The following is a 55,338-nucleotide window of genomic DNA, read 5'->3' as shown; positions in this document are numbered from 1 at the left end:
CCAGCTTGAGGCGTCGACCTTCGCTGACAAAATCGCGGTGATGTACGGCGGGCAGATCGTGCAGTTCGGCACGCCCCGTGAGCTGTTCGAGCGGCCCAGCCACACCTTTGTCGGCTATTTCATCGGCAGCCCCGGGATGAATCTGATCGAGGTGCAGGCCGAAGCCGGTGGCGTGCGCTTTGCCAGCACCTTGCTGCCGTTATCCGAGGCCTTGCAACAGCGCCTGCGCGAGGCGGACTACAAAAAGCTGCAGGTGGGTATCCGCCCGGAATTTATCCACGTGTGGGACGAGTACAACCCTGACGCGCTGCAGGCCGACGTCGTCCATGTGGAAGACCTCGGCACCTACAAGATCATGACCCTCAACCTCGACGGCGCGCCGTTGAAAGTGCGCCTGGCCGAAGACAAACCGGTGCCCGAAGGCCAAGCCTCCATCAGTTTTCCCGCGCAATGGTTGATGGTGTACGCCGACGATTACCTGCTGGAGGTGCAGCCATGAACAAGGTGCAGAACAACAAGGCCTGGTGGCTGGTGTTGCCGGTGTTCCTGCTGGTGGCGTTCAGCGCGGTGATCCCGATGATGACCGTGGTCAACTATTCGGTGCAGGACATTTTCGACCAGTCCAGCCGCTACTTTGTCGGTGCCGACTGGTACAAACAGGTGCTGCTTGACCCGCGCCTGCATGATTCCTTGCTGCGCCAGTTCATCTACTCGGCCTGCGTGCTGCTGATCGAAATCCCGCTGGGCATCGCCATCGCCCTGACCATGCCGACCAAGGGCCGCTGGTCATCATTGGTGTTGATCATCCTGGCGATTCCGCTGCTGATCCCGTGGAACGTGGTCGGCACCATCTGGCAGATTTTTGGCCGCGCCGATATTGGCCTGTTGGGTTCGACGCTCAACGCCATGGGCATCAGCTACAACTACGCGGCCAACACCATGGACGCCTGGGTGACGGTGCTGGTGATGGACGTGTGGCACTGGACGTCACTGGTGGCGCTGTTGTGCTACTCGGGGCTGCGTGCGATTCCGGACGTGTACTACCAGGCGGCGCGGATTGATCGCGCATCCGCTTGGGCGGTGTTCCGACATATCCAGTTGCCAAAGATGAAAAGCGTGCTGCTGATCGCGGTGATGTTGCGCTTTATGGACAGCTTCATGATCTACACCGAGCCTTTCGTGCTGACGGGCGGCGGGCCGGGTAACGCCACCACCTTCCTCAGTCAGACCTTGACCCAAATGGCCGTAGGCCAATTCGACCTGGGCCCGGCGGCAGCGTTTTCTCTGGTGTACTTCCTGATCATCCTGTTGGTGTCCTGGCTGTTCTACACCGCCATGACCCACTCCGACGCCAACCGCTGAGGCCGCCAACATGAGCAAGCGCAAGGTTATCCCGCTGCTGATCTACATCCTGTTTCTGCTGGTGCCGATCTACTGGCTGCTGAACATGTCCTTCAAGAGCAACACCGAAATCCTCGGCGGGCTGACCCTGTTTCCGCAGGACTTTACCCTGGCCAACTACAAGGTGATCTTCACTGACCCGAGTTGGTACACCGGCTACCTCAATTCGCTGTACTACGTGAGCCTGAACACGGTGATCTCCCTGAGCGTGGCGCTGCCGGCTGCCTATGCGTTTTCGCGCTATCGTTTCCTGGGCGACAAGCACCTGTTCTTCTGGCTGCTGACCAACCGCATGGCGCCGCCGGCGGTGTTTTTGCTGCCGTTTTTCCAGCTGTATTCGTCCATCGGGCTGTTCGATACGCACATCGCCGTGGCGCTGGCGCATTGCCTGTTCAACGTGCCGTTGGCGGTGTGGATCCTGGAAGGCTTCATGTCCGGCGTACCCAAGGAAATCGACGAAACCGCCTACATCGACGGCTACAGTTTTCCCAAGTTTTTCGTGAAGATTTTTATCCCGTTGATTGGCTCCGGTATCGGCGTGACCGCGTTTTTCTGCTTCATGTTTTCCTGGGTCGAGCTGCTGCTGGCGCGCACCTTGACCTCGGTCAACGCCAAGCCCATCGCGGCGGTGATGACGCGCACGGTCTCGGCCTCCGGCATTGATTGGGGCGTGCTGGCCGCGGCGGGGGTGTTGACCATTCTGCCGGGCATGCTGGTGATCTGGTTTGTTCGCAACCATGTGGCCAAGGGCTTTGCCCTGGGCCGGGTCTAGAGGGTTCGATAATGGAATGGATGGCCTGGACCACCCCGACCGCACTGTTCTTTGTGACGATTGGCCTGCTGCTGGCAGGCATGACCACCTGGGAACTGCGTTCGCCGAGTATTCCTCGGCGCGGTGTGTTGCCGATCAGCACCACCCGTGGTGATCGTTTGTTTATCGGTCTTCTCGGCAGCGCCTACCTGCATTTGCTGGTGATCGGCGTTACCGACTGGAGCATCTGGGTGGCGTCTGCGCTATCCCTGGTATGGCTGTTGAGTGTGATGCGTTGGGGCTAGTGCCCTTATGAACTAGTGCCCTTATGAATAAACCACCAGGAGGTCTCTATGTTGAATAAAAACAATAAGCTGCGACATAGCATTTCATTGGCCGCCGTACTGGCCTTGAGCGGTTTGAGCGCCACGGCCTGGGCCGATGCGTACGAAGATGCCGCGAAAAAATGGATCGGCAGCGAGTTCAAACCGTCCACCCTAACCGAAGCCCAGCAGCTCGAAGAGTTGAAGTGGTTTATCAAGGCGTCGGAACCGTTCCGTGGGATGAAGATTAACGTGGTGTCGGAAACCCTCACCACCCACGAGTACGAATCCAAGGTACTGGCCAAGGCCTTCAGCGAAATCACCGGCATCAAGCTGACCCACGACCTGCTGCAGGAAGGCGACGTGGTCGAGAAGCTGCAAACCCAGATGCAGTCCGACAAGAATATCTATGACGGCTGGGTGAACGATTCCGACTTGATCGGTACGCACTTTCGCTATGGCAAGACCGAATCCATCACCGACCTGATGGCCAACGAAGGCAAGGATTTCACCTCGCCGACCCTGGATATCAAGGATTTTATCGGCATCTCGTTCACCACTGCGCCGGACGGCAAGATCTACCAGCTGCCCGACCAGCAGTTCGCCAACCTCTACTGGTTCCGCGCCGATTGGTTCGAGCGCGCGGACCTCAAAGCCAAGTTCAAGGAAAAATACGGCTACGAGCTGGGTGTGCCGGTGAACTGGTCGGCCTATGAAGACATCGCCAAATTCTTCAGCGAAGACGTCAAGGAAATCGACGGCAAACGCATCTATGGGCACATGGACTACGGCAAAAAAGACCCATCCCTGGGCTGGCGTTTCACCGATGCCTGGTTCTCCATGGCCGGCGGCGGCGACAAGGGCCTGCCCAACGGCTTGCCGGTGGACGAGTGGGGCATTCGCGTGGAGGACTGCCACCCGGTGGGTTCCAGCGTCACCCGTGGCGGCGACACCAATGGCCCGGCCGCGGTGTTTGCCACGCAAAAGTACGTGGACTGGATGAAAGCCTACGCGCCACCGGAAGCGGCGGGCATGACCTTCTCCGAATCCGGGCCGGTGCCGTCCCAGGGCAATATCGCCCAGCAGATTTTCTGGTACACCGCGTTTACCGCCGACATGACCAAGCCGGGCCTGCCGGTGGTGAATGCCGATGGCACGCCGAAATGGCGCATGGCGCCGTCGCCGGTCGGGCCGTATTGGGAAAAAGGCATGAAGAAGGGCTATCAGGACGTGGGTTCCTGGACCTTCCTCAAGTCCACGCCCGAGAAGCAAAAGCTTGCGGCCTGGCTGTACGCGCAGTTTGTGACCTCAAAAACCGTATCGCTGAAGAAAACCATCGTTGGCCTGACGCCGATTCGTGAGTCCGACATCAACTCACAGGCCATGACCGACATGGCGCCGAAACTCGGCGGGCTGGTGGAGTTCTACCGCAGCCCGGCGCGGGTGGAGTGGACGCCGACCGGCACCAACGTGCCCGACTACCCACGCCTGGCGCAGTTGTGGTGGAGCAACATCGCCGCAGCGGCCAGCGGCGAGAAAACCCCGCAACAGGCGCTGGATAACCTGGCCAAGGAACAGGACGCGATCATGACGCGCCTGGAGCGCTCCAAGGTGCAACCGGTGTGCGGCCCGAAAATGAACCCGGAGCGGGATGCGCAATACTGGTTTGACCAGCCGGGTGCGCCGAAGCCCAAGCTGGCGAATGAGAAGCCTAAAGGTGAGACCGTGGCTTATGGTGACCTGTTGAAGCAGTGGGAGGCGGCGCGCAAGTAAGCGCATTGGGTCGGACAAAACGGCACTCAGGTGCCGTTTTTTTGCTTGGAATACACATATCAAAACCGACTCGGTCACCTGTGGGAGCTGGCTTGCCTGCGATGCAGACGACTCGGTACGCCAGGTTCACCGCGCCGATGCCATCGCAGGCAAGCCAGCTCCCACAGTGTGTATTGTGGTGCTGCTGGAATTAGGCGGCCTGGGGCTGAATCTGCAGTTCGCCTTCAACATCCTTGACCAACCCACTGGCCAAAAACAGCGGCGCCACACGCTTGTGCAACTGCGGCTCGACAAACTCCTTCACCGTCTCCAGCACCAACGCACCACTGAGCGGCAGCTCGGCCTTGGTGTAGGACAACCACGCTTTCTTCAACACCATCAACACATCACTGCCCGCCGTTGAGGCGAAGCGGCGGTGCGTAGGTTTGCCGTCAAAGCTGAAGGTGTGCTGGAACGCGTAGCCGGTTTCGTCGCCGTTGGCGGCGGTGCAGCGCACGCAGGTGCACGGGCCATCGCCGAACGCGCTGCGCAGGTAAGCGTTGAAGTCCACCACGGGCTTGAGTGACAGGCGCTTATCGACCTCGAACAGATCCCCAGTCATTTTATCGTCAGTGTTCAACGGCTATTTCCTCGCAGGTTGGCAGGTGTATTTCAAAGCGCGGCACAATAACAGCCATAGGGCATTTTGGGGATGATTAGCATAACAATAGATCCCGATATTCTTTTCCAGTCTTAAAATTCGTCGCTAGGCTCTATCACCTTCTCGAAAACGCGGCAGATTCCCATGACTTTCAAGCGTTCCTCCCTGACCCTGTTGGCCGCGTCCCTGGCGGCCGCGAGCGCCTTGCTCAGCCCCGGCGCCCAGGCCGAGGGCAAGATCAGCATTGCCCAGCAATTCGGTATCGGCTACCTGATCCTCGACGTGGTGCGCGACCAGCACCTGATCGAAAAACACGGCAAGGAGCAGGGCCTGGATATCAAGGTGGAATGGAACAGCATTTCCGGCGCCACCGCCATGAATGAATCGCTGTTGGCCGGCGCCCTGGATGTGGTCTCGGCCGGTGTGCCGCCGATGCTCACCCTGTGGGACCGCACCAAGGGCAAGCAGAACGTCAAGGCTATCGCCTCCCTGGGTTCGATGCCCAATTACCTGCTGACCAATAACCCCAACGTCAAGACCCTGCAGGACTTCACCGAGAAAGACCGCATCGCTGTGCCGGCCGCCGGCGTGGGTTTCCAGTCGCGGACCTTGCAGATCGAGACCGCCAAGCTGTTTGGCGATGCCAATTTCAAGAAGTTTGACGACATCTCCATCAGCCTGGCCCACCCGGATGCCACGGCGGCGTTGATTGCCGGTGGTTCGGAGATCAATTCACATTTCTCCAGCCCGCCGTTTCAGTATCAGGAGTTGTTGAACCCCAACGTGCACAAGGTGCTCAGTTCCTACGACATTCTTGGCGGGCAGGCGTCGTTCAACGTGCTCTATACCACGCAGAAATTTCACGATGACAACCCCAAGACCTACAAGGCGTTTTATGACGCGCTGGCGGAGGCCGAGAAGATCATCAAGGCCGATAAACCTGCGGCTGCCAAGACGTATATCCGCGTAGAGGAGTCCAAGCTGCCGTTGGATCTGGTGGAGAAAATCGTCCAGGACCCGGAAATCGACTTCACCATCGTGCCGCAGCGTACGTTTATCTATGCGCAGAAGTTGCAGGAATTGGGCGTGCTGAAGAACAAGGCGGCGAGCTGGAAGGATTACTTCTTTGAAGAGGCCCATGGTGGTGATGGCAGCTGATTTGTAATTGGGAGCCAATGTGGGAGCTGGCTTGCCTGCGATAGCATCAACTCGGTGTACCTGACACACCGAGGTGCCTGCATCGCAGGCAAGCCAGCTCCCACAGTGGATCGTTGTTGTCTATGTGTCAGCGGAAGAATTCGCCGGGTGTAGACTCAAACTGCTGCCGAAACGCATTGATAAACGCCGACGTCGACTCATACCCACACCCCAGCGCCACATCCGTCACCCGTTCGCCTTGCTCCAGCGCGGGCAGGGCGCTCAGCAAGCGCAGGCGCTGACGCCAGGCGCGAAAGGTCAGCCCGGTGTCACTCAAAAACAACCGGCTCAGGGTCTTTTCACTGACCCCAAGCTTCTGGCTCCAGTCACCCAAGGTGGTCTGCTGCTCCGGGTGCAGGTTCAGGCTGCGGTAAATCTGCCGCAGCCGCGGGTCATGGGGCAATGGCAGCATCAAATCCACTTGGGGTGCGGCCGCAAGCTGGTCGAGCACCACCTGAGCCAACCGCCCGTCTGGCCCATCCTCGGCATATTCCACCGGCAACTCGCTGAAACTGCGGATCAACTCGCGCAACAAACTGCTCACCTCCAGCACCTGGCAACGCTCGGCCGCCCAGGCGGTGACGCTGCAATCGAGGTACAGGCTGCGCATTTCCGTGTGCGGTGAACTGAATACCCGGTGCGGCACGCCCGCCGGAATCCACACGGCACGCTGAGGCGGGGCGACGAAACGGCCGACACTGGTCTGGATCTCCAGCACCCCCGAAATCGCATACGACAGCTGCACCCACGGGTGGCTGTGCCGACGGGTCAGCGCGCGGTTGGGCAGTGATTCGGTGCGCCCATACACCGGGCGCGGCAGGCTGGAAAGCCCGGGCACACTGCGCCGAACCGTCTTGTCATGTCCTTTAGGCGGCATTTACTGGCTCATTGGCGTTAGTCGGTAACAAGCCGTTAAGTTAGAGTCGCAGCGATGCTCTTGGCAACCCCTGGAAGATTTGCTTATGACCCGCCCGCGTTTTCTACCTGACAACTTCACCCTGACCCTGATCGCCACGGTGATCCTCGCCTCACTGCTGCCCGCCAGCGGCCAGACCGCCGTGGCCTTCGGCTGGGTGACTAACCTGGCCATTGCGCTGCTGTTTTTCCTGCACGGCGCCAAGCTCTCGCGCCAGGCCATCGTTGCCGGTGCCGGGCACTGGCGCCTGCATTTGCTGGTGTTCAGCCTGACCTTTGTGCTGTTCCCGTTGCTGGGCCTGGCGCTCAAGCCGCTGCTGTCGCCGCTGATCGGCAACGACCTGTACATGGGCATGCTGTATCTGTGCGCGCTGCCGGCCACGGTGCAATCGGCGATTGCCTTCACCTCGCTGGCGCGCGGCAACATCCCGGCAGCCATCTGCAGCGCGGCGGCTTCCAGCCTGTTCGGCATCTTCCTGACGCCGTTGCTGGTCACCTTGCTGCTTAACGTGCACGGCGATGGCGGCTCCACGGTCGACGCCATCCTGAAAATCAGCGTGCAACTGTTGCTGCCTTTTGTGGCCGGCCAAATCGCCCGGCGCTGGATTGGCGAGTGGGTGGGGCGTAACAAATCCTGGCTGAAGTTCGTCGACCAGGGCTCGATTCTGCTGGTGGTGTACGGCGCCTTCAGCGAAGCGGTCAACGAAGGCATCTGGCACCAGATCCCGCTGTGGGAGCTGGGCGGTCTGGTCGTCGCCTGCTGCGTGTTGCTGGCCTTGGTGCTGGTGGCGTCCACCGTGCTGGGCAAGGCGTTCGGCTTCAGCCAGGAAGACCGCATCACCATCCTGTTCTGCGGCTCGAAGAAAAGCCTGGCCACCGGCGTGCCGATGGCCCAGGTGCTGTTCGCCGGGGCGACCATGGGCGTGCTGATTTTGCCGTTGATGCTGTTTCACCAGATCCAGTTGATGGTCTGCGCGGCGTTGGCGCAGCGCTACGCCAAGCGCCCGGAAAGCATCCCCGAGATGATGGGCCAGGTCGATCCGTGATCCAGCGCACACCTTGGCGCGATTGACCTCAAGTTAACGCCCGAGCGGACGACTTCCTTATTGAGAGCCCAATAAGGAGTGTCGGCATGAACGTTAAAGGTATTTCGCTGTTTACCGGCCTGTTTTGCCTATGGGCGGGCGCCTGTGGTGCCGCGCAGACCATAGGGCAGGGCACCATTCAGTTTCGCGGCGCCATCGTCGAACCTGGCTGTGCGACAAATGCGCGCAGTGGCGCGGTGATGGAGTTGACCGGGTGCGCCAGTTCCAATCGCGGCAGCCGCTTCGAGGTGCGCAATATGGCGCCAGTGGCCAGCGTCAACGCCGCCCATGTAAAGCTGGTGGCAGACAGCGGCGACGGGCGTTATTACAACCAGCGTTACCTGCTGGTGGACGCTGGCGGCAAGCCGATCCAGTCGGGCAACTACGTGATTACCATGACCTCGCCCTAAGCCGTCGGGCGACGATCCGCGTCAACAGCGGGCCAAGAAACCTATAGAATGCTCGGCGGCGGCGCTGTTCTGCGCGGCCGTTGGATCATCGCCAGAGTATCTCGCCCGCCAATGAGCATTTCAGCCGCCACCCCCCAAGCCAATTGGCAACCGGTCATCGCCTTGGCGTTGGCCGCCTTTGTGTTCAATACCACCGAATTCGTGCCCGTCGGTTTGCTCAGCGCCATCGGCGCGAGCTTCGACATGCCCATCGCCAGCGTCGGCCTGATGCTCACCATCTATGCCTGGATCGTCTCGTTGACCTCGCTGCCGGTGATGCTGCTGACGCGTAACGTTGAGCGGCGCAAATTGCTGATCGTGCTGTTCGGCCTGTTTATCGCCAGTCATATCCTCTCCAGCGTCGCCAACAGTTTTGGCCTGCTGATGGTCAGTCGCATCGGCATTGCGTTGTCCCACGCGCTGTTCTGGTCGATTACCGCGTCCCTGGCCGTGCGCCTGGCGCCGGAAGGCAAGCAGGTGCAAGCCCTTGGGTTGCTGGCTACCGGCACATCCCTTGCGATGGTGTTGGGCATTCCCCTGGGCCGCCTGCTCGGCGAAGCCATGGGCTGGCGCACCACCTTCCTGGTGATCGCCGCGTTTGCCGCCGCCCTGGTGTTCTGGCTGGCGCGCACCTTGCCGCCGCTGCCGAGCCAGAACTCCGGCTCGCTGCGCAGCCTGCCGTTGCTGTTCAAACGCCCGGCACTGGTGGCGCTGTACGTGCTCACCGCCATGACCGTCACCGCGCAATTCACCGCCTACAGCTACATCGAACCCTTCGTTGAAGGCGTGGCCGGTTTGGGCGGTGGCGCCGTCACCCTGATTTTGCTGGTGTTCGGCGGCGCGGGCATCATCGGCTCGCTGCTGTTCAGCCTGGTGCACCGTTTCAACCCGCATATTTTCGTGGTCAGCGCAGTGTTCCTGCTCGCGGCCTGCCTGATGCTGATGCTGCCCCTGAGCGGCGCCGAGTCATACCTGGTGGTACTGAGCATTTTCTGGGGCATGGCGATCATGGGCTTCGGCCTGGCGATGCAATCGAAGGTGCTGGTGCTGGCACCGGACGCCACCGACGTGGCCATGGCAATGTTCTCCGGCATCTACAACATCGGCATCGGCGGCGGCGCCCTGATGGGCAGCTGGGTCGGCAGCCACTTCGGCTTCGCCTGGATCGGCGTGGCGGGCGGGGCGTTGGCAGCGGTGGCGTTGATCGGGTATTGCCTGGCGATTCGCACGTTTGGGACGGGTGTAGTGCGTAACTGAGGAGTAACGATTGATGATCAAACCAGCTGTTTTCGCGATGCTTGCCAGTGTGTCTGCGCTGTTGCTCAGCCCTTCGAGCGTTGCCGCCAGTTTCGACTGCGCCAAGGCTCGGGCACCTGACGAAATCACCATCTGCAAAAACGTCAACCTCAACGATCAGGACGTGACCATGGCGTTGCTCTACGACCTGAACAAGCACTTCATGGCCATGGGCGGGCGCGGTTCATTGATGGACGGGCAGGCCGAATGGCTCAAACAGCGGCATGCCTGCGGGGCGAAAGTCAGTTGCCTGAGCGCTGCTTATACGCAGCGGATTGGTATGTTGCGCGGGTTCATTGATGAGCGGGTGATGACGAAAGGGCCGTTTTGAGTCATTCCCGACGCGGCAGTTAGAGGGCGACCAAGAGGTCGCCCATTTTTCTTTACAGCCCTACGCTCGCAATCTTCGCCCAATCACATCGAGTAAATCGCAACCGTCACGCAGTGGAATACTCAACAGCAACGCGAAGTCCTGCAGCACAACAGCGTCGCTGCTGAGCCCATCGCGAAGCGCCAGGTTCTCCAGAAATTGAGTGACTGCCCGTATGCGAAACACCGCGGCATCATGCAGTGCGTCCAGTGGTGCCTGAGTGTCGATAAGCAGGGTAGGGATAGTGCAATCGGGGCCTGTGATGGGCATATACCGATCTTGTGCGGTCATGGATCTTGCTCCTATATCTGAATGAGCCGTCACCTTCTGCCGCCAAGCAGAATTAGGGTGGCGGATTACGCAAGGTTGGCGGACCGGGGATATAGGACCCGGCACTTCCGAAGAAGTCCCTGCGCGACCCGCCATTGCACGAAATCACGGGCGCAAAAAAAGCGCCTGCAATCGTGTTGGGGGCGCTGTTGCGCCTATATCTGGTCGGACCGCCAAGTCCAATCGCAGCGTTTGCTGCGAGTTGAAAGGTTAACGTGCGAGGTTCTCAGGGGCAACAGGCAAATGGGCGGGATCTAAAATTTGGATCATTCGCCTGTGCGGCAATCTGCTTTTCTGTGGGAGCTGGCTTGTTGTGGCGAGCAGGCTTGTCCTGCGTTGGGCTGCGAAGCGGCCCCGGCTTTTTCTAGCCACCGCGTCGACTGAATGGGGCGGCTTCGCCACCCAACGCAGGACAAGCCTGCTCGCCACAAGTCAGCTCCCGCATTTGACCGCATGCGGTTTTAGACCCTTACAGCGCAGCCAGCACCGCCTCGAGCTTCTCCTGATCCCGCGCAAACTGGCGAATGCCTTCGGCCAGCTTCTCGGTGGCCATCGCATCTTCATTCGACGCCCAGCGGAACTTCGCTTCGGTCAATGGCTGGCGCGCTTCACCCTCGGCACCCGGCGCCAATTTGCGTTCCAGCACGCCGTTATCATCAGCCAGTTTTTGCAGCAGGTCAGGGCTGATGGTCAGGCGGTCGCAACCGGCCAGTTCTTCGATCTGGCTCAAGGTGCGGAAACTGGCGCCCATCACCACGGTGTCGATTGTGTTGGCCTTGTAGTAGTTGTAGATACGCGTCACCGACTGCACGCCCGGGTCTTCGGCACCGGTGTAGTCCAGGCCGGTGTTTTTGCGATACCAGTCGTAGATGCGGCCCACGAACGGCGAGATCAAAAACACCCCGGCGTCGGCGCAGGCCTGGGCCTGGGCGAAGGAAAACAGCAGCGTGAGGTTGGTCTGGATGCCGGCTTTTTCCAGGCGCTCGGCGGTGCGGATGCCTTCCCAGGTGGAGGCCAGTTTGATCAGCACGCGGTCGCGGCCGACACCGGCCTGGTCGTACAGGGCGATTAACTGGTTGGCCTTGGCCCACAGCGCGTCTTCGTCGAACGACAAACGTGCGTCGACTTCAGTGGAAATACGCCCCGGAATCACCTTGAGAATGCCCGCGCCCACCGACACAGCAAAGTGATCGCAGGCCAGGTCCACATCGCCTTTGGACAGGCTCACCGCATTGCGCAGCAGTTCGGCGTATTCCGGGATGGCGGCGGCCTTGAGCAGCAGCGACGGGTTGGTGGTGGCATCCACCGGGCGCAGGCGGCTGATGGCTTCCAGGTCGCCAGTGTCGCAGACCACGGTGGTAAATTGCTTGAGTTGTTCGAGCTTGGACGTCATGAGCGGTGGTCCCCAGGAAAAGAGTGAAGGGTAGCTGTTGTACCATTTCCGGGGCGCCCTGTTTACCGCGCGTGCAAACCTGTCGCGGCCTTTAAGGCTTCCAAATCTGCACATCCTGCGCACCCACCGCCTTGGCGTAAGGCGTGCCCGTCATCACCGCGATTTTCTTGCGAAATAGCGCCAAGCTTAGAGTTATGAAAAAGCATTCGATAAATACTCTTTCGATCTGAGCTTAGGGCGCTTTTTGCAACATCCGACCAATCGGGCATAACCATAGAGTTATATGATTCTTTCATAATCGTGCGTGATTAATATAATCAAAAGCGAATTTTCCCGCGAAGACGCTTTATGACCACACGCCGCCAGATCCATTTGTCAGCCTTCCTGTTAAGCGGCCCGGTGGTGCACAGCCATGCGGTGTGGCGCCACCCGCAAACCGTCGGCAATTACCTCGACCCCGAGTACTACACGCGCATCGCCAAGGTTGTGGAAGAAGGCCTGTTCGATTTCCTGTTCTTCGCCGATCGCCTGGCCGTGGGCGACCAGATGGGCGGCTCCCGTGAGTTTGCCTTGCGCTACGGCGCCCAGGACGCCACGCGCCTGGACCCGTTGCCGATCCTGTCGTACCTGATCGGCCAGACCACCCGGCTTGGGCTGGGCGCGACCCGCTCGACCACCTATTACGAACCGGCGCACATTGCCCGCGAGTTTGCCACCCTGGACCACCTGTCCAAGGGCCGCGCGGCGTGGAATATCGTCACCTCAATGAACGACAGCGAAGGGCGCCTGTTCGGCAAGGCCAAGCACCTGGAGCATGACCTGCGCTATGACCGCGCCGATGAGTTTGTCGAGGTCGCGCTCAAGCTCTGGAACAGCTGGGGCAAGGACGCGCTCAAGCTCGACCGCGAAAGCGGGGTGCTTGCCGACCCGGCATTGATTACCTCGGTGCAACACCAGGGCGAGTGGTTCCGGGTCGAAGGCCCGCTGAATATCCCGCGCTCGCCCCAGGGCCGGCCGGTGCTGATCCAGGCCGGTTCGTCCGGGCGTGGTCGGCGCTTTGGCGCACGGTGGGCCGAGGCGATTTTTACCATTCATCCGCACCTGGCGACCATGCGCGCCTTTCGCGATGACGTGCGCGCCCAGGTGGTGCAACAAGGCCGCGCCGCCGACAGCTGCAAAATACTCACGGCGGTGATGCCATTTATTGGCGGCAGTGAAGCCGAAGCCCGCGCCAAGCGCGACCAGCACAACGCCCTGGCGCGGCCGGAGTTGGGGCTGGTCACGCTGGCTTCGCAATTGAATGTGGACCTGTCGCCGTTCCCGCTGTCGGCCACCTTGGCCGAGGTGGCGCAGTCGCCGCTGATGCACCCGGCGGCTGCCGAAAAACTGCTGATGCAAGGCTCTGAGCTGACCCTGGAACAGCTTGGCCGGATCTTCGCCAGCAGCGTGCGTGTGCCGCAACTGGTGGGCACCGGCGCGCAGATCGCCGACCAATTGGCCGAGCTGTTCGAGCAAGGCGGGTGCGACGGCTTTGTGATTTCACCGGGGTATTTGCCGGGCTCGTTCACCGAATTTGTCGAGAGCGTGATTCCGCACTTGCAGCGCAAGGACTTGTTCCGCACCGCGTACGAAGGTTCGACGCTGCGTGAGCACCTCGGTCTCGACTGAATGCGTTCTATGTGGGAGCTGGCTTGCCTGCGATAGCGGTGGGTCAGTTTGCAGCGTTGTTGACTGACACTGCGCTATCGCAGGCAAGCCAGCTCCTACATTAGGGCGGCGGTGTTTTTTATTGGGTATATCAATTTAAAAAGGGAATTGCGCATGGCTGCTTTCGATCACTTGACCCGTCGCCGCTTGCTCGGCATGGCAGGCATTTCCATGGCCGGCCTGGCGCTGCCCAATCTGGGCTTTGCGGCCGACGAGCACGCCGGGCACGGCACGCCTGCGGAACCTGCAGGCACCGGCGAGTTCATCCGTCTTGATGCGCCGCGCAAGCTCAAACTGGCGGTCAACCTCAACGCCGTGTGCCTGGCGCCGGTGGTGATCGCCCACGGGCAGGGCTTCTTCACCCAACATAACCTCGATGTGGAACTGGTCAACTTCGGCAACTCCACCGAAGTGCTGCTCGAAGCCATCGCCACCGGCAAGGCAGATGCCGGCATCGGCATGGCGCTGCGCTGGCTCAAGGCGCTGGAACAAGGCTTTGACGTCAAGCTCACCGCCGGTACCCACGGCGGTTGCTTGCGCTTGCTGAGTGCTGCGAACGGTGGCGTGAATAAGCTGGAGGACCTCAAGGGCAAGGCCATCGGCGTCACCGACATGGCCAGCCCCGACCGCAATTTCTTCTCTATCCTGCTGAAAAAGCACGGCGTCGACCCGGTGCGCGAAGTGGAATGGCGCCTGTACCCGGCCGACCTGCTGGGCACCGCGCTGGAGCGTGGTGAAGTGCAGGCGGTCAGCGGCAGTGACCCGTTCATGTACCGCCTGATCAAGTCCGGCGTGGCGCGGGAGTTGTCCACCAACCTGGTGGAGGAATACGCCAACCTCAGCTGCTGCGTGGTCGGCGTCACCGGCAAGCTGGTGCGTGAAGACAAACGCGTGGTCGCGGCGTTGACCCAGGCGATTCTTGAGGCCCACGACTATTCCGTGCAGCACCCCGAAGAAGTCGCCAAGGGCTTCCAGGCCTATGCGCTCAATACTACGACAGAAGAAGTGCAGGCGATCCTGCACGATCACACCCACGGTCACCATGCGGTCGGCGCGGCATTGACGCAGGAAATCACCACCTATGTCACCGACCTGAAAACCGTCGAGGTGATCAGCAAGGGCACCGACCCGGTGGAGTTTGCCAAGGAGATCACCGCCGATGTCTTCAGTTGATGCAACCACCCTGAACCCAAGCCTGGCATTCAAGGCCGGCTGGCAGGGCGCAACGGTGGTGGCTGCCTGGGTGGCCGTGGCGCTGTTGATCAGCTATTGGCCCAATGCCGTGCGCAACTGGCCAATGACCCAGGGGCTGGCCAATGTGTGCGTGGCGGTGGCTGCGCTGTTCATCGTGTTGAGCCTGCTGGGGCGGCGTTTTTCGCGGCTCGGCCAGCGCTTGAAAAACGCCGGGCCGTGGCTGATTGCCTTGCCCGTGTTGCTGGGTATCTGGGAGCTGCTCACCGCCAAGCTGGCGCTGCTGCCGGTGCCGTTTTTTGCGCCGCCCCAGGCCTTGCTCGCGGTGTATATCGAAGACTATGCGCGCCTGGCCGACAGTCTGCTGCATTCGGCCTTGCTGCTGGGTTCGGGCGTGGCGTTGGGCGCTGCTACCGGGTTTGTCGCGGGCGTCTCCATCGGCTGGTCCACGCGCATCGGCTATTGGTTGCACCCGGTGCTGCGCATCCTCGGGCCGGTGCCGTCGACGGCATTGCTGCCACTGTGTTTTTTCCTGTTTCCCAGCAGTTGGAGCGCGAGTGTGTTCCTGATTGCGCTGGCCACCTGGTTTCCGGTCACGGTGCTGACCTGGTCCGGCGTGGCGAGTGTCGATAAAGCTTATTACGACGTGGCGCGCACCTTGGGTGCCAAACCGGGTTTCCTGATTTTCAAAGTGGCGATTCCCGCCGCGTTGCCCCACGTGTTTGTCGGCCTGTTCATGGGTTTGGGCGCCTCGTTTTCGACCTTGGTGGTGGCCGAAATGATGGGGGTTAAATCCGGTATCGGCTGGTACTTGCAGTGGGCCCAGGGTTGGGCCGCCTACGCGAATATGTACGCGGCCCTGTTGATCATGGCGCTGGCGTGTTCGGGGTTGATCACCGGGTTGTTCCTGGTGCGTGACCGGTTGTTGGCCTGGCAGAAAGGAGCGATGAAATGGTAGCGCTGGCACAGGCAGTCCAACCCTCGTCGGGGCTGGCGCTGCGCATTGAAAACCTCAGCCATGGCTTTGCACTGGACGGGCAGCATTTGCCGGTATTGGAGCGGGTTTCCCTGGAGGTAGCACCCGGTGAATTCGTGGCGTTGCTGGGCCCTTCGGGCTGCGGCAAATCCACTTTGCTGCGCCTGGTGGCCGGGTTGGAACCGGCTGACTCCGGGCGTTTGCTGGCCGACGGGTGCGCCATCAGCGGCCCCGACCCGAGCCGCGTGGTGGTGTTCCAGGACCCGACCCTGTACCCGTGGCGCCGCGTGTGGGACAACGTCGCACTGGGCCTGGAGGCTCAAGGCTTGCTCAAGACCCACTCGGTCAAGGTCGATCAAGCCCTGGAAAAAGTCGGCCTCGGCCCGTTCGCGCGCGCTTATCCTCGGCAACTCTCTGGCGGCATGGCCCAGCGCGTGGCGCTGGCCCGTGCGTTGGTCAACCAGCCACGGTTGCTGATCCTGGATGAACCCCTGGGCAAGCTGGACTCGCTGACGCGCATCACCTTGCAGAAGGAGCTTATCGACCTGTGGCAGCGCCAGGGTTACACGGCGCTGCTGGTGACCCACGATGTGGAAGAAGCCTTGCTGCTGGCCAACCGCGTGATCGTGTTCAGCGACCGCCCGGCGAAGATCCAGGCGCAGTTGACCATCGACCGGCCGTACCCCCGGCATCGCGATGATGCCTATCTGGTGGATTTGCGCCGGCAGATTATGGGGTTGTTGGGGTTGGGGGAGAGCTGGTAGTTGTCGGTCTGATCGTTCCCACGCTCTGCGTGGGAATGCCGCTTGGGGCGCTCCGCGTCCCGCACCGCCACAGTCTGACTGCATAGTCCTTGACACCGGCAACTCCAACGCGCAAGGATCAACTCAATTTTAGAAAATTGAGTTTCAGCCATGGCGAGAACCCATAAGCCAACCGAATTCGCCGACTTGTTAAAGCAATATGGCCTGGAGGTTTTCGAGCTGGCGCGCGTCTACAAAGCGGTCGACGGCAAAGGTCGATACTTGCACTGGGATGAATTTCGTCGATATCCCGCGCCGGGCATCAATAAAGACGCTGCTTGGGCCGCGATCAAAATGTCGCGGGCCTGCGCAAGCAAGACCCTCGAACTGCGCAGCGAGTGTGGCAGCCCTTTTTTTGTGTGCACCACGGACTTCTGTGATGCGGTCGTTCACGCCGTGGAGTCGGTGACGTCCAGGTTGGGCGGGGCGGCGGCGTCGTCTCCTCAATACCGGGATAACACCCGCTACCTGGTTGACGCCTTGATGATGGAGGAAGCTATCTCCAGCGCCCAACTGGAAGGCGCCGCGACGACCCGTAAAATCGCCAAGGACATGTTGGCCAAGGAACGGCCGCCTCAAGATGATGATGAGCGGATGATCCTGAACAACTATCAACTGATGAAGCATGCCAAATACAACAAGGACGAAAGTCTGTCGCTCGGGTTGATCTGCGAGTTTCATGGCATTGCCACGGCGGGCATTGATGAGGCGCATGTTCATCCGGGGGCCATCAGGGACGAAGACGATGTGTTTGTCGGCGGTGCGGGCAATGACATTGTGCATCAGCCGCCCAAGGCCGCCTTGCTGCCAGCCAGGCTTGAAGCGCTCTGCCGGTTTGCCAATGAGCGGCATGATGGGCAGGAGGGCAGGCACTTTATCCACCCAGTGGTGAAAGCCATCATCCTGCATTTCATGCTGGGCTATGAGCATCCGTTCAGGGACGGGAACGGGCGCACCGCACGCGCTTTGTTTTATTGGTTCATGCTCAAAAGTGGTTACTGGCCGTTTGAATATATTTCTATCAGCACGCTGCTTAAAGAGGCGCCAATGCAATATGGGCGTTCCTATGTCTACACGGAAACCGACGCCTTCGACCTGACCTATTTCGTGATTTACCAACTGCGCGTCATTGAACGTGCAATGCACGCGTTCATGACGTATTTCGAGGCCAAAAGGAAAGAAGCCACCGAGCTGATGGGCTGGCTGGATACGCTTGAATTGAAAGATGCACTCAATTATCGGCAGGGGCATTTCCTTAAAAAGGTGCTGCAATACCCAGGGCGTACCTTCACGCCCAAGGAGATCACCCATGACTATGACGTTTCGGAAAATACCGCGCGTAAGGACCTGGAGAAGTTGGTCGGCATGAAGGTGTTGTTCAAGGTCCAGGAAGGCAAAAGCTTCCTTTATCTGGCCAGGGATGACGCCGAAGCCAACCTGAAGAAACTCGCATCCAAGGCCTAGGTGCGCTTAAACCTGCTCCTGCGCCCGCAACTGCACGCTCATCTCATCACAACTGTTTGCCCAGTCACTCAGCCACTGCGGCATGGGCGGTGACGTTTCGGCCAAGCCGAGTTCGCGAACAAAGTCGGCCGGAGGCAAGGTGCCTTTGGCTGAACGAAACAGACCGCGCATCACCACCACGCCCACCACTCGGCCCCGGCTGACAAAACGGTGCTCCATCAGGCTCCATTTGTGGTCCCAGCCGAGCATGCGGGTGTGTACCTCGAACACTTCAAACAGCTTCAGCTCGCGGCGGAACTTGCCCCAGGTGTCGCCCACGATGGGCATTGCCTTGTTGCGCAGGGCCACGCGAAAAGCGCCGGTACGCAGCACGAAATCCATCCGCGCAACGTCTGCCAGGGTGAAATACCGGCCATTGGTGACGTGCCGGTTGAGGTCAAGGTCCAGCGGCCACACGCGCATGCGCACCACCGTGGTGTCCAACGCCTGCACGGGCTTGCGCCAGGGGCGACGGAACAACATAAACAGCAATCGAAACCAGAGATTCATACACGTGCCAGGCAGTTGATCAGAAGCCGCACTGTACGGAGCCGGAATCGGCTAAGGTAGGTGCGCAAATGACTTATTACATGCGAAAAACGCAAACAGGCTTTTTATGCACATTACCTTGCTCCTGGCCGATGATTGTTCTGCCGCCAACGCCACCCTCGTCCTGGAAATGCTCAGCGCCGCCAATCTGTTTGCCGACAGCCCACCCTTTGAGGTGGTGGTGGTCTCCCTGGACGGCCAGCCCGTCACCACTTGGAGCGGGCAGTGCATGCAGGTGGCGTGCGCGGCGGCGCAGGTGCGCCGCACCGACCTGATCCTGATCCCCGGTTTCCTGTTTACCCTCAAGCAGGCGTTGCCCACCTTTCCTGCCTACGGCCCGTGGTTGCGCGAGCAATATGCCCAGGGCGCGGTGTTGGCATCGATGTGCACCGCAGCTTTTTTGCTGGCCGAAAGCGGCCTGTTGCAAGGCTTGCGCGCTACCACCCACTGGGCGTTTGCCGAGCTGTTCCGGCGCCGTTACCCCGACGTGACCCTGGAGGACGCGCAGATCCTGTGTGAAGAAAACCGCGTGATCACCAGCGGTGGCGCCAGCGCGGCGATGGACCTGATGCTGCACCTGATCCGCCGCTTCGGTTCACCAGAGCTTGCGCATACCTGTGGCAAATACCTGCTGATCGACGGCGTGCGTACCGAGCAGTCGGTGTACGCCCTGTGGTCGTTGCCCAAGAACCACGGCGACGGCGAGATCCTGCGGGTGCAGCATTGGCTGGAGCAGCACTTTGCCCAGGCGTTGGTGATTGACGACGTGGCGCGGCGCTTTGGCTTTGGTGTGCGCAATTTCAAGCGGCGTTTCAAGGAGGCGACTGGCTATACGCCCGTGGGCTATGTGCAAACCCTGCGCCTGGAACGGGCCAAGCAGATGCTGGAGTCCACGCGCATGACCCTCGAAAGCATCACCTATGCGGTGGGGTATGAAGACAGTAATTCGTTTCGCCGCCTGTTCCAGCAGCGCGTGGGGATGCTGCCGGCGGCGTATCGCAAGAAATTCCTCGCCACGGCCTGAATCAGCGACGTAGCTGCGCCTGCGCTTCAATGCATTCCACCAGAAATTCCATCACCACTTTCACCGACGGTGAGCGGCGCATGTCCGGGTAGACCGTCAGCCAGATATCACGCACCGGGCCGTCGCTGGGCGTGGGCAACCGCGTTAAAAGTGGGTCGGCATCGCCCACCAAGGTGGGCAGCACCACTGCGCCGACCTGCGCGCGGGCGGCCATTTGCTGGGTGATCAACTCGCTGGCGGCAAACACGATGGGGCGTGGGCCGCGCAGTTGATGCAGCCACGCTTGCTGGGGCAGGTGATCGCGGCTGGCGTCGTAGGCGATGAAGGTCCATTGCGCTGCCGGCAAGTGTTCGAGCGCGGGCGCGGCGTACAAGCCGAAGCGCACCACGCCGACCTTGCGCCGCACCAGGGCGTCTTCGTCGGGGCGCAGGGTGCGCAAGGCGATGTCGGCTTCGCCTTTGTCCAGCGCGGCCAATTGGGTGGACGGCATCAGCACCAGGTTTAACTGCGGATACTGGCTGCGCAACCGCGCAAGCTGGGGCGCAATGCAATGGTTGGCGATGGACGGCGGGCAACTGACGCGCACAGTGCCGGCCAGTTCGATGGAGGCAACACGCGACAAACGCACCACCTGCGTGGCCATATCGCCCATGCCCGCCGCTACTTGCGCCAAGGCCAGGCCTTGCGCCGTGAGCGGGCGGCTGCGGGGCAGGCGGTCTACCAGTTTTACGCCCAGGGCTTTTTCCAGCGCATCGACCCGGCGCCCGACGGTGGCGTGCTCCACCTGCAACTCGCGGGCGGCCGCCGACAGTGACTGGGTGCGGGCCAGCACGGTGAAGTAGTAGAGATCCTGCCAATCGAACATCGGGTTATTTCCGCACAGAGGCTGGGAGGGATTGGGGAATATTCCAACCGAAAAAACCTTTTTACCATGGCCGCTTCCCAGTGCAAACGGAGTTGTTCCCCGATGAAAGCCATTACCCTGCAAACCTACGGCGGCCCCGACGTTGCCCAACTGCGCCATGATGTGGCCAAGCCCCAGGTCACGGCCGGGCATGTGCTGGTCAAGGTGGCCTGCGCCGGGATTAATTTCATGGATATTCATACGCGCCAGGGCAAATACGCCGCGTCTGCGACTTACCCGGTGCGCTTGCCCTGCACCTTGGGTATGGAAGGCGCCGGTGTGGTGGTTGAGGTCGGCCCCGGCGTGAGCCATTTGGCCGTGGGCGACCGGGTGGCCTGGTGCATTGCCTGGGGCGCTTATGCCGAATATGCCAATGTGCCCGCCGCCAAAGTCGCGCAGATTCCCACTGCCATCGGCTTTGATCAGGCCGCAGCCGCGATGTTTCAGGGCTGCACCGCGCACTATCTGATCGAGGATGTGGCGCGCTTGCAGGCCGGCAGCAGCTGCCTGATTCACGCGGCGTCCGGCAGCATCGGCCAGTTGCTGGTGCAGATGGCGCGGCGGTTGGGTGCGACCGTGTTCACCACCGGCAGCAGTGCGGAAAAATGCGCGATTGCCCGGCAACGCGGCGCCCACCAGGCCTGGACCTATGACGGCTTTGCCGATCAGGTGCTGCAAGCCACCGATGGGCGCGGGGTGGATGTGGTGTTTGACTCAGTCGGCAAAAGCACTTTGCGCGAGAGTTTCCGCGCTTGCCGCACACGGGGTTTGGTCGTCAATTATGGCAACGTGTCGGGCTCGCTGAGCGACCTTGACCCGATTGAATTGGGCGAGGCGGGCTCGCTGTTTTTGACCCGACCACGGCTGGCCGACCATATGGCCGACGGGGCGACCGTGCAGCGGCGTGCCAATGCGGTGTTCGCGGCGATGCTGGAAGGGGCGTTGAGCGTCGAGATCGAGGGCCATTACCGCCTGGAGACGGTGCAACAGGTACACGCGCGCATCGAAGCGCGCCAGCAGATTGGCAAGGCGGTGTTGTGGGTGGACCGCGACCTGCGCTGATTGGTGGGGTGAGTGGGCTTGATTGTGTGAGTAGGTTTGTTGGGGGAGTGGGCTTGTTGTGGCGAGCAGGCTTGCCCTGCGTTGGGCTGCGAAGCGGCCCCAGTGCGGCTAATGCGATTTTTCAGTTAAACCGCGTGTTCAGGTTTCAGGGCCGCTGCGCGCCCCAACGCAGGGCAAGCCTGCTCGCCACAACAGCCCGTTAACCAGACGTTGGGTGGGGTACATGGCCAGATCGCAGGCGAAAAAAAACCGGCTGATCAGGCCGGTTTGGGGTGCCTCGCCAACAGCGAGGGTTATACGTGGTTGCTCTGCAGACGGTCCGAACCACCCTCAGCCAGGCCGCGTTCCTGCAGGCGATCAGCACCACCTTCAGCCAGGCCGCGTTCCTGCAGGCGATCAGCACCGCCTTCAGCCAGGCCACGTTCCTGCAGGCGGTCAGCACCACCTTCGGCCAGGCCACGTTCCTGCAGGCGATCAGCACCACCTTCAGCCAGACCGCGTTCCTGCAAGCGATCAGCACCGCCTTCGGCTATACGGCGTTCCTGCAGGCGGTCAGAACCATTTTCGGCTACGTGGCTGCCTTGCAGGCGATCCGCGCCGCCTTCAGCGACAACCGGGTGGGCAAAAGCGTTGGCAGCCAGTACCGAGAAAGCGAGGCTAAGCAAGAGTTGGCGTTTCATGATGGTGTGCTCCGAGAGTTGTAGTTGGGTGTTGCCGGGTATGGGTTTGATGGTACGCGTTGGATTTTTTAAGAGAACTTCATTGCGCTGATGGTGACTATCGACGCCAGCGATGGCCCGTTTTGGCGGGCCATCGTGCCGGCGCTCAAGGCATCTGCGGCAGTTCCTGAGGGCGCAGGTCAAACACCAGCACCTCGGCGTCTTCGCCCTGGCTCAGGCGGATCTGCCGTTCATTGCGCAGCCGTGCGCCGTCGCCTTCGTGCAAGCGTTGGCCATTGAGTTCGACGCTGCCGCGGGCCACGTGCACGTACACATGGCGGTCCGCCGGCACGTCCAGGGTGGCGGCTTCGTCGCCGTTGAACAGCCCGGCATACACCCGTGCATCCTGGCGAACGTTCAGCGAGCCATCCGCGCCTTCCGGCGAGATGATCAACTGCAAGCGCCCACGTTTCTGCGCCGCGCTGAAGTGCTCCTGCTGATAGCGCGGTTCGGCGCCGACCACATTCGGCACAATCCAGATCTGCAAAAAGTGCACGCCATGGCTCTGGCTGTGGTTGAACTCGCTGTGGGCCACGCCGCTGCCGGCGCTCATCAATTGCACGTCGCCAGGGCGGATCACCGAGCCGGTGCCCAGGGTGTCCTTGTGTTCCAGGGCGCCTTCGAGCACATAGGAGAAAATCTCCATGTCGCGGTGCGGGTGCTGGCCGAAGCCTTTGCCGGCGGCGACGCGGTCATCGTTGATCACCAGCAGGTCGGAAAAACCCTGCTCCTTGGGATCCCAGTAGTTGGCGAACGAGAAGGTGTGGAACGACTTCAACCAACCGTGGTTGGCGGCGCCGCGTTCCGAGGCTTTGCGAAGGGTCAGCATGGTCTTGTCCTCTAGTGAGCGCAGGCTGCGAAATGCAGAGCGCTTGCGTTGAGAAGAAGGTTAATGGTTTTCAAAGGATTCATTAATAAGCTGAAAATTGAATTAATGTCTCATTTTAGTTGACAGTGCGGGCGTGCCATAATGCTGTCCCGACTCCCGTTACGATGGACTTGCTCTTCATGAAAACCGTGGCCATGGTGCTGTTTCCAGACTTCCTGCTGCTCGATATGGCCGGGCCGCTGGAGGTATTTTCCATCGCCAACCGCTACCTGCCGGCGGCGGAGCATTATCGGATCCTGACGATCGGCACTGAGCCCGGCCCGCTGCGCGCCTCCAATGGCGTGCACGTGCATGCCGACCTGCCACTGGAGCATGCCGACGAGGCCTACGACCTTTTGCTGGTGCCCGGCGGGCCTGGCGCTTATAACGAATGCCATCCGGCGTTGCTGCCCTGGCTTGGGGCCGCGGCGCCACGGGCACGGCGCTTCGGTTCGATCTGCACTGGCGCCTTTGTGCTGGGGCATGCCGGGCTGCTCGACGGCCACCGCGTCACCACGCACTGGCATTACACCGAACGCCTGATCAAAGGCTTTCCCAAGGCCATCGTCGAGACCGACCGCATTTACTTGCAGGATGGCCGCTTGATTACCTCCGGCGGGGTCACTGCCGGCATCGACCTGGCGCTGTCGATCATCGCCCAGGACCACGGCCGACAGGTGGCGGTCGACGTCGCCAAGGTGTTGCTGGTGGTGATGAAACGCCAGGGCGGTCAGGCGCAGTTCAGCCCGATGACTGCCGCCGTCGCGCCGCTGGAAACCCCGATCACCCGCGTGCAGAACCAGGTGCTGGCGCAGTTGGACCAGCCATTGAGCATCGTGTCCATGGCTGCGCTGGCGGGCATGAGCGCGCGCCATTTTGCGCGGCTGTTCGCTAAAGAAGTGGGGATGACGCCCATGGCCTTTGTGCAAGGCGCGCGCATCGACCGTGCCCGGCACCTGCTGGAAAGCACTGACCTGCCGCTCAAGACCGTGGCTTTCCGCGCAGGCTTCGGCAGCGTGCGGCATATGCGCTTTCTGTTCAGTGAAAAACTCGGCCTTAACCCCACGCAGTACCGACAACAGTTCAGTTGACGCCGGAATGTCCGTCTGGCTGCCCTGATTGTCCGTGTCGCTCCCTGTGCCAGCATTGTCCTGTCACGCATAGCTGGCAAGATAGCTCCAGGCCCCTAGAAAGGAGGCGCAGACGCCCAAGGCCGGGTGTTCCAGCGCTGTCAGCAGATGAACCATGCACTCACGGTGAGCTTCGGCCCCTATACCTTTCATCGCGATCAACGCCTGGTCAGCAAGACCGGCCTGCCGGTGCCATTGGGTGGGCGTGCGCTGGATATCCTCGCGGTACTGTTGGAGGCGCCGGGGCAATTTGTCAGCAAGGACACCTTGATCGGCCGGGTCTGGCCGAACAGCGTGGTGGAAGACAATAATTTGCGCGTGCACATCGCCGCCCTGCGTCGTGCGCTGGACGGACAACGCTATATCCTCAATGAACCGCAACGCGGCTACTGTTGCGTGGCGCCGTCACCGGCACCGCGGCCTCGGCACAATCTGGCCGCACGGCTCAGCCCGGTGATCGGCCGCGACGAACTGCTGGGCAGCCTGGTGCGACGCCTGGGCGACCAACGGCTGATGATGGTCACCGGCTGCGCCGGAATCGGCAAGAGCAGCGTGGCGCTGGCCCTGGCCGAACGGGTGTTGCCGCGTTACCGCGATGGCGTGTGGTGGCTGGACCTGGCAACTGTACAGGCGCCGACCCGGTTGCTCGACTCTCTGACCGAAACCCTGCACCTGCAACCCTGTGACAGCGCCCATGCGCTGTGCGAGCAATTGGCCACCCGGCAACTGTTGCTGGTGCTCGACGGTGCCGATCTGTTGCTGGGTGCCTGCCGCCACCTGGTGCATACGCTGCAAGCCAGAGCGCCGCAGGTGAGCGTTCTGCTGACCAGCCGCGAAGCCTTGCAGGTGCCCGGCGAATGGGTGCAACACGTGCCCCGGCTGGCGTTGCCGACGCCGACTGAGTGGGGCAGTGTCGAGCAGGCCATGAGGTATCCCGCCCTGCAACTGTTCGTGGCACGGGCGCGTGCCGGTCAGCAGGGATTTGTGGTGCGGTCTCAGGACCTGGCGCCGTTGCGCGATATCTGCCGGCGCCTGGACGGCATCCCCCTGGCTCTTGAACTGGCGGCGGCCCAGGTTGAAGCCCTGGGAGTACGCGGGTTGCAAAAGCAGTTACACAAGGGCGTGCACGTGTTGAGGCGGGGCCGACGCACGGCGGTCGAGCGCCATCAATCGCTGACGGCCGCGCTGGATTGGACGTATCAACGCCTGAGCCTGCCGCAGCGTTGGCTGTTCCTGCAATTGGCGCTGTTCAAAAGCGCGGTGACGTTGCCGGCCTTGACCGAACTGGTGGCCGGTACTGAACTTGCGCACGCCGACCTGGCTTATCTGCTGGCACGGCTGACCGCGACGTCCGCCCTGGCGGTCGAGCCCGGCCCCGGCCCGCGGCGCTATCGCCTGCTCAACAGTGTGCGCAGCTACGCCCTGGCGCAACTGCGTGACCCGTTGCAGGTGGCGCGTTTGCAGCAGGGCTATGGGCATTACCTGGGGCCATTTTCAGGCCGGCCGTTTGTCCTGCAACTGGTCGAGCAGGCTGCGCACGCGGACTAGATCCTGGGTGGCAAAGCCTTCGGTAAATTGCCCATGGACCGAACTCAACAGCTCACGTGCCTCCCGCACACGGCCCTGGCTTTGCCACAGACGGGCCAGTGAGGTCGCGCAGCGCAGCTCCCAGGCCAGTGCGCCTTGTTCGTGCGCCATGCCCAAGGCTTCCAGCAGCAGCGATTCGCGCGTGCGCAGATCGGGCAGGGCCTCGGCGCGCACTCTGAAAATCTCGGCCGTGCACCAACCGGCTGCGCCGTTTCTGGCGCGCTCAAATACTGTGTCATCTACCTGCGTGGCATTGAAGGTCACCCGTATGTCCTGAACCAGCCCCAGGCCTTGCAATGCCTCAGGGGGGGCGGTGCCCTCGTAGTGCCGCGCCCAGGTATGGAACAACTGCGCCGAATGTTTCTGTGCGTGTTCCAGCAACAGCGCCAGCAGCGAGTGCGCCGTGTCGCTGTCACCGTTGTAGTGGGCAATCGGTACGCCGGCCAGGGCCAGGGTGTAGCAGATCGAGGTGCCGTGGTTGATCTGCAACGCCAACGCCAGCGCCTGGTTGGCCGTTCGCGCGGCCCGCTCGGGAAACCCGCGCAGCCACAGGATGCGCGCCAGTACCGTCAGCGACGCCACACTCTGGTCGTATTGCACGCCAAAGCCATGGGTGAAACGGTTGAGATGGCCGCTGTGGGCCATGCGCTGCAGCACTTGTTCGGCATTGTGCAGGGCCAGGACCTGGTCGCCCGCGAAATGCTGGGCCAGTACCCGTAAGCGTTGGGCACTCAAGTCCAGCAGCGGATCGGTGCGCGGGTCGAGGCGGTCGAACTGTATGCTCTGCTGCAGCGCCTCACGGTAGTGGCCGGCACACAGGTTGACCGCCATGTGCCCGGAGATGGCGCGCAACTGGCCGCCATTGTCCTGGAGCGCCTCAGCCAGGCGCCGGGCCGCCACGAAGGCAGCGATGGTCTGCGGCGCTGCCCCCAGGGCGTGATAGGACAGGCTGCCCAGGGCCAGTTGCAGTTGCATGGTCAACTGCGTGCAGGGCGCGTCCGATTGCAGCATCAGCGCCAAGGCCTGGTCTACGTACAGCCCATGTTCGCGCAGCAGCGACAACTCTTGCCATAGGGGCATGGCGCTGACCGTCAGGCGAATGCCCAGCAGGTGCGCGCCGTGTTCGCCCAAGCCCCAGTCGAGGGCGGCGCGGATGTCCTCGCGCAACGGTGCATAACGGTTGATCCACAGCTCGGTGGCAGTGAATTCCCAGTCTTCCCGCGCCTGCTCCATCAGCGCCAGACAGCGCGCCCCATGGCGCTCGCGTGTGCTGTCGAGCTCAGCCGCGAGGGCGAGCTTTTCCAGGGCATAGCTACGGGTGATATCCAGCAGACGATAGACCATTTCATCATCGCCGGCCTCGACGTTGAGCAGTGACTTGGCCACCAGCTGGCTGATCGCGCCCAGCACTTCGGCCGGTACGATCTGCTCCCCGGCGATTACCGCCGCCGCGCTCGCCAGGCTGAACCCGCCGCGAAACACCGCGAGGCGGCGCAGGCAAATCTGTTCGCAGGCGGTGAGCAGGTCAAAGCTCCAATCCAGCGTGGCGCGCAAGGTTTGCTGACGGGGCAGGTCGCTGCACCGGCCGCGGTTAAGCAGGCGCAGGTTGTCCTCCATTTGCACCAGCAAGCCCGGCAAGCCGAAACGCTCGATCTGCGTGGCGACCAATTCGATTGCCAGGGGAATGCCGTCCAGGCGCTTGCAGATATCGATCGCCAGGGGCAGTTCCGCTTCGCTGAGCTCAAAACTGTCCTGGTGCGACATGGCGCGTTCGATCAGCAGTTGCAACGCCGGGTAGCCGAGGGCCTGGGCGCGGTTGCCGGTGGCGGGTGGGCAGGCCAGCGGCTCCAGGCGCTGCACGTACTCTCCCTCGGCGCGCAGGGCTTCGCGGCTGGTGGCCAGAATGTGCAGCTGTGGCACATGGCGCAGCAGGGTTTCGCTGATCAGGGCGATGTCGTCCAGCAGGTGTTCGCAATTGTCGATCACCAGCAGCAACTGTCGTGCGTGCAGGTTGCGGGCCAGGCTCAGCAGTGGCTCATGTTCACTGGGGGCGAGGTCGAGCAGGGCGGCCAGGTTGGGCAGGATCATCGACGGCGTGCTGAGCGACGCCAGATCCAGCAGGCGAATGCCGTCGCGGTAATGGCCGATCAATAATTCCGCCACACGCAGCGCCACGGTGGTCTTGCCGATGCCGCCCGCCCCGGTCAGGGTGATGAAGCGTTGCTGCGGCAGTTGCTGCACCAGCGTGTCGATCAATACCTGGCGGCCGATCATCCGCGTACGGCGCAGCGGCAGGTTATGGCCCTGGTTGTGGGCAATACCGTCGATGGCTGTGGTCATCGGTTCGATGCTCAGAGGGGCGACAAAGCTGTAACCGCGCTGGGCGACGGTGACGATATAGCGCTGCCCGGCCTGACCATCGCCCAGCGCCTTGCGCAATGCGGCCACATGCACACGCAGGTTGCCGTCTTCGACTACCGTTTTGGGCCATACCCGCGTGATCAGTTCCTGCTTGCTCACCACATTGCCGGCGTGTTCGAGCAAGATCAGCAAGATTTCCATCGCGGGCCGGCCCAACCGCAAAGGGCGGCCAGCCTCCAGCACCAGGCGCTGGCGCGGGTGGACCCGGTAGGGACCGAAATGCACGGCCTGGTCGCTGAGGTCACTCATGCTGGCCCCCTGTTCTGAAAAAAAGTCCGGCCAGCATATTCCAGGCAGGTGCAGACCACTAGGCTGCAACCCCCGGTGATTTTTGACGAATGTGGTGATTTCGCCAGGTCATCGGGTTCACGCCCTCGCTGCGCGTGAACATATGGCAGAAGTGCGCCTGGTCGCAAAAGCCGCATTCCAGGCTGATCTGGGTCAGGCTCAGGGACGACCCGGTGATCAGTTCCTTGGCCCGCTGAATGCGCTGTTGGCGAATCCATTCCTGGGGCGACAGCCCCGTGGTGCACTTGAATGCACGGGAAAAGTGGCTGCGCGACAGCGCACAGGCTTGCGCCAGCTCGGCAATCGCCAGGCTTTCGCCGAGGTTGGCGAGGATCAGCTGCTTGGCAATTCGCTCGCGCCGGGGGCATAAACCACCGGTGACGCCAAAGCGGGGGGCACAGTCATCAAGTCGGGCCATGACAATTATCCGTAGTCGATGGGAGCGATCCCGGTGAATGGGTGCAGTGTAGACCGCTGTATTTTTGGCGCCGGGCCGTCTGGCTGGCGAGTTAATCGTTGTTAATTTCGCCAGGTGCGCGCCCGGAAAAAGACAGCACAGGCATGCAATCTGCGATCCGCCCAGCGTGCTTACCTGACGGCCTGATAACCGTTTGGATACCGCCATGAACCGCAACGACCTGCGCCGCGTCGACATGAACCTGTTGGTGATTTTCGAGGCGCTGATGTTCGAGAAGAACCTGACCCGGGTCGCCGAAAAGCTCTTCATGGGCCAGCCGGCCGTGAGTGCCGCGCTCGGGCGCCTGCGCGACTTGTTCGACGACCCATTGCTGTTGCGCAACGGGCGCGGCATGGAGCCCACGCCACGGGCGGTGGCCATACTCAAGGAGCTGCAACCGGCGATGGACACCATTTCAGGCGCAGTCAGCCGCGCCAAGGATTTCGACCCTTCCACCAGTTGCGCAGTGTTTCGTATCGGCCTGTCCGACGATGCCGAGTTCGGTCTGTTCCCGCCGTTGCTCAGCCAGCTGCGCGAAGAGGCACCGGGGATCATCGTGGTGGTGCGCCGCGCCAATTACCTGTTGATGTCTTCGTTGCTGGCCAGTGGCGAGATTTCCGTGGGCGTCAGCTACACCACCGAACTGCCGGCGAATGCCAAGCGCAAGAAGCTGCGGGACATTCCCTGCAAGGTACTGCGCGGCGACGACGGCGCGGCGCCGTTGACACTGGATGACTACTGCACGCGGCCCCACGCGATGGTGTCGTTTTCGGGGGACTTGAGCGGCAATATCGACCTTGACCTGGCCCGCATCGGCCGGGCGCGCAGGGTGGTGCTGGCAGTGCCGCAATTCAGCGGCTTGCGCGCACTCTTGGCGGGCACGCAAATCATCGCGACAGTGCCCGACTACGCCGCCTGTGCCTTGACCGAGGGCACGGTGCTGCGCGCCGAGGACCCTCCGTTCGCGATTGAAGCCTCGGAGCTGTCGATGGTGTGGAGCGGCGTACATGACAACGACCCGGCGGAGCGCTGGTTGCGCTCGCGCATCGGTGAGCATATGGCGCGGATGGCGTGAGCGCGCCAGGCGAGACAGCACAAACATCCAATTCCCGCCCCCGGTTCCCCGCCAGACTCCCCCCATCGCTCAACTCTCCAGGGGGGAAACACACCATATGGACCCGACACCTGAAACCAGCCCCGACGAAGTCGTCACCCTGGTGGTCAAACACCTGATCAAGGCCGGCCGTGAAGGCGATTACGAGGCCTGGCTGCGGCGCATTGTGCGCATCGCCGGTGAGCGCCCCGGCCACCTCGGTGTGGATGTGGTGCGCGGCAAGCAGGGTGGGCAGGCGCTGTTTACCTGCGTCTTGCGTTATCGCTCCACCGACGCGCTGCAACGCTGGCTCGACTCCCCTGAACGCCAGGCGCTGATCGCTGAAGCGGCGCCGATGCTGGCCGACGGCGACAAAACCGAAATCGGTGCAGCCAACGAATTCTGGTTCGCGCCCCTGGCCGACAGCGCCGCCAAACCGCCGCGCTGGAAGCAGGCGGTGGTCAGCCTGTGCGTGATCCTGCCGCAAACCCTGTTGTTGCCGTTTATCTGGGGCCCGATCCTGCGCCTGCACCCGTTCCTGTCCAACTATGTGGTGTCCACTTTTCTGGTGACGCTGACCATTGTGTTGCTGGTGGTGTACCTGCTGATGCCGGCCGCCACCCGCCTGTTCGCTCCCTGGCTTGAAGCCTCTGTAAAGGAAACCCTATGAACGCCGATCTGATTTTGTTCAATGGCCAGTTCCACACCGTGGACCGTGAAAACCCACGGGCCACTGCGGTCGCAATCCACCAGGGCCGCTTTGTCGCGGTCGGCACCGACGGCGAGGCTATGGCCCTGCGCGGCAGCGGCACCCAGGTCATTGACCTCAAGGGCCGCACCGTGATCCCCGGCCTTAACGACTCGCACTTGCACCTGATTCGTGGCGGGCTGAACTACAACCTTGAACTGCGCTGGGAAGGCGTGCCTTCTCTGGCCGATGCGTTGCGCATGCTCAAGGATCAAGCCGACCGCACACCGACGCCGCAGTGGGTGCGTGTGGTGGGGGGCTGGAACGAATTCCAGTTCGCCGAAAAGCGTATGCCGACCCTGGAGGAGTTGAACCAGGCCGCGCCGGATACGCCGGTGTTCGTGCTGCACCTGTATGACCGTGCCTTGCTCAACCGCGCCGCCCTGCGCGTGGCCGGTTACACCAAGGACACGCCGAACCCGCCGGGCGGCGAGATCGTGCGCGACAGCAACGGCAACCCCACCGGCATGCTGGTGGCGCGTCCCAACGCGATGATTTTGTATGCAACCCTGGCCAAGGGCCCGAAACTGCCGCTCGAATACCAGGTCAATTCGACCCGCCAGTTCATGCGTGAACTTAATCGCCTGGGCCTCACCAGCGCCATCGACGCCGGCGGTGGTTTCCAGAACTACCCCGATGACTACGCGGTGATCGAGCAACTGGCCAAGGACCAACAGCTGACGGTGCGCATCGCCTACAACCTGTTCACCCAAAAGCCCAAGGAAGAGCTCAGCGACTTCAAGCACTGGACCGGCAGCGTCACCCTGCACCAGGGCGACGATTACCTGCGCCACAACGGCGCAGGCGAGATGCTGGTGTTTTCGGCGGCGGATTTCGAAGATTTCCTTGAGCCACGCCCCGACCTGCCGTTGACCATGGAGCAGGAACTGGAACCGGTGGTGCGCCATTTGGTTGAGCAGCGCTGGCCGTTCCGGCTGCACGCCACGTACGACGAATCCATCTCGCGCATGCTCGACGTGTTCGAGAAGGTCAACCGCGACATTCCGTTCAATGGTCTGCCGTGGTTCTTCGACCACGCCGAAACCATTACGCCGAAAAACATTGAGCGCGTCCGGGCACTGGGCGGGGGTATCGCGATCCAGGACCGCATGGCGTTCCAGGGCGAATATTTTGTCGAGCGCTACGGCGCCAAGGCCGCCGAAGCCACGCCGCCGATCAAGCGCATGCTGGCCGAAGGCGTGCCGGTAGGGGCGGGCACCGACGCTACGCGGGTCTCGAGCTACAACCCCTGGACTTCGTTGTACTGGATGGTCAGCGGCCGCACCGTCGGCGGCCTGGAACTGCACGCCGAGGGCCTGCCGCGCCTCACCGCGCTGGAATTGTTCACCCACGGCAGCGCCTGGTTCTCCTCGGAGCAGGGCAAGAAGGGCCAGATCAAGGTCGGCCAGTTGGCGGATGTGGCGGCACTCTCGGCGGACTTCTTCAGTGTGGAAGAAGAAGCCATCAAATGGATCGAATCGGTCCTGACCGTGGTCGGCGGCAAGGTGGTATACGGCGCCGGCGACTTCGAAGATTTCGCACCGCCCCAAGTGCCGGTACTGCCGGACTGGTCGCCGGTGGTCAAGGTGCCGGGGCACTGGCGTCCAGGTTCACCGTTGCAAGCCCAAGTGCACCACTGCAGCGGGCCGTGCGGCGTGCATGCCCACGGCCATGAAAAAGCGCGGCTTTCCAGCGTGCCGGTCAGCGATTTCCAGGGTTTCTGGGGCGCGTTTGGTTGCTCGTGCTTTGCCTTCTGATTTTAAAAACACCCAAAGGAGTTCACCCATGACTTACAAGCGCTTGAACAAAGATGACGCCGTTGTATTGCTGGTCGATCACCAGACCGGCCTGATTTCCCTGGTGCAAGACTTCTCTCCGAACGAGTTCAAGAACAACGTGTTGGCCCTGGCCGACGTGGCCAAGTTCTTCAACCTGCCGACCATCCTCACCACCAGTTTTGAAAGTGGCCCTAACGGCCCGTTGGTTCCGGAACTCAAGGCACTGTTCCCCGATGCGCCTTACATCGCCCGGCCTGGTCAGATCAATGCCTGGGACAACGAAGAGTTCGTCAAGGCTGTGAAGGCCACCGGCCGCAAGCAGATCATCATTGCCGGGGTGGTAACGGATGTGTGCGTCGCGTTCCCGACCCTGTGCGCCCTCGCTGAAGGCTTCGAGGTGTTCGTGGTGACCGACGCCTCGGGCACCTTCAACGAAACCGTGCAACAAGCCGCTTGGGCACGCATGACGGCCGCCGGCGCGCAACTGGTGAACTGGTTCTCTGTCGCCTGTGAACTGCAAGTCGACTGGCGCAACGATATGGAAGGCCTGGCTAACCTGCTGTCGCCGCGCATTCCCAACTACCGTAACCTGATGAACAGCTACTCGGCGTTTACGGCCAAGTAAGCGGCGCTTGAAGGGGTAGATTAACCCTGTAGGAGGGGGCAAGCCCCTCCTGCATTTGATTGTGTCGTAGCGGCTGACAGGCTATAAACCTGTCAACTGTCCACCGAGAAGCGACAATGAACCCCTTCGAAGACATGCGCCTGTTCTGCCAGGTCATGGAATCCGGCAGCTTCACCGCCGCGGCCGAGCAATTGGGTGTGTCCAAACAATTCGTCAGCCGCCGCCTGATCCAACTGGAAGACCGCCTGGGCGTGCGCCTGCTCAATCGCTCCACCCGTCGATTGGACGTCACACCGCTCGGCCAGAGCTACTACGAATCGGCCTTGCGCCTGCTCAGCGAAGTCGAGCAAGTAGAGCAGGGCATCGCCGGCCAGAACAGCGAACCGCGTGGCACGATCCGGCTCAGCGCACCGTTGTCGTTTGCCATGGCCCATTTGGGCTGCTTGCTGCCGCAGTTCCTGCAACGCCACCCGCAGGTGTCGGTGGAAGTCGATTTGAGTGATCGCCCGGTGGACCTGATCGGCGAGGGCTACGACCTGGTCTTGCGCATCGGCACGCTGGAAGACTCGACCCTGATCGCTCGGCGCATCGCCAGCGTGCAGCGGGTGTATTGCGCCAGCCCTGATTACCTCGCCGCCAAGGGTACGCCGCTCAAGCCCGAAGACCTGGTTGATCATGACTGCCTGCCCTATGGCCATGGCCGCCAAGTGCAATGGCGCTTCAAAGGCAAGTTGCAGGCGCTCAATGTCAGTGGTCGCATGCGCGTGAACAATGGCGAGTTGCTGCGCGACACCGCAATCGCCGGGTTGGGCGTGACCTACCTGCCGACTTTTATTGTTGCCGAGGCGTTGAAAGACGGGCGTTTGGTAACCCTGCTCGACGACTTCGCCCCCGAAGCCCTGACGCTCTCGGCGGTCTATCCACAGCACCGGCAAAGTTCGCGGCCAGTGCAGGCGCTGGTGGAGTTTTTGCGCGAACGCCTGGCTAGCGGCTGCTGATTCACACTCATCCCTGTGAAGACTGGCTTATGTGGGAGCTGGCTTGCCTGCGATAGCATCACCTTGGTGTGACTGACACACCGAGGTGATGCTATCGCAGGCAAGCCAGCTCCCACACAAGCCAGCTCCCACTCATATTCAAGGGGCGACAAGATTGGCCAACGTTGAACCCTGCACATACCGCTCCAGATTCGCCAGGAACGTATCGGCAATCTCCTCCTTGCTGTTGGTCGAAATCGCCGAGGTATGCGGCGACAACCGCACCCGTGCATGGCTGTACAACGGGTGCCCCGGCGGCAGTGGCTCCGGTTCGGTCACATCCAGCGAGGCCAGGCCGATCTGACCGTTATCCAGGGCTTCCAGCAGGGCCTCCTGATCCAGCAAACCACCGCGTGCAATGTTGATCAGGTGCAATCCCGGCTTGGCGCTGCCGAGCACATCACGGTCGACAATATGCCGCGTGGCCTCGGTGAGCGGCGCCGCCAGCACCAGGTGGTCGGCGCGGGCGAACAGGTCGTGGATGTCCTTGGCGGCCTCAACATGGTCCACTTCAAAGGGCGCCTGGCTCTGGCGCAGCGCGATCACGTTGATCCCCAAGGCCAGGGCTTTTTGCGCCAGGCTTTTGCCGATCGCACCAAAGCCGAGAATGCCCAATGTGCTGCCCTTGAGCGGGCGCAACGCGGTGAATGTCCACTGGGCATCCTTCACCCAAATAGCCGGCAAATGCTTGGCCGCCGCAAAGATCGCCGCCAGGGCGAACTCGGCAAGGTTATCGGCGGCGCTGCCCCGTGAGGTGGTCACCGGCGGGCCGCTGAACAGCCACTGCGGGTAGAAGTCGATGCCCGACGACACCAGATGCACCCACTGCGCGCCATACGGCCAGCCCGGCGGCGGGGTGTTGGGCGCGGTGTAGCCGCGCACGTTGATCGGGCGCAGCAGCAGGATATTGGCCTGGGGCGGCAGGTCGCCGGGCACGCCGGCCGGCACGCCGATGACCTGGGCCTGGGGGTGGATCGAGGCAAGGCGTTCGCGCAATACCTGGTTGTAATCTTCGTCCAGCTGGCTGGCGATAATCACCTGACTCATGAGCGTTCCTTATTCATTGTTGCGCACGTTGCGCGAACACCGCTTTACCCACACCTTGCAGCACCGCGTCGTTCTGCGGCGTATGCACGCGGCTGCACAGCACGTCGCGGTAATACCGTTGCAGCGGGCTATGGCGCGACAGGCCTGGGTTGCCCGAGGCTTCGATGGCAAGCTCCACGGCGCGGATCGCATTGCCGGTCACCAGGTATTTAAGCTGCGCCGCATTGGCGGCTGGCGTGTGGCCCTGGGCGGCGGCATCGAGCAGGCTGCGGTTGGCGAACAGCAGGGTGTCGATATGGCCGACGGTTTCCTGAAAACGCGGCAGGCTCGACAGCGCGGCGCCGAGGTTGGACGGCGTGCGCTGCTCCAGCCAGTTCACCAGCCAGTCCCGCGCAGCCTGGGCCACGGCGTCGTACACCGACGACAGCAGCACCGACATCCACAGGAACCCATCGCCATCCAGCTCAGGCTGCGGTGCGCTCCAGGGGCTCACGCTGACGGCATGGTCCAGCGGCACCAGGACGTTATCGAGCACCACTTCGTGGCTGCAGGTGGCGCGCATGCCCAGGTGGTCCCAGGTGTCGATGATGCTCACGCCGGGGCTGTCTTTCGGCACCAGCCAGGCGCCCACCAGCGGGTCGGCATCATCACTGCGCGCCCACACGCTGAACCAGCTCAGGCCGTGGCTGCCGGTGGAGTAAATCTTGCGACCGCTGACGCGCCAGCCGTCGGCGGTGCGCACCGCCGTGGTTGACGGCAGCCCGCCACGGGCCGGGGTGCCGAGGTCGGGTTCGACGCGCAGGGCGTTGATCAACGCACCGTTGCGCACGGCGTCTTCGGCGACCTGCACGCGCAGGTGCTGCGGCCAGGTTTTGCTGTCTTGCAGGCGTGTGTGTTGCAGGTACTGCATCACCAGAATCAGCGCGGTAGACGGCTCGCCCCTGGCAATTGCGCTGATGGCCTTGCGCGCCTGCGCCAGGCTGGCGCCGCCACCGCCCAGGGCCTTGGGCACGGTGAGGGCGACCAGGCCATGTTCATGCAGGCGCTGGAAGTTGGCGTGGGGGAAGGCGCCGCTTTCGTCATACAGGTGCGCGGTGCTGGCCAGCTCGGCACTGAGGCGTTCGAGCAGGGCGTCGAATTGCGCCGGCCCTTGTGGGAGCTGGCTTGCCTGCGATGGCGGTGGATCAGCCACCCGCAAGGCAGGCCCAGAGACCGCTATCGCAGGCAAGCCAGCTCCCACTTTGGCTAATCGGTTGAGAGGTTCACTCATGCCAGCGCTTCCTGTTGCACTTCAACTTCGCTGTACCGATTGCTCGGCACCTTAAGCCCCAGGTTGTCGCGCAAGGTCTGGCCGCTGTATTCGCTGCGAAACAGCCCGCGTTGCTGCAACACCGGCACTACCAGTTCGGTGAAGTACTGCAAGCCATCCGGCAGTACCGAGTTGATGATGAAACCATCGCTGGCGCCGGATTCGAACCAGGTTTGAATCGCATCGGCGACCTGCTCCGGGGTGCCGACAAAATCGCGCTTGGGCCGCGAAAAGCGCAAGGCCACTTCGCGCAGGGTCAGGCCTTCGTCCCTGGCCAGTTGCTTGATACGGTCGGAACCGCCTTTCTGGCTGTTGCTGCCCAGGTCACCAAGCTCCGGGAAGGGGGCGTCCAGTGGGTATTGGCTGAAGTCGTGGTCGTTGAACGGGCGGCCCAGCGCCACAATCGCATCTTCGACGGTGACCAGGTCCACCGCCTGCTGATAACGGCGTTCCACCTCGGCGGCATCGCGCCCGACAATCGGGCGAATGCCCGGCAAAATCGACAGGCTCGCCGCATCACGGCCAAAACCCTTGGCACGGCGTTTCAAGTCAGCCGAGTAAGCCTTGCCTTCTTCGAGCGTCTCGACATGCACAAAAATCGCATCGGAATGCTCGGCGGCGAAGTTGCGCCCATCTTCAGAGGTGCCCGCCTGAAAAATCACCGGCTGGCCCTGGCGTGAGCGGGCGATGTTCAGCGGGCCTTTGACCGAGAAAAACTCGCCCTTGTGGTTCAGCGCGTGCAGCTTGTCGGGGGTGAAAAATTCGCCGCTCTGCTTGTTATAGGCAAAGGCGTCGTCTTCCCAGGAATCCCACAGGCCCTTGACCACGTTCAAGTGCTCCTTGGCGATGCGGTAGCGCACGGCGTGGGGCGGGTGCTCGGCTTTGCCGAAGTTGTCGGCGGTGCCGCTCAGCCACGAGGTGACCACGTTCCAGCCGGCGCGGCCGCCGCTGATATGGTCCAAAGAGGCGAACTGGCGCGCCACCTGGTAGGGCTCGGTGTAGCTGACGGTCACGGTGGCGACCAGGCCGATGTGGGTGGTCAACGCGGCGAGGGCCGAGAGAAGGGTCAGCGGCTCGAAACGGTTGAGGTAGTGCGGGCTGGATTTGGCGTGAATGTGCAGGCTGTCGGCGATAAACACGAAGTCGAACTTGGCCGCTTCGGCCAGTTCAGTTTGTTGTTTATAGAAACCAAAGTTCGTACTGGCATTCGGTTGCGCCTGCGGATGGCGCCATTCGCCCCAGCCGTGACCGACACCGTGGACCATAGCGCCCAGTTTCAGATGACGTGGCGTGCTCATAGGCGGCTCCTTGCTTAGCGCGATGCTTGGGAAGTGGGAAAACGTTCGGCGTTAAAGCTGGTGTCGAAACCCTGGGACACGTCGATGCGCTTGGGCAGCAGGCCTTCTTGCTGATAGGTGTCGGCGGTGGCTTGCAGGCCCTTGATCACGCTGTCGTCAATCACCACAGGGTTCAGTTGCGTGTCTTTGGCCACCTCCAGGTGCACCGCCAAGGGCAGGCCGGTAATTTTGGCTTGGGCAGCGGCGTATTCATCCGGGTGTGTGTTGGCCCAGGCGTAGGCACGGTCGACGCGGGCCACGAAGTCATCCAGTTGCGGGCGTTTGTTGGCGATGGCCTGGCGGGTGGCGGCGAAATACAGGTGGTTGCTCAACAACTGCTCGCCGCTGACCAGGACCCGGGCGTGGCTTTGTGAGGTGACCACCGTGGTGTAGGGGTCCCATGTCGCCCAGGCATCGACGGTGCCGTTATCGAGTACCAGCCGGGATTCAGCGGGCAACAGAAAAATGAATTGCACATCCTTGCTCGTCAGGCCCGCGCTGGCCAAGGCCCGGATCGCCAGGTAGTGCCCGATGGAGCCGCGTCCGGTGACGATTTTCTTGCCCTTGAGGTCGGCGGCGGTCTTGATCGGCGAGTCCTTGGGCACCACCAGGGCGGTGGTGTTGCGCCCTTCGGCGTGGATGATGCTGACCACCTTGAGCGCGGCCCCGGCGCCCAAGGCGAACACATACGGCGCATCGCCGAGGGCGCCGATATCGACGGCACCGGCGTTGAGGGCTTCGCCCAGCGGCGAGGCGGAAGGGAACTCCGACCACTGGATTGTGTAGGGCACGTTTTGGGTTTCGCCGGAGGCTTCCAGCAGCGCCTTGATCGTGGATTTTTGATTGGCGACCCGCAGCGGTTGCAGGTCGGCGGCGTGTGCAGTGCTGATCAGGCCGAGGGCCAGGGCGCTGCTCAGGAGCAGGTGTTTGAAGGGCGTGCGAAAGACCATGATGGATAAATCCCAGGCAAAGTGAAAAAGTGTGGGTTACCTCCGCCTGGCAAGGGGTCGGTGCGGCCTGCCCCGGTGTGGGGCAGGCGTGAAGGTGGTTCAGATCACGTAGAAACCGTGGGTGCCATCGCGTGCCAGCTGGTCGACCAGGCCGAATTCCCAGTCCAGATACGCCTGCATGGCTTCCTTCGGGCTGTCGGTGCCTTCGTACGGGCGGCGATAGCGGTCGATACGCGGTGACGCGAGATGGGTTTCGCCTTCTTCCAGCGGTAGCTTCTCGGCGATCCAGTTAAGCGTGCCCCCTTGCAGCAGGAACACCGGCTTGCCGGTGATGGCTTCGACGTCGGCGACCGCCAGGCGCGCCAGTTGGCTGGTGCCGCAGGTCAGCACATAACGTTCGGCGGGTGGCACCTTGGCCAGGGCCTGGGGCAATTGCGCACGCAAGGCCCAGAAGGCACCGGGGATATGGCGTTTGACGTAGTTGACGCTGGGGGTGAAATCCAGCACCGCCGTGTCGCCATGGGTTAGCCACTCGGCCAGGGTGTGGGGGCTGATCAGTTCGGCCTGCAAGGGCGCCGGCACCGGCGCGACCCAGGCGCCTTGTTCGCTGAAGTCCGCCGCTTGCAGGTCGTCCAGCACGTACACCTCCCAGCCCAGTTGCGCGAGCCATGAGGCGGACATATTGGCCCGCACGCCGTCGTCATCGGCCAGCACCAATCGCGCGCCGCGCACGCTGGCCACATGGTCGGTTTCCTGCACCAATTGCCCGCCGGGTGTGGAGCGTGCGCCCGGCAAATGGCCGGCTTCGAATTCCTCCGGCGTGCGCACATCGAACAGGTAGGTGGTGCGGGTCGGCTCCTGCTGCCAGCGTTGCAGGTCGTTAAGTGTGGCGCGGCCGACGCGTGCTTTGTCGGCGACGCGGCGTGCGTCTGCGGCGGCGATTTGACGGTGTTCTTCCGAGGTCGGCGCAAAGCGGCGCGCTTGGCCATGGGCGAGTTTCTGCCCGGCCAGGGTCCAGCCGATGGTGCCGTTGCGCAGTGCCGACACCGGGTTGGCGATGCCTGAGTTGATCAGCGACTGCGTGCCGATAATGCTGCGGGTGCGCCCGGCGCAATTGACGATGATGCGGGTGGCCGGGTCCGGCGCCAGTTCACGGGCGCGCAGCACCAGTTCGGCACCCGGCACGCTGATGCCGGTGGGAATGCTCATGGTCTGGTATTCGTCGAAGCGGCGCGCGTCGAGCACCACCACATCGGCCTGGCTGTCGAGCAGGGCCTGCACTTCTTCGGCAGCCAAAGACGGCGTGTGGCGCTGGCTCTCCACCAACTCACCGAAGGCTTTGCTCGGCACGTTGACGTCGATAAACAGCTCGCCACCGGCGCGGCGCCAACCGTCGAGGCCGCCTTCGAGCAGGCTGACCTGGGTGTAGCCCAACGCAATCAGGCGTGCGGCGGCGCGTTCGGCCAGCCCTTCGCCATTGTCGTAGACCGTCACCTGGGTATCGCGACGGGGAATGCGCGCATACACCTCCAGCTCCAGCTTGGACAGCGGGATATTCGCAGCGAACAGCGGGTGCGACTCGGCAAAGGGCGCTTCTTCGCGCACGTCGACCAAGGCGACTTCTTCACGACCCAACAGGGCCTGGCGAATCTGGGCGAAGCTGCGGTTCGATACGGTGGTCATAGGGCAGGGCTCTTTTCTTTGGACAAATCCCAGATGTTCGGGAGGTAGGCGTTGGAATAACCGGAAATAAACAGTTTCTCGCTGCCGTCGGGCTGGTACACCGCGCGGCGCACGGCCCCGATATTGGCGCCGTACACGTGAATGCTGATCGACACCTGGTCACTGTGGGCATTGCTGACTTGATGGATATCACCGACTTTGGGCGACACCGCCTCAACCTGGCCGGGCAGCAGTTGGACCGGTTTGCCTTCGGCGACCAGGCTGCCATCGGGCGCCCGTTCAAAACCCTGGGAAAACTCCGCACCGCGCAACATGCCGATCAGGCCCCACACCCGATGGTCGTGAATCGGCGTGCGCTGGCCCGGCCCCCACACAAAGCTGACGATGCTGAAACGCTGGCGCGAATCGGCATGCAGCAAAAACTGCTGGTAGCGCTCGGGGTCGGGTTGGGCGTACTCGTCGGGCAGCCAGTCGTCATGGCTGACCAGTTGCGCCAACAGCTTGCCGCCACGGTGCAACAGGTCGCCTTCGCGTGGGTTGCCGTCGATCAGTTCCGCCAGGGCGCCAATAAAGGCTCTGAGTCTTTCGGGGTGTCGGGACTGGGTCATGGCAATTCCGGTTATGGGGATGGCGTGATGGGTTTATATAAGCATAATGTTGATGGTTAATATGCTATTTTTTAATGATTAGCTTATAGCTTCAGGTAATTTAGAACCGGTCTGAATAGCGTTAGACGTTATCGATCACAGCGCAGGCTATCCAGGCAGCCGTGTGGCAACTATGCTTGCCACACATCTTAATGACTGTTCTCTATGTGCGGCCCAAATGAAAATTGACGATATCGATGCCTTTGTCGAAGTGATTCGTTGCCAGTCCATCAGCCACGCCGCCGAGTCGTTGCAATTGACTCAGCCGGCCATCACCCGCCGCGTGCAGAACTTCGAGCAGGCGCTGGGCGTTGAGCTGTTCGACCGCAACACCAAGCCGCTCAAACCTACGCTGATCGGCACCCGTGTGTATGAACAATGCCGGCTGATCCTGCGCGAGATGGATGCCCTGCGTGAGCTGGTAGCCACTGATGCACCGCCCACCGGCGTGTTGCGCCTGGGCGTGCCGCAGACCATCGGCGATGTGGTGCTGCTGGATGCACTCAAGCACCTGCGCAGCGAATACCCCGACTTGCGCGCCCAGGTCGCCACGGGGTGGGGCAGCCAACTGGTCGGCAAGATCGAGCGCGGCGAGCTGGATGCGGCAGTGGCGTTGTTCCCGGCGGGCAAGATCTTCCCGGACAACATCGTCGGTGAGTCCATCGGCAAGATGGAGTTGGTGGTGGTGTGTGCCAAGGCACAGTTGCCGAAAAAGCCCTGCAAGTTGGCCGACGTGTACCAGGGCGGCTGGATTCTCAACCCGGATGGCTGTGGTTTTCGTGCCGGCTTGCAGCGCACCTTGTCCGACCAGGGCCTGGCGTTGCGGGTGAACCTGGAAACCTTCGGTACCGAGCTGCAACTGGGCCTGGTGGCGGACGGCCTGGGCCTGGGGCTGGTGCCACGCCCGCTGCTGGAGCGCAGCGCGCACCTTGAGCAACTGGCGGTGGTGCCGCTCAAGGACTTCAAGCCGGTGATGGATTTGTGGCTGATCTACCCGCACTTTCTGGGCAACCTGCAAGGGCCGGTGGATGCGTTCGGGACGCTGGTGGCGGCCTCTTTACACAAGATCCGCAATGCTGCGTGAGCCTGGGGGGCTGCAGACTGATCGTTCCCACGCTCTGCGTGGGAATGCCTCCTGTGAGGCTCTGCGTCAAGCTTTGGGACGCGGAGCGTCCAGGGCTGAATTCCCACGCGGAGCGTGGGAACTATCTATGTGGTAGTCGGTTATTTTTATAAAAAATAATAATAATTAGCTTAGATTAAAATGTGCTTTTTATTATTTTTGGCCATCCCCTAGGCTGACTGGAAGTCCTTAAGGCCATCCAGGAAGTTTTGCCATGAGCAGCGTCACCTCGCTTTCCAGTGTTTCCAGCAATGTCCGTCAGCGCGTCACGCCAGAAGAGTGGGAGGTGCGCGTCAAGCTGGCCGCGGCCTATCGACTGGCGGCGTTGTACAAATGGACCGACCACATCTACACGCACTTCTCCGCCCGTGTGCCGGGGCCGGATGAGCATTTCCTGATCAACGCCTACGGGCTGTTGTTCGATGAAATCAACGCCTCCAACCTGGTCAAGGTCGACCTCGACGGCACGATTGTCGACGACCCGACCGGCCTGGGTATCAACTACGCAGGTTACGTGATCCACAGCGCCATCCACGGCGCGCGCCATGACCTGCAAGCGGTGCTGCACACCCATACGCGTGACGGCATTGCGGTGTCGGCGCAGAAGGATGGCCTGCTGCCGATCTCCCAGCACGCCATTGCGTTCTCCGGGCGCGTGGCCTACCACGGTTATGAAGGCGTGGCGCTGGACCTGGACGAGCGCGACCGCTTGGTGGCTGACCTGGGCGACAAGAGTGTGATGATTTTACGCAACCACGGGCTGTTGACCGCCGGCATCAGCGTGGAACACGCCTTCCAGCAACTTCAAGGGCTGGAGCGCGCGTGCACTATCCAGATCGCGGCGCAGGCGGGCGGCAATGCCGAGCTTATCTTCCCGCCGGCAGAGGTGGTGGCCAAGGTGGAGGAGCAGGCCAAGGTGTTCAGCAATGGCGCAGGGCCGGGCGTGGTGCGGCATTGGAATGCGTTGATTCGGCAGTTGGAGCGTACGGATACCGACTACAAAAACTGAACCCATGCTTGACGCCAAACTCCTGTGGGAGCTGGCTTGCCTGCGATGGCGGTGTAACAGTCAAGATTGATGTTGACTGAGACACCGCTATCGCAGGCAAGCCAGCTCCCACAGTTGATCAGCGCTCACATGGGTTTTGTGGTGTGCTCAGGCGACCTGTTGGGCTTGTTCACGCTCGGCGACCAGCTGGCGGGTCAGCGGGATCAGCCGCTTGCCGTAGTCGATTGCGTCGTTGAGCGGGTCGAATCCGCGTATCAGGAAGGTGGTGATACCCAGGTCGTAGTAGTCCAGCAACGCCTGCGCGACTTGTTCGGCGGTGCCGACCAATGAAGTGGAGTTGCCCTGCGCGCCCAGCAACCCGGCGATCCCGGTCCACAGGCGCTTGTCCAGGCGCGAACCCTGCGCTGCCGCTGCCAGCAAGCGGCGCGAGCCTTCGTTGGGTGGTTCGCGGCGCACGAAACCCTGCTTTTCGGCCAGTGCGGTCGCCTGCTGCAAGATCGTCTCGGCACGTGCCCAGGCCAGCTCCTCGGTTTCTGCGAGGATCGGGCGCAACGACAAGCTGAAGCGAATCGTGCGCCCTTGCTTGGCCGCTTCTGCGCGCACCTGGGTCACCACTTCGCGCACCTGCTCGTAGGTTTCACCCCACAGTGCATACACGTCGGCATGCTTGCCGGCTACCGCAATGGCGGCCGCTGAAGAACCACCGAAGTACAGCGGGATATGCGGTTGCTGCGGCGACTTCACCGTCGAATGCGCGCCTTCGACCTGGTAGTAGGTGCCTTTGAAATCGAAAGGCTGCTCGTGGGTCCATTCCCGGCGCACCACGCTGAGGTATTCGTCGGTGCGTGCGTAGCGTTCGTCCTTGCCGATATGGCTGCCATCGGCGCGCAGTTCACGGTCATCGCCGCCGGTGATGATATGCACGGCCGTGCGCCCGCCGTTGAACACGTCCAGGGTCGCGAACTGGCGTGCGGCCAGGGTCGGCTGGGCAAAACCTGGGCGATGGGCGATCAGGAACTGCAGTTTTTGGGTCACGCTGGCAGCGTGCGCGGCGATCAGCGTGCTGTCCGGGCTGTTGGAATGAAACGCCACCAGCGCGCGGTCGAAACCTGCTTCTTCGTGGGCGCGGGCCACGGTTTCGACGTAGTCCGGTTGCAGGGTAGGGCCGCTGCGCGGGTGAATCTCGGAAGCGTGATGGCCGCCGATATAGCCGATAAATTCGATGCTCATTGGTCTGTCCTTGTCGATTGCGCGATTAACACCTCCTCCGGGCGTGGGGTCGGTCACTCGGGTCAAAAGTAAGGGCAGTGGCGGGGTCTGTAAAATGCCTGTTGGTTCTAACCTAATTATAAAAAACAGAATTATCATGCGTAAATTTTATTAAGGCCGTGCATTTAACGTGGCAAGCCTGCTGGCCACAGAGCAGTGCGCTAAAGACTCAACCGAACCTCGGCACACAAGCCACCCTCAGCCCGATTACTCAAGGTCAGCGAGCCGCCGATCGCCACCGCCAGTTGCTGGGCAATCGCCAACCCCAGCCCGGTGCCGCCGGTGCCGCGATTGCGTGAGCTTTCCACCCGATAAAACGGCTGCAGCACCTGCGCCAGCTCGTCTTCGGCAATTCCCGGTCCTCGGTCCAACACCTTGATCGACAGCTGCCCATCCGCTGCGCAGCCGACTTCCAGCTCGGCGCTGCCGGCAAATTTAAGGGCGTTGTCCACCAGGTTCACCAACACACGGCGCAGCGCGTGGGGGCGGGTGTCGAGGATCATCGCGCTTTTGCCGCGCAGGCGAACTTGCTTTTGCATGTCCTGATAGTCAAACACCAGGCTGTCGAGAAAGGCGTCCAGGTCAATGCGGTGGCGGGCTTCGGTGGCGCCGTGAACGCTGCGCGCATACGCCACGCCCTCACGCACCAGGTGCTCCATTTCGCTGAGGTCGCTCCACAGTTTGTCGCGGTCGGCACTGTCATCCATAAACTCGGCGCGCAGTTTCATGCGGGTGATCGGCGTTTGCAGGTCGTGGGAAATCGCGGCGAGGATCTGCATGCGTTCCTTGAGGTATTCGGCAATGCGCTGTTGCATGGCATTGAATGCCGCGGCGGCATGCGCGACTTCACTCGGGCCGGTTTCGTCCAGGGGCGTGGGGTGGGCGTTCGGGTCGAGGGTTTCGACCGCACGCGCCAGACGTGTCAGCGGGCGCACGGCCAGGCGCACCGCGACCCAGGTGCAGGCGAGCAGCAGCGCCAGTTGCAGCACCAGCACCACCGGCAACCAATAGGCTACAGGCGGGGCGGCGGGGCGTACGTCGAGGGTGATCGGGTTGCCATCGGCCAGGGTCAGGTGCACCTGGAAGTGTTTCTGGATGCCCGGTATATCGCGAAAGGTCAGGGCGTAATGCTCGCCCAGGGCGTCCGCAATCGAGGTGGCGGCCATTGGCACGTCGTGGCTGCTCATCGGTTCACCGGCCTCGCCGGCGTTGAGCAGGTACCGGTAGTTCTGCCGGTCGAGACGCGCCAGCCAACCGGCGCGCTCGTTGGCGGGCAGGCGGTCGAGGACGGCCACCGAGGTGGACACGTCGTTTTCCAGATTGCCGAGCATCACCGTGCGCGCACTGATGTAGCGCTCGTAGAACTGCGCACTGAATGACAACCCATGGGCACACACCAGGCTGATCAGAAAAATCAGCGACAGTTGGGACGCCAGTGTGCGCGGCCAGCCAACCCGCCATGGCTTCATTGCTCGGCCCCGAGGATTTGCACCGGCAGTGAAAACACATAACCCTCACTGCGCACGGTTTTGATATAGGCCGGTTCGCGGGCGTCATCCAGCAAGCGTTGACGCAAGCGGCTCACCAGCAGGTCGATGGAGCGATCGAACAAGTCGGCGTCACGCCCCTGGGTCAGGTTCAACAATTGGTCGCGGTTGAGCACGCGCTGCGGGTGGTCGAGAAACACCCGCAACAGGCGGTATTCGGCGCCGCTGAGGGCCACCAGGGTGTCATCCTCGTCGAGCAGGTGACGGGCGGTGGTGTCCAGGCGCCAGCGGCCAAAGCGGATCAGCCGCCCGGTTTCACTCACCACCAGGTTCGGCGGCAGCATGCGGGTGCGCCGCAGTACGGCGTTGATGCGCGCGAGCAGTTCACGCGCGGCGAACGGCTTGACCAGGTAATCATCGGCGCCCATTTCCAGGCCGATGACGCGGTCGGTTTCATCGTTGCGCGCCGTGAGCATCAGTACCGGTGTGGCTTTGTGCTTGCCCACCCGCAGTTCGCGGCACAGCTGCAAGCCATCGTCGCCGGGCATCATGATATCCAGCACGATCAGGTCCACGGGCGTGGTGTCGAGGAAGCTGCGCATCTGGCGGCCGTCGGCAACCACGGTGGTGCGCATGCCGTTTTTTTTCAGGTAATTGCCCACCAGTTCGCGGATTTCCCGGTCGTCATCGACGATCAGAATGTGATCGACATGATCCATGCTGCCTTCCTCGTTAAATACTCTTGGGCCGCAGTCTAGCCATCGCCGCAGGCTTTGCCTTGTGCCCTTTGTATTGCAGTGTATCTGGCGCTGACCAGATACACGGCGAAGCAAAAATCAGTGGCGCACGGCCTTGAGCAACAGTGCCTCGAACACCCGCTGGGCGCGCGGCTCATCCGTGTGGGCGACATTGAAGCGCATCGAATTGAGGTGTGCCGGGTCGTAGCCGAACAGCGCGCCCGGCGCCAGCACCAGGCTGCGTTTCAACGCCTCTTGGGCCAGCAGTTCACCGTTTACGCCCTTGGGCAGGCGCGCCCAGATAAACATCCCGCCTTCAAACGCCATCGGCAACTCGCAGCCGCAGCGCTTGAGCCATTGCTCGACGCGCCCGCCGGACTCCATCAAGCGCTGGACCATACGCTTGCGGTGCTTGGCGTAGCTGCCTTCGCTGAGCATGCGGTAGACGATCTGCTCGAACAGCTCCGAGGTCACGCCGCCGCTCATCAGCTTCATGTTGGTGAGGTTGGCGGCCAGTTGCGGCGCGGCCACCACGTAGCTGACGCGGGTGTTGGCGCTGAGGATTTTGGAGAACCCGGAAAGATAGGTGACCTGATCCAGCCCGGCGAGGGCGGCCAGGCGCGGCGGCGGGTTGGGGTGCAGGTCGCCGTAGAGGTCGTCCTCGACGATGTGGCAATGGTACTGCTGAGTCAGTTGCAGCAGGCGAAACGCCTGGCCGGGGCTGAAGGAATGGCCGGTGGGGTTATGCAGCACGCTGGTGGTCAGGTACAGGCTGGGGCGGTGCTCGGCCAGCAGCTGTTCGAGCGCAGCAAAGTCAAAGCCGTCGGGGCGTCGCTCGATGGTCACCACTTTGACCCCGTGCAGGGCCAGGTTGGCGTGGAAGTTGAAGTAGCACGGCGCGTCCAGCAGCACCGTGTCGCCGGGGCGCGCGAGCAGGCGCATGAGCATGTCCAGGCCCTGCACGGTGTTGGGTGTGGTGATGATCTGTTCCACCGGCACCGACAGGCCCTCGCCGTGCAGCTTCTGTTGCAGCGCCTGGCGCAAGGGCAACAGCCCGGCCGGTGTGCCCAGGCCGGCAATGCGCAGTGACGGCGCGCGCACCACGCTGCGCATCGTCTGGCGGATGGCCTCGCCGTTCAACCAGTCCTCCGGCAAGTGCCCGCCACCGGGGCGCAGCTCGCCGCTGGCGGTGACCAGCGGGCGGCGCAGCACGCTGAGCAGGTCCTGGGGCAGCAGGTCGACCCAGGTCGCGGCGGCCGGGCGTGCGGTTTCCATCGCCACAAAATAGCCGCGGCCCTGGCTTGAGGTCAGTAGGTGGCGCCCGCGCAGGCGGTCCAGCGCTTCGTTGAGGGTGAACTTGCTGACGCCCAGGGTCTGGGTCAGCTCACGCACCGACGGCAACTTGCTGCCGGGTGCCCATTCACCGCCCTCGATGGCCTGGCTGAAGGCGTCGACGATCTGCTGCACCTTGGGCGTGCCTTCCACAAAAGCGATGGCGGATACAAACATAAACCTTCCTTGTCTTTGCCGGTGCTTTTACCGGTGAAGTTAGGCCGGATTAGGCACCACTTTACCTGCCTTGTGCAATGACGCTGCCCTAGACTGCGCGCCATCTCGCCGGTAATTGGCGAAGTTTCTTACACGCGAGCAATGGATTTCGCATTCTCATGAAGACTTATATGTGCGCACCCTGCGGTTTTATGTACGTAGAAGAATTGGGTATTCCGGAGGACGGAATCCCGGCCGGCACCCCTTGGGAAGAGGTGCCGGAAGATTGGACATGCCCTGACTGCGGCGTGACCAAGGCCGACTTCATGGCCATTGAACTCTAACCCTCCATCAACGAAAGGAATCGCTCCATGGAAAGCAAACTGATCAACCCCACCGTACCGTTCTGTACCGGCGTGGCGCACCAGAAATACCTCAGCGCCGAAAAAGGCCTGCAAACCGCAATCGAGGGCGATTGCACCCATTGGTACATCGACGGCAGCCTGTTCGGCGAGATGGTCGACGACTGGACCGATGCGCGCATTGAAAGCCTGCAGGCGCAAATCGCCGCCACCGGCGTCACGCCGATTTTCCACGGCAACTTCAAGGCGCCGCTGGGCAGTGATGTCGAGGCGTTCCGCGCGGCGGCGGTGGACTACGTAAAAAAAGAGATTGATATCGCCAGCCGCCTCGGCGCGCCGTTGATCATCCACGGCGGCTGCATCGTCGAGCCAAAAATGGTGCTGATGGCCAAAAAGGTTGCGCTGGAACACTACCTCAAGTCGGTCCAGGAACTGGCGAGCTACGCGCAGGCCAAGGGCACGGATATCTATTTGGAGAACCTGTCCAACTACGTCAACTATCGGCCATTCCACTACATCTTTACCCATGAGGCCGAATACGCCTTTGTGTTCGAGCGCCTGCAGGCCCATGGCAACGTGTACTTTTTCCTGGATGCGGGCCACGCCAACATCGAGAACGGCCTGCCGGCCGAAGTGGTGCGCAAGTATCACCACTTGATTAAGGGCATTTCCTTCAGCAACAACAATGGTGTGCAGGATCAGCACTTCGGCATTCACGACGGCAACTGTGATTACGCCGACGTGGTGCAGGCCATCGTTGAAACCAATTGGAAGGGTCTGGTGGCGTTCGAAACCCGCAACCAGACCGCCAAGGCCGCCCTGGCCGACCTGGCGCTGATGTACCGCGAATCCCTGACCACTGAAATTGCCGTCGCCTGACAGGCCCAGGGGCGCGTGTTTGAGGCGCGCCCCGTTGTTGTTTTTTTCACTCCAAGGTTCTGGCCCATGACAAGTGCGTTAACGCTGTCTTCGTTTCTCTACTTCCTGCTGTTTTGCGCCACCATGACCTTCAGCCCCGGCCCCATGACCCTGTTGCTGTTGAGCCTGGGCTTGAAGGACGGCTTGCGCAGTTCGATCCCGGCGCAGATCGGCGCCAGCGTGTCCTACCTGATTTCCATCCTGATCTTTGCCGTGGGCTTTTCGGAACTGATCAAAGGCAACCTCGCCATTACCCAGACCATCCAGTTTGTCGGCGTGGCTTATATTCTGTACCTGGCCTACAAGCAGTGGACCAGCAGCGGTGTGTCGATCAACCAGGGCGGCGCCGTGGAAGGCTCGCGCAGCCTGTTCGGCAAGGGTTTGCTCACCGGCTTTTCCAACCCCAAGACCATCATCATGTTCAGTGCCGTGTTCCCGCAGTTTGCAGGTGCAGGCGAGCACAGCTCGGCGGCGGATATTGCCATTCTCGGGCTGACGTTTCTGACCCTGCAGTTTGCCAGTGGCTGCCTGTACTGCTATTTCGGCCAGCGTATCAAGCACGTACTGGAAAACCCCAAGCGCCGGGTGCTGTTGCAACGGATCACCGCGGTGCTGCTATTGGGTGTTGCGTTGATGTTGGCGCGTGGGTTTTCGCACTGAAGTATTAGCAGGTAAGCAGTAGTGGCGCTTTGACGTTACCCTGATAGACTCCAGGCACTCATCCAGGATTGCACCCCACCATGTCAGCCGTCGGAGGAAATGGACTTCCGCTCGCTTCGCGCCTGTTCAAATCGCGGCTCCTGGGGCTGACGCTCGGTTTTGTCTGCGTGCTCTTCGGCATGTACCCCTTGCACCCGTCGCTGTGGGTGTGGGCCTGGATGCTGATCAACGCCTTTGTCTGGCCGCACCTGGCCTACCAGCTGTCGCGCCGGGCGAGCAACTCACTGCGCAGCGAACGGCGTAATTTACTCTTCGATTCGTTTTGCGGCGGGTTCTGGGTCGGTGCCATGCACTTCAACCCGCTGCCCAGCGTGACCACGCTGTCGATGATGACCATGAACAACGTCGCCATCGGCGGGCCGCGTTTTATGCTCGCCGGCTGGGTGGCGCAGGGGCTGGGCATCGGTGCCGCGCTGCTGGTGTTCGCGCCGGCGTTTATTGCGGTGACCGGCGAGGCGCAACTGTATGCGTGCCTGCCGATCCTGATGCTGTATCCCCTGGCGCTGGGCTGGATCTGCTACCGCCAGGCCGTGACCCTGGCCCGCCATAAACGCGAGTTGCTGGCCTTGAGCCGCACCGACAGCCTGTCCGGCCTGCTCAATCACGGCGCCTGGAAGGACCATCTGGAAATCGAGTTCCAGCGTTGCCGCCGTGAACAGGTGGGCGCGGCCATTGCGCTGATCGACATCGACCATTTCAAAACCATCAACGACACCTACGGGCATGTCACCGGCGACATCGTGCTGCGCCAACTCAGCAAGGTGTTGCGCCAGAACCTGCGCGCGTCCGACCTGGCCGGGCGCTATGGCGGCGACGAGTTCTGTGTGATTTTGCCAGGCATGCCGCTCAACCGCGCCACCGAAGTGATGGACGCTTTGCGTGACCGCTTCAGTGCACTGGCCTATGCGCAAGACCCGACCCTGCGCGCCAGCTTGAGCATTGGCCTGGCGCCGTACCAGCCGGCGCACGCCGATTCCACCAGTTGGCTCAACGATGCCGACCAGGCGCTGTATGAGGCCAAGAGCAGCGGGCGCAACCGCGTCAGTTCGGTGCAAGGCAGTTGGTTACGCTCGGTTTAGTGGGGTAGGGTAGCGCAGCACCTCCCCACAACAACAAGGATCGGTCCATGCTTTTCACCTTCTCCCGTACCCTTCTGGCCGCCACCCTGGCTTTGTCCTTCGCCGTGCCGGCCTACAGCGCCGAACCCCACAAACAAATCCAGGCGGATGCCGAACAGTACAAGGCCGAGGCCCTGAAACTGCTCGAGCGCCTGGTGAATATCGACTCGGGTTCTGGCTACGAGCCGGGCCTGACCCAAGTGCGCGACATTGCCGTGGATGAACTCAAGCAGCTCGGCTTCAGCATTGAACTGGTGCCGGACAAAGCGGCCAACAACAGCCATGTGATCGCCACCCTCAAGGGCACCGGCAAAGCCAAAATCCTGCTGATGGCGCACATGGACACCGTGTTCAAGGAAGGCTCGGCCGCCGAGCGCCCGTTTCATATCAAGGATGGCCGCGCCTACGGCCCCGGCGTGATGGATGACAAGGGCGGCATCGTCGCCGGCATCTACGCGCTCAAAGTCCTGAAAAAACAGGGCTTCAAGGACTACGCGCAAATCACCTTCCTGCTCGACGCCAGCGAAGAAACCGGCTCAGAAGCCGCCTCCGAACTGATCCGCAAAACCGCCAAGGCCCACGACGTCACCTTGAACCTGGAACCCGGCCGCCCAGCCGACGGCCTGGTGGTATGGCGCAAAGGCAGCGCCACTGCGGTGGTCGAAGTCAAAGGCAAAGCCGCCCACGCCGGCGTCGCCCCCGAACTGGGCCGCAACGCCGCGATGGAAGCGGCGCACCAGATCCTGCAGTTGGGCAAACTCGGCGATGAAGAGAAGAAAACCACCATCAACTTCACCGTGATCAAAGCCGGCGACCGCACCAACGTCATCCCCGACCAAGCCACCGCCAAAGCCGACGTGCGCGCAGCGCTGCCGGAAGAATTTGATCGAATCGAAAAAGACCTGGCGCGGGTGTCAGCCAACAAGTTGATCCCGGACACCGAAGTGAAGACGAGCCTGTTGCGCGGCCTGCCGCCGATGCCACAGACGCCGGAGTCGGACAAATTGGTCGCGATTGCCCAGGGGATCTATGGCGAATTGGGTCGTAAATTGACCATTGAAGGCAGCGGCGGGGCGGCGGATGCGAGCTTGTCAGCTGGGGTCGGGACGCCGACGTTGGATGGGTTTGGGATTGTGGGTGGGAATATCCATACGCCGGAGGAATATGCCGAGGTGGAAAGCGTGGCGCCACGGGTTTATTTGTTGAGTCGGATGATTATGGAGTTGTCGAAGCGGTGAGAGGTTTGCAGGGCTCACTCAATAGGTAAACCTTCCTGTTCGAAAACTTGTTATTTGGGTGAGCAGGCTTGTTGTGGCTAGCAGGCTTGCCCTGCGTTGGGCTGCGTAGCAGCCCCAAAACAGACGACACGGGTTTAGACTAGTAGCTCTTTTTTTCCCTATTGGGGCTGCTTCGCAGCCCAACGCAGGGCAAGCCTGCTCGCCACAGTGGTGGGGTGTTTCAGTGGTGTAGGTGGTGTTTTCACCATGTTGATGGGTCTTCCAGGCTGGCTTTTTGGAGGTCGTCTTTCCACCACGCATTCGTCATCCTGTAGATGTCCTCGAAGAAACCTCTTGGATCCTCCATATCGCTCCATCCCCAAGGTAGGGAGCAGTAAAAACCAGGAGCATGGCTCAAGGCTTGCGAAAAATCATAAGTTTCGTCTTCAAGTGCATCGCCTAAAGTGTCGACTAAAAGTTTTCGATGCCGATAATTTAAGTCTGTACTTTTGTCTATAATGTACTTTTTGATGAGTTTTTCTCTGTCGCGTTTATCATTGATGTTGTAGGTTGTAAATATTTCACCCAGTGTTTCTTCACGATCATAGATGTCGAAGGGTGACAGAAAATGCCGAAATTTTGGTTGGTAAGGCTTGTTTAAAAAAGGATGTTTTAGCATTGATCGTCACTCACGGGAAATAGGGTGTAGAGTTTTTTGGTTTCACGGTCGAATTTTGCAACGATGGTATTCATGTCGTCATCATATATTGGGTTGTTCAGATCCTCTGGGTTAGGAATGTAGCCTTCTCCACAGCCTTGCAGTTCTATGCGGACGATGGGGTTTCCGTAGTAGTCCTCTCCAGTGAAAGGCTCCATATTACGGGCTGTTCTTGTGGTGACTTCATTCAGCGCTGCAAGTTGCATTTTGTGGCTTTTGAATTTAGTACTTAGTTGCATAGGTTGGTTTTGCCTTTGGGTAGGGGTTAGTGGGTGCCGTCTTGTATCTGTTTAGCTGAGAGCGCTTCGCTCATGTAGCTTTTTAGACGTTCGACTAGCACGGCCATAAAAGCTCTCTTGTCAAGTATTTCATCTTCGAAGTAGGTGTCGAATAGGTAAAAAACAGATTCGAAATCTTCGTCTGTAGATAGGAAGTGCTCAAGGGTGTCTATAAACCATTGTTGCTCGTCTTCTCTATAGGAGAAAAATTCTGATTTGGTCAATGCATCGAAAAGCTCTGCGAGCTCTTCTAGGTTGTTGACGTTTTTGGAAACTATAATTTCTTCTCTGTCTAGATCTTTAGTGTTTTCTATACAGTAAGTGAACAATAGGCCTCGAAGGATTTCTAAGTCTGGTTTTTTATTCATTTATCAAACTCCGTATAAGCAGTGATGGGTTTTCCATCTGTGTTTAGATGTACGATTGCTTTGGTTTGCTTTCCATATTCGAGTCCCTCTCTTTTATATCCTTCTCCGATTGTTTTGCCCATGCTCATTGCTTTAGGCACGCGGGATCGACCGTTAAGTTTGAAAATTAAAATCGCTCGATCAATAGCGTTCAGTTGATCTCTATGGCTCAGGAAGCGTGTGGCGGCGCTTGGAGGCCGAGGTTGTCCTGCGTTCCTCCCTCTATCGAACGTTTCAATTTCCCCAGTGGTAGGGTTTCTAGCTGTAACCACTCGCTCAAGTTGAGATTCCAGGGACGTTTGAGCACCGTGTTTTTCCAAGAAGTGCGCCCCTGGGATTGACCTTTCCAGTTCTGATAAGCGCCGGTGAGCGTTGGCCTCTCCAAGCTCATTAATGCGTGCTTGTCGCTGTGCGCGTCCCAGTTGCGGTAAAGCGGGTTCTCCGTGTTCAACCCCTGCTATCGGACTTTGAGCAGAATTGTTTGGCTTGCATCCATCCGTTCCCGGACAGGTGTTCAAGCCTAGCGGATCTACCCACCCCGTAGGATTCGGCACGTACCGGTAAGCATTAATCCCACCCGCCAGCTTCACCGGATCCGGCGTCAGGTAGCGACCAATATCTGGATTGTAGTAGCGATGGCGGTTGTAGTGCAGCCCGCTTTCCGCATCGAAATATTGGCCCTGAAAGCGCAGCGGGTTGTCGATTTTTCTGACGTCTAGGCGGGCGATTTCACCGTAGGCGCGGTAGTGCGCGGACCACACGATTTCGCCTTCGGGATTTGTGAGTTCCTGTGGCGTGCCGAGGTGGTCGAGTTGGTAGTGGAAGGGCTTGGTGTCTTCAGGGCCAAAACCTTCCAGCAGTGCCAACGGGCGAAAACTGTCCGGTTCGTAGAGATAGCTGCGATGCCGATCCGCGTGGTGTTCAGCTACCAGCTTGTCGCCTTGCCAGAAAAATTCCGTGGTTATGTCGTTAACGGTTTTGCTGATCCGCCGCCCAAACGGGTCGTAGCGGTAGCTGGCGGTTTGCCCGTTCGGTTGTGTGATCCCAATCAACCGATGCTGGCAGTCGTAGCGGTACTCGGTGACGAGCTGATGACCCTTGCCACGCCGCTGGCGGATCAA

General features: G+C 61.4%; 55 protein-coding genes (1 of these 55 only partly in view). 32 read left to right on the top strand and 23 right to left on the bottom strand.

The genetic code is table 11. The features are described from left to right. The 5 genes in view from AOA59_RS18700 to AOA59_RS18680 are tightly spaced (at most 48 nt apart) and all read left to right on the top strand, a layout consistent with a single transcriptional unit that may run on beyond the window. Window positions 1-499: the final stretch of an ABC transporter ATP-binding protein gene (locus tag AOA59_RS18700; RefSeq protein WP_099488668.1), read on the top strand. 599 nt of this gene lie to the left of the window's left edge; the window shows 499 of its 1,098 coding nt (coding positions 600-1,098); the start codon falls outside the window, past its left edge; its stop codon occupies window positions 497-499. Continuing rightward, window positions 496-1,362 (top strand): carbohydrate ABC transporter permease, encoded by an 867-nt coding sequence (locus AOA59_RS18695; RefSeq protein WP_005789024.1) that lies wholly within the window; start codon window positions 496-498, stop codon window positions 1,360-1,362. Before AOA59_RS18700 ends, AOA59_RS18695 begins: the two co-directional genes overlap by 4 nt. 10 nt (window positions 1,363-1,372) lie before the next feature. Then, window positions 1,373-2,173 (top strand): carbohydrate ABC transporter permease, encoded by an 801-nt coding sequence (locus AOA59_RS18690; protein WP_003174634.1) that lies wholly within the window; start codon window positions 1,373-1,375, stop codon window positions 2,171-2,173. A gap of 11 nt (window positions 2,174-2,184) precedes the next feature. Continuing rightward, window positions 2,185-2,457, top strand: coding sequence for a DUF2160 domain-containing protein (locus tag AOA59_RS18685; RefSeq protein ID WP_065930250.1), 273 nt, complete (start codon window positions 2,185-2,187; stop codon window positions 2,455-2,457). Window positions 2,458-2,505: 48 nt separating this feature from the next. Beyond that, a complete protein-coding gene (locus tag AOA59_RS18680; RefSeq protein ID WP_065930235.1) occupies window positions 2,506-4,248 on the top strand; it encodes an ABC transporter substrate-binding protein in 1,743 nt (580 codons plus the stop codon). Window positions 4,249-4,438: 190 nt separating this feature from the next. Here the strand turns inward: AOA59_RS18680 and AOA59_RS18675 are convergent, their stop codons facing one another. Beyond that, complete coding sequence (locus tag AOA59_RS18675) at window positions 4,439-4,867, bottom strand: hypothetical protein (RefSeq protein ID WP_065930234.1); 429 nt, start codon at window positions 4,865-4,867, stop codon at window positions 4,439-4,441. A 165-nt stretch (window positions 4,868-5,032) separates the two neighbouring features. On the opposite strand from AOA59_RS18675, the gene AOA59_RS18670 reads away from it, so the two are divergent. After that, window positions 5,033-6,046, top strand: coding sequence for an ABC transporter substrate-binding protein (locus tag AOA59_RS18670; protein ID WP_099488667.1), 1,014 nt, complete (start codon window positions 5,033-5,035; stop codon window positions 6,044-6,046). A gap of 127 nt (window positions 6,047-6,173) precedes the next feature. Here the strand turns inward: AOA59_RS18670 and AOA59_RS18665 are convergent, their stop codons facing one another. Further along, window positions 6,174-6,962 carry a helix-turn-helix domain-containing protein gene (locus AOA59_RS18665; RefSeq protein ID WP_099488666.1) on the bottom strand — a complete coding sequence of 263 codons (789 nt, stop codon included), beginning with the start codon at window positions 6,960-6,962 and terminating at the stop codon, window positions 6,174-6,176. A gap of 85 nt (window positions 6,963-7,047) precedes the next feature. Between AOA59_RS18665 and AOA59_RS18660 the strand changes: the two genes are divergently transcribed. From AOA59_RS18660 to AOA59_RS18645, 4 genes are all read left to right on the top strand, one after another. Next, a complete protein-coding gene (locus AOA59_RS18660) occupies window positions 7,048-8,046 on the top strand; it encodes a bile acid:sodium symporter family protein (RefSeq protein WP_065930231.1) in 999 nt (332 codons plus the stop codon). An 86-nt stretch (window positions 8,047-8,132) separates the two neighbouring features. Then, complete coding sequence (locus tag AOA59_RS18655) at window positions 8,133-8,495, top strand: hypothetical protein (RefSeq protein ID WP_065930230.1); 363 nt, start codon at window positions 8,133-8,135, stop codon at window positions 8,493-8,495. Window positions 8,496-8,606: 111 nt separating this feature from the next. After that, window positions 8,607-9,791 carry a sugar transporter gene (locus AOA59_RS18650; protein WP_099488714.1) on the top strand — a complete coding sequence of 395 codons (1,185 nt, stop codon included), beginning with the start codon at window positions 8,607-8,609 and terminating at the stop codon, window positions 9,789-9,791. Window positions 9,792-9,804: 13 nt separating this feature from the next. After that, complete coding sequence (locus AOA59_RS18645; protein ID WP_099488665.1) at window positions 9,805-10,161, top strand: lysozyme inhibitor LprI family protein; 357 nt, start codon at window positions 9,805-9,807, stop codon at window positions 10,159-10,161. Between the two features lie 60 nt (window positions 10,162-10,221). Here AOA59_RS18645 and AOA59_RS18640 read toward each other — a convergent pair whose 3' ends face one another. Then, the gene (locus tag AOA59_RS18640) at window positions 10,222-10,470 is read right to left on the bottom strand and encodes a hypothetical protein (RefSeq protein ID WP_056858072.1); all 249 of its coding nucleotides are present in this window, start codon (window positions 10,468-10,470) and stop codon (window positions 10,222-10,224) included. Window positions 10,471-10,999: 529 nt separating this feature from the next. Further along, the gene (tal, locus tag AOA59_RS18635) at window positions 11,000-11,923 is read right to left on the bottom strand and encodes a transaldolase (protein WP_099488664.1); all 924 of its coding nucleotides are present in this window, start codon (window positions 11,921-11,923) and stop codon (window positions 11,000-11,002) included. Between the two features lie 348 nt (window positions 11,924-12,271). On the opposite strand from tal, the gene AOA59_RS18630 reads away from it, so the two are divergent. From AOA59_RS18630 to AOA59_RS18610, 5 genes are all read left to right on the top strand, one after another. Next, window positions 12,272-13,591: an LLM class flavin-dependent oxidoreductase gene (locus AOA59_RS18630; RefSeq protein ID WP_099488663.1), complete on the top strand. Its 1,320-nt coding sequence runs from the start codon at window positions 12,272-12,274 to the stop codon at window positions 13,589-13,591. 153 nt (window positions 13,592-13,744) lie between these two features. Then, window positions 13,745-14,803 (top strand): ABC transporter substrate-binding protein, encoded by a 1,059-nt coding sequence (locus tag AOA59_RS18625; RefSeq protein ID WP_099488662.1) that lies wholly within the window; start codon window positions 13,745-13,747, stop codon window positions 14,801-14,803. Then, entirely contained in the window at window positions 14,790-15,779 is a 990-nt protein-coding gene (locus AOA59_RS18620; protein ID WP_083269292.1) for an ABC transporter permease, read from the top strand. Before AOA59_RS18625 ends, AOA59_RS18620 begins: the two co-directional genes overlap by 14 nt. Further along, on the top strand, window positions 15,773-16,561 hold the full coding sequence (locus AOA59_RS18615) for an ABC transporter ATP-binding protein (RefSeq protein WP_099488661.1): 789 nt from the start codon (window positions 15,773-15,775) through the stop codon (window positions 16,559-16,561). The genes AOA59_RS18620 and AOA59_RS18615 overlap by 7 nt, the downstream gene beginning before the upstream one ends. Before the next feature lie 150 nt (window positions 16,562-16,711). Next, a complete protein-coding gene (locus tag AOA59_RS18610; protein ID WP_099488660.1) occupies window positions 16,712-18,064 on the top strand; it encodes a Fic family protein in 1,353 nt (450 codons plus the stop codon). A gap of 6 nt (window positions 18,065-18,070) precedes the next feature. On the opposite strand, the gene AOA59_RS18605 is transcribed toward AOA59_RS18610, so the two are convergent. Continuing rightward, window positions 18,071-18,613, bottom strand: coding sequence for an acyl-CoA thioesterase (locus AOA59_RS18605; RefSeq protein ID WP_099488659.1), 543 nt, complete (start codon window positions 18,611-18,613; stop codon window positions 18,071-18,073). 106 nt (window positions 18,614-18,719) lie between these two features. On the opposite strand from AOA59_RS18605, the gene AOA59_RS18600 reads away from it, so the two are divergent. After that, window positions 18,720-19,676, top strand: a complete 957-nt coding sequence (locus AOA59_RS18600) for a GlxA family transcriptional regulator (protein WP_017137745.1) — start codon at window positions 18,720-18,722, stop codon at window positions 19,674-19,676. Between the two features lies 1 nt (window position 19,677). Here AOA59_RS18600 and AOA59_RS18595 read toward each other — a convergent pair whose 3' ends face one another. After that, window positions 19,678-20,541 (bottom strand): LysR family transcriptional regulator, encoded by an 864-nt coding sequence (locus tag AOA59_RS18595; protein ID WP_099488658.1) that lies wholly within the window; start codon window positions 20,539-20,541, stop codon window positions 19,678-19,680. 102 nt (window positions 20,542-20,643) lie between these two features. On the opposite strand from AOA59_RS18595, the gene AOA59_RS18590 reads away from it, so the two are divergent. Next, the gene (locus tag AOA59_RS18590; RefSeq protein ID WP_099488657.1) at window positions 20,644-21,642 is read left to right on the top strand and encodes a quinone oxidoreductase; all 999 of its coding nucleotides are present in this window, start codon (window positions 20,644-20,646) and stop codon (window positions 21,640-21,642) included. A 299-nt stretch (window positions 21,643-21,941) separates the two neighbouring features. After that, entirely contained in the window at window positions 21,942-22,346 is a 405-nt protein-coding gene (locus tag AOA59_RS32425) for a hypothetical protein (protein ID WP_158235255.1), read from the top strand. A gap of 121 nt (window positions 22,347-22,467) precedes the next feature. Here AOA59_RS32425 and AOA59_RS18580 read toward each other — a convergent pair whose 3' ends face one another. Further along, window positions 22,468-23,190, bottom strand: coding sequence for a pirin family protein (locus AOA59_RS18580; protein ID WP_099488656.1), 723 nt, complete (start codon window positions 23,188-23,190; stop codon window positions 22,468-22,470). A gap of 179 nt (window positions 23,191-23,369) precedes the next feature. Here AOA59_RS18580 and AOA59_RS18575 point away from each other — a divergent pair, with 179 nt between their 5' ends. Together AOA59_RS18575 and AOA59_RS18570 are read left to right on the top strand one after the other, a co-directional pair. Continuing rightward, window positions 23,370-24,320: a GlxA family transcriptional regulator gene (locus AOA59_RS18575; protein ID WP_099488655.1), complete on the top strand. Its 951-nt coding sequence runs from the start codon at window positions 23,370-23,372 to the stop codon at window positions 24,318-24,320. A gap of 147 nt (window positions 24,321-24,467) precedes the next feature. Then, a complete protein-coding gene (locus tag AOA59_RS18570) occupies window positions 24,468-25,907 on the top strand; it encodes a helix-turn-helix transcriptional regulator (protein ID WP_256593066.1) in 1,440 nt (479 codons plus the stop codon). Here the strand turns inward: AOA59_RS18570 and AOA59_RS18565 are convergent. Beyond that, window positions 25,854-28,616: a winged helix-turn-helix domain-containing protein gene (locus AOA59_RS18565; protein WP_099488653.1), complete on the bottom strand. Its 2,763-nt coding sequence runs from the start codon at window positions 28,614-28,616 to the stop codon at window positions 25,854-25,856. The two genes, AOA59_RS18570 and AOA59_RS18565, sit on opposite strands and share 54 nt — an antisense overlap. Window positions 28,617-28,674: 58 nt before the next feature. Beyond that, complete coding sequence (locus tag AOA59_RS18560; protein ID WP_056857897.1) at window positions 28,675-29,073, bottom strand: helix-turn-helix domain-containing protein; 399 nt, start codon at window positions 29,071-29,073, stop codon at window positions 28,675-28,677. 205 nt (window positions 29,074-29,278) lie between these two features. Between AOA59_RS18560 and AOA59_RS18555 the strand changes: the two genes are divergently transcribed. From AOA59_RS18555 to AOA59_RS18535, 5 genes are all read left to right on the top strand, one after another. Continuing rightward, complete coding sequence (locus tag AOA59_RS18555) at window positions 29,279-30,187, top strand: LysR substrate-binding domain-containing protein (RefSeq protein WP_056857896.1); 909 nt, start codon at window positions 29,279-29,281, stop codon at window positions 30,185-30,187. Between the two features lie 97 nt (window positions 30,188-30,284). Further along, window positions 30,285-30,875 carry an antibiotic biosynthesis monooxygenase gene (locus AOA59_RS18550; protein ID WP_069785860.1) on the top strand — a complete coding sequence of 197 codons (591 nt, stop codon included), beginning with the start codon at window positions 30,285-30,287 and terminating at the stop codon, window positions 30,873-30,875. Continuing rightward, window positions 30,872-32,710 (top strand): amidohydrolase, encoded by a 1,839-nt coding sequence (locus tag AOA59_RS18545; RefSeq protein ID WP_099488652.1) that lies wholly within the window; start codon window positions 30,872-30,874, stop codon window positions 32,708-32,710. The genes AOA59_RS18550 and AOA59_RS18545 overlap by 4 nt, the downstream gene beginning before the upstream one ends. Before the next feature lie 28 nt (window positions 32,711-32,738). Next, on the top strand, window positions 32,739-33,356 hold the full coding sequence (gene ycaC / locus AOA59_RS18540; RefSeq protein WP_005787666.1) for an isochorismate family cysteine hydrolase YcaC: 618 nt from the start codon (window positions 32,739-32,741) through the stop codon (window positions 33,354-33,356). A gap of 116 nt (window positions 33,357-33,472) precedes the next feature. After that, window positions 33,473-34,354 (top strand): LysR family transcriptional regulator, encoded by an 882-nt coding sequence (locus AOA59_RS18535; protein ID WP_099488651.1) that lies wholly within the window; start codon window positions 33,473-33,475, stop codon window positions 34,352-34,354. A gap of 138 nt (window positions 34,355-34,492) precedes the next feature. Here the strand turns inward: AOA59_RS18535 and AOA59_RS18530 are convergent, their stop codons facing one another. The 6 genes from AOA59_RS18530 to AOA59_RS18505 all read right to left on the bottom strand — a co-directional run bounded on the left by AOA59_RS18530 (window position 34,493) and on the right by AOA59_RS18505 (window position 41,327). Next, window positions 34,493-35,440 carry a D-isomer specific 2-hydroxyacid dehydrogenase family protein gene (locus AOA59_RS18530; protein WP_099488650.1) on the bottom strand — a complete coding sequence of 316 codons (948 nt, stop codon included), beginning with the start codon at window positions 35,438-35,440 and terminating at the stop codon, window positions 34,493-34,495. Between the two features lie 13 nt (window positions 35,441-35,453). Beyond that, window positions 35,454-36,710 (bottom strand): acyl-CoA dehydrogenase family protein, encoded by a 1,257-nt coding sequence (locus tag AOA59_RS18525; protein WP_256593065.1) that lies wholly within the window; start codon window positions 36,708-36,710, stop codon window positions 35,454-35,456. Further along, a complete protein-coding gene (locus tag AOA59_RS18520) occupies window positions 36,707-38,047 on the bottom strand; it encodes an LLM class flavin-dependent oxidoreductase (RefSeq protein ID WP_099488648.1) in 1,341 nt (446 codons plus the stop codon). Before AOA59_RS18520 ends, AOA59_RS18525 begins: the two co-directional genes overlap by 4 nt. Before the next feature lie 14 nt (window positions 38,048-38,061). Continuing rightward, window positions 38,062-39,036 carry an ABC transporter substrate-binding protein gene (locus AOA59_RS18515; protein ID WP_099488647.1) on the bottom strand — a complete coding sequence of 325 codons (975 nt, stop codon included), beginning with the start codon at window positions 39,034-39,036 and terminating at the stop codon, window positions 38,062-38,064. A 99-nt stretch (window positions 39,037-39,135) separates the two neighbouring features. Further along, window positions 39,136-40,719 (bottom strand): rhodanese-related sulfurtransferase, encoded by a 1,584-nt coding sequence (locus tag AOA59_RS18510; RefSeq protein WP_099488646.1) that lies wholly within the window; start codon window positions 40,717-40,719, stop codon window positions 39,136-39,138. Then, a complete protein-coding gene (locus AOA59_RS18505; protein ID WP_058421579.1) occupies window positions 40,716-41,327 on the bottom strand; it encodes a cysteine dioxygenase in 612 nt (203 codons plus the stop codon). The genes AOA59_RS18510 and AOA59_RS18505 overlap by 4 nt, the downstream gene beginning before the upstream one ends. A gap of 217 nt (window positions 41,328-41,544) precedes the next feature. Between AOA59_RS18505 and AOA59_RS18500 the strand changes: the two genes are divergently transcribed. Next, the gene (locus AOA59_RS18500; RefSeq protein ID WP_017137765.1) at window positions 41,545-42,450 is read left to right on the top strand and encodes a LysR family transcriptional regulator; all 906 of its coding nucleotides are present in this window, start codon (window positions 41,545-41,547) and stop codon (window positions 42,448-42,450) included. A 253-nt stretch (window positions 42,451-42,703) separates the two neighbouring features. Further along, on the top strand, window positions 42,704-43,498 hold the full coding sequence (locus AOA59_RS18495; protein ID WP_099488645.1) for a class II aldolase/adducin family protein: 795 nt from the start codon (window positions 42,704-42,706) through the stop codon (window positions 43,496-43,498). A 147-nt stretch (window positions 43,499-43,645) separates the two neighbouring features. Here the strand turns inward: AOA59_RS18495 and AOA59_RS18490 are convergent, their stop codons facing one another. From AOA59_RS18490 to AOA59_RS18475, 4 genes are all read right to left on the bottom strand, one after another. Then, on the bottom strand, window positions 43,646-44,728 hold the full coding sequence (locus AOA59_RS18490) for an LLM class flavin-dependent oxidoreductase (protein ID WP_099488644.1): 1,083 nt from the start codon (window positions 44,726-44,728) through the stop codon (window positions 43,646-43,648). A gap of 200 nt (window positions 44,729-44,928) precedes the next feature. Further along, window positions 44,929-46,236 (bottom strand): ATP-binding protein, encoded by a 1,308-nt coding sequence (locus tag AOA59_RS18485; RefSeq protein WP_099488643.1) that lies wholly within the window; start codon window positions 46,234-46,236, stop codon window positions 44,929-44,931. Next, on the bottom strand, window positions 46,233-46,973 hold the full coding sequence (locus AOA59_RS18480; RefSeq protein WP_099488642.1) for a response regulator: 741 nt from the start codon (window positions 46,971-46,973) through the stop codon (window positions 46,233-46,235). The genes AOA59_RS18485 and AOA59_RS18480 overlap by 4 nt, the downstream gene beginning before the upstream one ends. Before the next feature lie 117 nt (window positions 46,974-47,090). Next, window positions 47,091-48,500, bottom strand: a complete 1,410-nt coding sequence (locus AOA59_RS18475) for a PLP-dependent aminotransferase family protein (protein ID WP_069785850.1) — start codon at window positions 48,498-48,500, stop codon at window positions 47,091-47,093. A gap of 158 nt (window positions 48,501-48,658) precedes the next feature. Here AOA59_RS18475 and AOA59_RS18470 point away from each other — a divergent pair, with 158 nt between their 5' ends. From AOA59_RS18470 to AOA59_RS18450, 5 genes are all read left to right on the top strand, one after another. Then, on the top strand, window positions 48,659-48,823 hold the full coding sequence (locus tag AOA59_RS18470; RefSeq protein ID WP_016968943.1) for a rubredoxin: 165 nt from the start codon (window positions 48,659-48,661) through the stop codon (window positions 48,821-48,823). 27 nt (window positions 48,824-48,850) lie between these two features. Further along, the gene (locus tag AOA59_RS18465; protein WP_099488641.1) at window positions 48,851-49,720 is read left to right on the top strand and encodes a sugar phosphate isomerase/epimerase; all 870 of its coding nucleotides are present in this window, start codon (window positions 48,851-48,853) and stop codon (window positions 49,718-49,720) included. A gap of 66 nt (window positions 49,721-49,786) precedes the next feature. Then, window positions 49,787-50,419: a LysE family translocator gene (locus AOA59_RS18460; protein WP_017137772.1), complete on the top strand. Its 633-nt coding sequence runs from the start codon at window positions 49,787-49,789 to the stop codon at window positions 50,417-50,419. 80 nt (window positions 50,420-50,499) lie between these two features. After that, window positions 50,500-51,558 carry a diguanylate cyclase gene (locus AOA59_RS18455; protein WP_099488640.1) on the top strand — a complete coding sequence of 353 codons (1,059 nt, stop codon included), beginning with the start codon at window positions 50,500-50,502 and terminating at the stop codon, window positions 51,556-51,558. Between the two features lie 47 nt (window positions 51,559-51,605). Then, window positions 51,606-52,835, top strand: coding sequence for a M20/M25/M40 family metallo-hydrolase (locus AOA59_RS18450; protein ID WP_099488639.1), 1,230 nt, complete (start codon window positions 51,606-51,608; stop codon window positions 52,833-52,835). Between the two features lie 241 nt (window positions 52,836-53,076). On the opposite strand, the gene AOA59_RS18445 is transcribed toward AOA59_RS18450, so the two are convergent. The 4 genes from AOA59_RS18445 to AOA59_RS18430 form a co-directional block, all read right to left on the bottom strand. Beyond that, on the bottom strand, window positions 53,077-53,493 hold the full coding sequence (locus tag AOA59_RS18445; protein WP_099488638.1) for a hypothetical protein: 417 nt from the start codon (window positions 53,491-53,493) through the stop codon (window positions 53,077-53,079). Then, window positions 53,487-53,771 (bottom strand): hypothetical protein, encoded by a 285-nt coding sequence (locus AOA59_RS18440; RefSeq protein ID WP_099488637.1) that lies wholly within the window; start codon window positions 53,769-53,771, stop codon window positions 53,487-53,489. The genes AOA59_RS18445 and AOA59_RS18440 overlap by 7 nt, the downstream gene beginning before the upstream one ends. Window positions 53,772-53,797: 26 nt before the next feature. Beyond that, a complete protein-coding gene (locus AOA59_RS18435) occupies window positions 53,798-54,178 on the bottom strand; it encodes a hypothetical protein (RefSeq protein WP_099488636.1) in 381 nt (126 codons plus the stop codon). Continuing rightward, on the bottom strand, window positions 54,175-55,338 hold a 1,164-nt coding region (locus AOA59_RS18430), incomplete at its 5' end, for an RHS repeat domain-containing protein (protein ID WP_099488635.1). The genes AOA59_RS18430 and AOA59_RS18435, both read right to left, overlap by 4 nt.

This window comes from Pseudomonas sp. 2822-15, from assembly GCF_002742515.1.
GTDB classification, from domain to species: Bacteria; Pseudomonadota; Gammaproteobacteria; order Pseudomonadales; family Pseudomonadaceae; genus Aquipseudomonas; species Aquipseudomonas salomonii.
Note: the sequence above shows the minus strand (reverse complement) of the source record. Positions and strands in the feature narration are given on the sequence as shown.

Bases quoted from the DNA above. Each gene is read 5' to 3' on its own strand.
- AOA59_RS18665 (WP_099488666.1), bottom strand. From the start codon at position 6,962: ATGCCGCCTAAAGGACATGACAAGACGGTTCGGCGCAGTGTGCCCGGG.
- AOA59_RS18640 (WP_056858072.1), bottom strand. From the start codon at position 10,470: ATGCCCATCACAGGCCCCGATTGCACTATCCCTACCCTGCTTATCGAC.
- AOA59_RS18600 (WP_017137745.1), top strand. From the start codon at position 18,720: ATGCACATTACCTTGCTCCTGGCCGATGATTGTTCTGCCGCCAACGCC.
- tal (WP_099488664.1), bottom strand. From the start codon at position 11,923: ATGACGTCCAAGCTCGAACAACTCAAGCAATTTACCACCGTGGTCTGC.
- AOA59_RS18455 (WP_099488640.1), top strand. From the start codon at position 50,500: ATGTCAGCCGTCGGAGGAAATGGACTTCCGCTCGCTTCGCGCCTGTTC.
- AOA59_RS18555 (WP_056857896.1), top strand. From the start codon at position 29,279: ATGAACCGCAACGACCTGCGCCGCGTCGACATGAACCTGTTGGTGATT.
- ycaC (WP_005787666.1), top strand. From the start codon at position 32,739: ATGACTTACAAGCGCTTGAACAAAGATGACGCCGTTGTATTGCTGGTC.
- AOA59_RS18560 (WP_056857897.1), bottom strand. From the start codon at position 29,073: ATGGCCCGACTTGATGACTGTGCCCCCCGCTTTGGCGTCACCGGTGGT.
- AOA59_RS18595 (WP_099488658.1), bottom strand. From the start codon at position 20,541: ATGTTCGATTGGCAGGATCTCTACTACTTCACCGTGCTGGCCCGCACC.
- AOA59_RS18510 (WP_099488646.1), bottom strand. From the start codon at position 40,719: ATGACCACCGTATCGAACCGCAGCTTCGCCCAGATTCGCCAGGCCCTG.
- AOA59_RS18680 (WP_065930235.1), top strand. From the start codon at position 2,506: ATGTTGAATAAAAACAATAAGCTGCGACATAGCATTTCATTGGCCGCC.
- AOA59_RS18495 (WP_099488645.1), top strand. From the start codon at position 42,704: ATGAGCAGCGTCACCTCGCTTTCCAGTGTTTCCAGCAATGTCCGTCAG.
- AOA59_RS18470 (WP_016968943.1), top strand. From the start codon at position 48,659: ATGAAGACTTATATGTGCGCACCCTGCGGTTTTATGTACGTAGAAGAA.
- AOA59_RS18460 (WP_017137772.1), top strand. From the start codon at position 49,787: ATGACAAGTGCGTTAACGCTGTCTTCGTTTCTCTACTTCCTGCTGTTT.
- AOA59_RS18610 (WP_099488660.1), top strand. From the start codon at position 16,712: ATGGCGAGAACCCATAAGCCAACCGAATTCGCCGACTTGTTAAAGCAA.
- AOA59_RS18625 (WP_099488662.1), top strand. From the start codon at position 13,745: ATGGCTGCTTTCGATCACTTGACCCGTCGCCGCTTGCTCGGCATGGCA.
- AOA59_RS18650 (WP_099488714.1), top strand. From the start codon at position 8,607: ATGAGCATTTCAGCCGCCACCCCCCAAGCCAATTGGCAACCGGTCATC.
- AOA59_RS18450 (WP_099488639.1), top strand. From the start codon at position 51,606: ATGCTTTTCACCTTCTCCCGTACCCTTCTGGCCGCCACCCTGGCTTTG.
- AOA59_RS18505 (WP_058421579.1), bottom strand. From the start codon at position 41,327: ATGACCCAGTCCCGACACCCCGAAAGACTCAGAGCCTTTATTGGCGCC.
- AOA59_RS18480 (WP_099488642.1), bottom strand. From the start codon at position 46,973: ATGGATCATGTCGATCACATTCTGATCGTCGATGACGACCGGGAAATC.
- AOA59_RS18545 (WP_099488652.1), top strand. From the start codon at position 30,872: ATGAACGCCGATCTGATTTTGTTCAATGGCCAGTTCCACACCGTGGAC.
- AOA59_RS18445 (WP_099488638.1), bottom strand. From the start codon at position 53,493: ATGCTAAAACATCCTTTTTTAAACAAGCCTTACCAACCAAAATTTCGG.
- AOA59_RS18535 (WP_099488651.1), top strand. From the start codon at position 33,473: ATGAACCCCTTCGAAGACATGCGCCTGTTCTGCCAGGTCATGGAATCC.
- AOA59_RS18645 (WP_099488665.1), top strand. From the start codon at position 9,805: ATGATCAAACCAGCTGTTTTCGCGATGCTTGCCAGTGTGTCTGCGCTG.
- AOA59_RS18515 (WP_099488647.1), bottom strand. From the start codon at position 39,036: ATGGTCTTTCGCACGCCCTTCAAACACCTGCTCCTGAGCAGCGCCCTG.
- AOA59_RS18550 (WP_069785860.1), top strand. From the start codon at position 30,285: ATGGACCCGACACCTGAAACCAGCCCCGACGAAGTCGTCACCCTGGTG.
- AOA59_RS18630 (WP_099488663.1), top strand. From the start codon at position 12,272: ATGACCACACGCCGCCAGATCCATTTGTCAGCCTTCCTGTTAAGCGGC.
- AOA59_RS18500 (WP_017137765.1), top strand. From the start codon at position 41,545: ATGAAAATTGACGATATCGATGCCTTTGTCGAAGTGATTCGTTGCCAG.
- AOA59_RS18520 (WP_099488648.1), bottom strand. From the start codon at position 38,047: ATGAGCACGCCACGTCATCTGAAACTGGGCGCTATGGTCCACGGTGTC.
- AOA59_RS18695 (WP_005789024.1), top strand. From the start codon at position 496: ATGAACAAGGTGCAGAACAACAAGGCCTGGTGGCTGGTGTTGCCGGTG.
- AOA59_RS18490 (WP_099488644.1), bottom strand. From the start codon at position 44,728: ATGAGCATCGAATTTATCGGCTATATCGGCGGCCATCACGCTTCCGAG.
- AOA59_RS18620 (WP_083269292.1), top strand. From the start codon at position 14,790: ATGTCTTCAGTTGATGCAACCACCCTGAACCCAAGCCTGGCATTCAAG.
- AOA59_RS18475 (WP_069785850.1), bottom strand. From the start codon at position 48,500: ATGTTTGTATCCGCCATCGCTTTTGTGGAAGGCACGCCCAAGGTGCAG.
- AOA59_RS18530 (WP_099488650.1), bottom strand. From the start codon at position 35,440: ATGAGTCAGGTGATTATCGCCAGCCAGCTGGACGAAGATTACAACCAG.
- AOA59_RS18590 (WP_099488657.1), top strand. From the start codon at position 20,644: ATGAAAGCCATTACCCTGCAAACCTACGGCGGCCCCGACGTTGCCCAA.
- AOA59_RS18465 (WP_099488641.1), top strand. From the start codon at position 48,851: ATGGAAAGCAAACTGATCAACCCCACCGTACCGTTCTGTACCGGCGTG.
- AOA59_RS18580 (WP_099488656.1), bottom strand. From the start codon at position 23,190: ATGCTGACCCTTCGCAAAGCCTCGGAACGCGGCGCCGCCAACCACGGT.
- AOA59_RS18670 (WP_099488667.1), top strand. From the start codon at position 5,033: ATGACTTTCAAGCGTTCCTCCCTGACCCTGTTGGCCGCGTCCCTGGCG.
- AOA59_RS18690 (WP_003174634.1), top strand. From the start codon at position 1,373: ATGAGCAAGCGCAAGGTTATCCCGCTGCTGATCTACATCCTGTTTCTG.
- AOA59_RS18615 (WP_099488661.1), top strand. From the start codon at position 15,773: ATGGTAGCGCTGGCACAGGCAGTCCAACCCTCGTCGGGGCTGGCGCTG.
- AOA59_RS18575 (WP_099488655.1), top strand. From the start codon at position 23,370: ATGAAAACCGTGGCCATGGTGCTGTTTCCAGACTTCCTGCTGCTCGAT.
- AOA59_RS18435 (WP_099488636.1), bottom strand. From the start codon at position 54,178: ATGAATAAAAAACCAGACTTAGAAATCCTTCGAGGCCTATTGTTCACT.
- AOA59_RS18565 (WP_099488653.1), bottom strand. From the start codon at position 28,616: ATGAGTGACCTCAGCGACCAGGCCGTGCATTTCGGTCCCTACCGGGTC.
- AOA59_RS18605 (WP_099488659.1), bottom strand. From the start codon at position 18,613: ATGAATCTCTGGTTTCGATTGCTGTTTATGTTGTTCCGTCGCCCCTGG.
- AOA59_RS18485 (WP_099488643.1), bottom strand. From the start codon at position 46,236: ATGAAGCCATGGCGGGTTGGCTGGCCGCGCACACTGGCGTCCCAACTG.
- AOA59_RS18440 (WP_099488637.1), bottom strand. From the start codon at position 53,771: ATGCAACTAAGTACTAAATTCAAAAGCCACAAAATGCAACTTGCAGCG.
- AOA59_RS18660 (WP_065930231.1), top strand. From the start codon at position 7,048: ATGACCCGCCCGCGTTTTCTACCTGACAACTTCACCCTGACCCTGATC.
- AOA59_RS18525 (WP_256593065.1), bottom strand. From the start codon at position 36,710: ATGAGTGAACCTCTCAACCGATTAGCCAAAGTGGGAGCTGGCTTGCCT.
- AOA59_RS18655 (WP_065930230.1), top strand. From the start codon at position 8,133: ATGAACGTTAAAGGTATTTCGCTGTTTACCGGCCTGTTTTGCCTATGG.
- AOA59_RS18570 (WP_256593066.1), top strand. From the start codon at position 24,468: ATGAACCATGCACTCACGGTGAGCTTCGGCCCCTATACCTTTCATCGC.
- AOA59_RS18685 (WP_065930250.1), top strand. From the start codon at position 2,185: ATGGAATGGATGGCCTGGACCACCCCGACCGCACTGTTCTTTGTGACG.